Origin of the sequence: Reichenbachiella carrageenanivorans (genome assembly GCF_025639805.1) — a bacterium.
Lineage (GTDB): Bacteria > Bacteroidota > Bacteroidia > Cytophagales > Cyclobacteriaceae > Reichenbachiella > Reichenbachiella carrageenanivorans.
Map to the genome: position 1 here is coordinate 749,730 of NZ_CP106735.1, position 57,671 is coordinate 807,400.

Sequence of the window (57,671 nt, forward strand, 5' to 3'; positions counted from 1 at the left end):
TTTCTATGGAAATCTGCCACCAAAGAGCCAATGTATCTCGCACTATATTGTTGTTCTTTACAATATTCAATGTATGCTTTCACTTCTGGCTCAAAACTGTTGTAAGAACCTTCGTTGATAGAGTACATTTTTCCATCTTTTGGGCACTTCATATTTTGATGAGACAATAAAAACTCGCCCAAAGTGGGCTCGAAGGTAAAGCCATTTACACCATGACCAGTAGTATAAACCAGCATCGTGGAAGATCCATATAAGATATAGCCCGCTGCTACTTGCTTATCGCCTTTTTGCAAAACATCTTCCATCTGCACAGGCGTACCGATAGGGGTAACTCTCCTATAAATAGAAAATATGGTTCCGATAGATACATTCACATCGATATTGGATGAGCCATCCAGCGGATCCATTGCCACCACATATCTACTATTGGAGTTTAAACGAATCAAATCATCTTCCTCTTCGGAAATAATCGCACAGACTTCTCCGCCATTTTTAAGGGCGCGTGTAAATCTGATATCCGCAATTACATCTAATTTTTGCTGTTCTTCGCCCTGTACATTAGTGGCACCATAGGCGCCAGCGATATCCAGCAAGCCAGATTTATTGACTTCACGATTAATTATTTTTCCAGCAAGGGCTATATCTCTTAGTAATTGAGACAACTCACCAGTGGCGAAAGGAAATTCGCCTTGTTTGTCATTGATGAATCTATCTAAGGTAGTACCAATAGTAGATCCGAGTGTATGCTTGTCCATGAAAAGTGTTTTGGGTACTGCAAAAATAGAAATAATAGCTTAATGATGGGGCTCTCAAATTAGTTTCTCCCTTCAATTGTTGCTCATTTATTTTTTTATTCTATCACCCTAGGTAATTTTGCGACCCTAATTTTAAAAAAATGAAAGTATTCAAATTTGGTGGCGCATCGGTAAAAGATGCCCCTTCTGTAAAAAATGTAGCTGAAGTAATCAAGCAATTTTGCAACGAAGAACTCGTAGTCATTGTGTCTGCTATGGGTAAAACGACCAACGCACTGGAAGAATTAGTGCAATTGTTTTTTGACAAAGGAGACTGGCAGGGGCAGTTGCAAGTCATCAAAAATTTTCATTTCGACATTTCTAATGGTCTCTTCGAAAAAGACCATCAGGTATTCGAAAGACTAGAAACCATATTTGAAGGAATCGCCAAATATTTAAGTTTTGCAGAAAGCAAACCCTATATGGAAGTATATAGTGAGATGGTAAGTCAGGGCGAACTGCTCTCTACTCGCATCATCAGAAACTATCTAAACGAAAACATACACAAAACCATCTGGATAGATGCTCGCACCTATGTAAAGACCGACTACAACTACATAGACGCTCGTGTAGACTGGGACATGACCAAAAGAAATATTAGCGAAAAGATTCCAGCTTTTGCCAAAGATGCTATCGTCATCACGCAAGGATTTATCGGGTCTAATGGTGAAGGAAAAACAACCACACTAGGTCGTGAGGGATCTGATTTTAGTGCCGCTATTTTCGCTACAGGCCTTAGTGCTGAATCTGTCACGGTATGGAAAGACGTGCCAGGTGTCATGACTGCTGATCCTAGAAAAATGCCAGATGCAGTGATCATTCCTAAGCTAAGCTATACGGATGCCTCTGAAATGACTTATTACGGTGCGTCTATCATTCACCCACGCACCATCAAACCTTTGGCACAAAATGGCATTAAACTGTACGTTCGCCCTTTCAATGCACCAGAAGAATTGGGTACAGTGATTGGCGATGAGGGTACGGGTATGCATCCAGCTTCTTTCATCTTGAAAACCAAACAAGTATTTATCGACTTTAAAGTCACTGACTTTACGTTTATAGATGAGAAAAAATTAAGTATGATTTTCAATGCCTTGGATCAGCTCAATATCAAAATCAATTTGATGCAAAACTCAGCGGTGAGTTTCTCTATTTGTATTGACAAGAAATTTGACAAAGTCGAGCATTTGGTACAAAGGCTCAGTGACACTTTCAATATCGAAATGCGCGACAATCTAGAAATGCTGACAGTGAAAGGATATGACCAAGAAGCATTGGATAAAATCTACGATCGTAAGGAAATATTGCTAGAACAAAAATCGAAAGATGTGTATCACCTTCTATATGTGCCAGAAAAAAAGCACAAAGAATTAAGTGAATCGGCGTAAGGCAGAAACGATCCCACTGAGGTAAGCACTGCCAAACAAATTGACATGTACCAGGAGCGGGTATAAATTGAATATTGATTCTCGCTCTCGGTATCCCTCTTTCAAAGGGAATGCTTCGTGATAGCTTTCGTAAAACCGATTTTCAAAACCCCCAAACATCCGAGTAAAGGCCAGTTCTGCCTCACGATGACCATAATAAACTGCAGGATCGATCATAAAGGACAGGCTGCCCATGCACATCTGCCAAAAAATTGCCTGACCAGAGGTCTCCATGCAATAAAGCTGGCTCTTCCTCTGGTAATAATACTGATAGCACCCTCAAAAGCTGATCAAACCTGTTCGTCAGCTCTTTATCTATCAACCCACGATCTCTTGCCATTTTAATTTGTGGCATAAGCCTACAATGAATGAAAAATTCCGACCAATTACGATCCCTTATATTGGACTGCGGGAGGCTACCAATATAATTATCATGATCTAAACCAAAAGTTTCGGAAGTACACTGGTGAAGTGCTGCCAGAGACTGACCAAATACAGACCAAAAATTTTCTGTACTCCTCCCTGACTCAACAAAAGTCAAACAGAGAAAATCTGCTGTAGTTGTTTTTCCTATACCTTGCACCTTTGGCACACCGATCGTATCTGTGCTTCTGAGTAGCACCAGTCCCTGCGCTTCTGTTTCGAACATGTGTGAGGCCCCTTGACCCCACTTAAGAAAGTACGTTTTTCCATCAAACAAAAACTTACCAGCTTGATGGATACACCCTCCACCAATAGGTTTTATTTCGACTTCGGTCAGAGTGTCAAATAACTGACGCGCGACGGCTTCGCCTAATTTCATTTTTGAGTTTCGATATGCGCTATCAATTGATCTACTGAGCGAGAAACCATCTGGAAAACATTTTCGAAACCATCATAGCCACCGTAGTAAGGATCTGGCACATCCAAATCTCCATCAGCCTCTGGGTCAAAACCGCGCAACAAATAAAGATTTTTAGCACTCCCCGCAGCAAGCGCCTTCATGTCTCGAAAATTATTTCTATCCATAGCCAATATATAATCGAACCGATCAAAATCCTCTGCCACAAATTTTCTTGCCTTGTGGCTGATGGGTACTCCGTGTGCTCGTGCCACTTCTATACTTCTATGATCTGGATTTTCTCCCACATGATAAGCCGCAGTACCTGCTGAGTCTGCTTCCATACTTAAACCCTTCACCTTATGATTAAAGATCGCCTCGCCCAGAGGTGAGCGACAAATATTGCCTAGGCATACAAATAAGACTTTAGTCATAGCTACTCTTTTTTCTTGCCAAAATTTTTAATTATTATAAACTGCTACGCAAAATTAATTTAGTCTATTATTTCAATGAATTCATCGAAATAGAAATGACCCCACCTCATTATTATATAATTTTACCTTAGAGAAATCTAAACCAAAACATAACACAATAGCATGTCAACAAAAGTAAAATCAGAACTGTCCTTTATCTTCAAGCTTTCGCTCTTGTTCTTGATTTTATTCGCTAGCAAAGTGAATAGATCTTCTGATATTTTCGCTTCTACGAAAGAAGCCCTTATCCCTGCAGACAATATCTCTGTGATCACAACCTCAATTAGAGAGTAAAAGAGCTTTTTTCTATTTCAAGAAAAAATTTAAAAAAAAATCACAACAGGTGGTTACTTTGTATATGTATCTAGTATAAACAAGTACATAACACAAATTTTATTCATACACCTGTTTAACATTTTTATCAAAAATGAAAAGCCCCGAGATCACAATCGGGGCTTTTCGTTTTTATATTGTTTTGTATTTTATTACCTGATGCTAAGCCCTATACCTGCAGTAATGGTGTTATACTCTTGGAAAGTATAGTCTGCATGCAAAGTAATAATAGCAAATTTCAATCGTAGACCTGCCGTACCTCTAAAACCATTACTTACATAAGTTTCTGACACAGGATCTTCCAAAGGAATAGTAACAGTAGTACCATTATTATCCTCTCCCTCTATTAGGTACGTACCTTTGATATCTAGTGAAGACGAAGAATTGTTGTAACCGAATCCGCCGTACAAAGTCAAAATCGAAAGTTTCTTAGACACCAGTACTTGGTAAGTCCAAGAGTTGATTCCTATTTCTCCTACCTGATCTTCCCCATCTATCAATCCATTTTCTAAATCCAACGTGGTATTGATTCTATTGTAGCCCACCAAAATGGACATATCTATCGGAATGTGCTTAAGCCCTGGGATCCACTGCTTAAAATCATGCATCAAGCCCAACCCAAACATGCTCACCTTGTAACCATCTTCTTCGCTTTCCTGCGTTGGCATCCATCTCACTTTCAAATCCGTGTTTTTGATCAAGCCCAATCCAAGCTGAATCATTGGCATAGGTACGTAACCGTTTACGTCATCGCTCAAGTTTAGCCCTGGAGGCGCATAAAATTGAGCTGTAGCTGTTTCTGTTTGTCCCGACACACTTGGTGCGGTCAGGCTCGATTCTAACAGCACTTGTGAATCATCTCCAAAAACGGTTGGCAATGATTCCGTATTCTGAGAAGCGGTTCTAATTCCACCATTATTAGTATCTCCAGCACTTAGGAAATCGAAAAACAATTCGCTACTTGGCGCTTTAGCCAAGCTCACTGTAGCCGTAAGATCAAAACCTAATGGTTTGTGTGTTTTCGCAGTATTGTACCACCCATTGGCAGTACCATATCCGAAACCTACAAAAACAGGATTGAGGTAGTTGCCCATCAATTCGCTAGCAGCCTCTTCTCCACCATAAAGAAACAGACCAAGGTCTAGAGACTCAGGATCTGGAATGGCCTGATTCGTTTGCGCCAGTAGGTTAGAATTGGCCGAGCATACTATTCCAAGACAAATAGTAAGTATTGATTTAGTAAAGTTGAATCTCATAATTTTCAGTTTTTAATTCGAGGTTTAAAAATAAGTCTAATTCAAACAATTACACAAAGAAAGGCTTTTTCTTAGTTGAATGAGGGGTTTCTGTCTAGGAAAAAAACTATTCTATCGACCGATAAAGAAAATTGATTTAATACTTTCTTCTACCGTTTTTGAAACACTAATTTTGAAGTGTTAAAATAGTTAAATCATAAACATTCATACATAATTATGTCATTAGTAGGAAAAAAAGCACCCTTGTTTGAAGCCCCAGCGGTAATCAACGGCGAAGAAATAGTAGAATCATTTTCATTGGATCAATACTTAGGTAAAAAAGAAGTAATCTTCTTCTTCTACCCAAAGGATTTTACATTCGTATGCCCAACAGAAATCTTGGCTTTCCAAGAAAAATTGGCTGAATTCGAAAAAAGAGGCGTAGCAGTAGTAGGCGCATCTACGGATACTGAAGAAACGCACTTGGCTTGGTTGATGACAGACAAGAACAAAGGCGGTATCTCTGGTGTAACTTATCCATTGGTAGCTGATACTAGCAAGACAATTGCTCACAACTACGGTGTATTGGCTGGAGATTGGGATTACGACGAAGAAGGTCAGCTCGCATTCAAAGGATTGCCTATCGCTTTTAGAGGTACTTTCTTGATCGACAAAGAAGGTACAGTAAGACAAGAAACCATCAACGATCTTCCATTAGGTAGAAACATCGACGAAATGATCAGATTGGTAGATGCACTTCAGTACGTAGAGAAGCACGGCGAAGTATGCCCTGCCAACTGGGAAGAAGGCAAAGACGCTATGCAAGCCACTAGAGAAGGAGTAGCTGATTATTTGTCTAAGCACTAAAGAAACCGTATTATATACTTAAGAAAAGTCCTCCTTGATGGAGGACTTTTTTATTTTAGCCCCTCCAAAATAAACAAATGCAAGGAACGGTAACAAAATCGATGGGGTTGTGGTACTTGGTCGAGGGTGCAGACGGCGAAAGCTACAACTGTCGCCTCAAGGGCAAGTTTAAACTTGAAAACAAGAAAATATCCAATCCTGTGGCGGTTGGCGACAAAGTCACCTTACTAGAAGATGAAGGCAATGCCGAAGCTTGGATCATATCAGAAATTCTTCCTCGCGAAAACTATATTATCCGTACTTCTCCCAAGAAAAAGGGGCATGGGCACATCATTGCCAGCAATATAGACCTAGCCATCGTGATCGCTACAGTAGCCAATCCCAGAACCTCTTTAGGCTTTATTGACCGATTTCTGGTAACGGCCGAAGCCTTTAGGATTCCCGCTATGATTTTGTGCAACAAAATAGACCTCCTCTCTGCCGAAGAACTAGCAGGGCTGAAGGAAAAAATGAAGGAATATGAGGTGCTCGGATACCAAACGGGGTTTATATCAGCGCTCAATCCTAAAGATATCGCTGCTTTGAAAGAAATTTTGCACAACCAAACCACTTTGATTTCTGGTCATTCTGGAGTGGGCAAGTCCACAGTAGTAAATCAACTCATTCCCGAAGCCGAACAAAAGACTAGTGAAATTTCGGACTTTTCTGAAAAAGGCACTCACACCACTACCTTTGCCGAAAGGTTCAAAGTAGCCGAGAACTCCTACATCATAGATACGCCCGGCATCAAAGAACTAGGACTAGCAGAGATCGAAAAAGACGAACTCAGCCACTACTTTCCTGAGTTGAGACAGCTGCTGGGTCAGTGCAAATTCAACAACTGCACCCATACCCACGAGCCAGGCTGTGCAATAGCAGCTGCCTACGAGGCAGGCGAGATTTCGCAAAGCAGATACGACAGCTATCTAAGTATGCTAATGGGAGATGACAACAGGAGGTGAATCAATTCATCAATCTCTGAATGGGCTTTTTGAGCCAATTGAAATTCAGACCAAATACCCCGACTCTCTTCAAAATCATATAAGTCATCGGAATTTTTGCCAGCTCAGCCCAGAGCTGAAAAAAACCTTGTAGTTCTATATTTTTGCCAGCTAAAAAAGCATGTCTGATTTCGTATCTCAAGCGATTAATCAATGCGGCATTTTCAGATTCGCTTTGGTTGAGTCGCTGAGCTTTTTGACAGACGATAAGTGTAGAGCCTACTTTAGAATCACCCTTTTGATAAAACGAAGTCGATTGAGAGTAGCGCAGAAGCCGTACGTATGTAAGCATTTCTGCCTGATAAGCATAAAGCCAATTTCTAGAAGACCTCACCCAAAAATCAAAATCTTCATAAGCGAGATTTTCATCATACCCGCCCAATTCATCTAACACCCTTTTTCGTATCATCATGGTAGGTGTGGGCACAAAATACGTATCAATCAGTTTTTCATAAACATTCCCCTCGTAAGCTATCATACCAGTATTATAAAAATGGCGATACAGCTCCTTCCCAGACTCATCTATATATAAGGCATCGGAATAAATCACACCGACACGCTCCTCTTGCTGCTCAAAAAAAGCCACCTGCTTTTCAATCCTATCTAACGTCAGCACATCATCACCAGCCAAGTCTATCACATACTTTCCTTTGGCTAATGCCAACCCCTGATTGAACGCTTGTGTATTGCCCAAATTTTGACGTAAATCTATGAATACAATCTCCGGCCTATTGGTGAGCCATTCGGCGATCACCTCCCGACTATGATCTGTACTGGCATCATCTACCACGATCAATTGAACCTGAGCATAGGTCTGATTCGCTACAGCATCCAAAGCTTCTTTTACAAACCTTGCCTGATTATAGCACAGACAGATGACCGATACCAGTGGATTTTCCATAAGTTCAAAACTAAATATTTGTACGGTTCTTCCATCTAATTAATATTTATATACTTTTGTGGGCTTGATGAACATGATCACAAACATAGCGAAGTACAAAACGCTCATCCTAATCATAGGGATGATAGCTGGATTGGGTATAGTAGCCCAGCCCATACTAAAGGCCTATGTAGACTGTGAAGTTGTTTGCAAACTAGGTAAAGACACTGATCAGCAAAAGGATAGCCAAAAGGAGAATCCTAATGATGCGCAGATATCTACGCTAGAAGCCATCGCACCTACTGCTCAGATTCATTTCTCTCCTTTGGACTTTGTGCTAGAAGATCTGCCTACTGCAGAGACGCCAAAAGCCAATCAAAGAATACGGATGGCTGTGCAGCTACCCGAAAAGCTCCTTAAGGTGCTTTTCAATATTATTATTGCCCCAAACGCTCCCTAAGCGCCTCCTCTTGTCCGTTGGACAACTACTACTAGGCCACTCACAGCCTACACTCAATAAAAACCTTATTCAGTAATTACTTTTTTAAACATTTATACAAATGAAAAATAAAGGCGGAGTAGTACTACTCACGATTGTAGTCTCCATACTTTGTGTTTATTATCTGTCGTTCACTTTTGTGGCACAGCGAGTAAACCAACAAGCAATAGATGCAGCTACTGTGGACAATACCACAGACTACCAAAAGAAACAACAATACCTCGATTCTGTATGGAACGAGCCAGTATATAATCTTTTTGGTGTGGATTTCACCTATAAGGAAATTAAAGAAACAGAATTGAACCTTGGGCTTGACCTTCAGGGCGGCATGCATGTAACCTTAGAAGTCTCTCCAGTAGAGATCGTAAAAGGCATCAGCGGCAACAGCACCGATCCTAATTTCTTGAAAGCCTTGGATATGGCCAAAGAAAGAGTGAAAGGCACGCAGCTAGATTTTGTAAATGAATTTTACAATGCGTACAAAGAATTATCTCCAGACAAATCTCTAGCAAGTGTATTCGCTACAGCAGCCAATAGAGGAAGAATCAGCCTCAGCACTTCTGACGAAGAAGTCTTGGACTTGATCAACACGGAGGTAGATGGAGCGATCGAAAGATCATTCAATATCTTAAGAACTAGAATTGACAGATTCGGTACTTCACAACCTAACATTCAAAGATTGCAAGGTACTGGAAGGATCCAAATCGAACTCCCAGGTGTAGACAATCCAGAGCGAGTAAGAAGGCTCCTACAAGGAGTAGCTAAGCTTGAGTTTTGGGAAGTATACGATATGCAAGAAATTTTCCCAACACTTCAAGCAATGAACGATGTGATGGTGAAAGAAATGAAAGCCGAACTACCAGAAATTTCTGGAGAAGAAGCAGAAAGCACTGAATCAGAAGACTTGGGAGACCTATTGTCTGACGACAGCGAAGTGGATTCGTTGAATGCAGATGACCTAGAATCACAACTAGCCAGCGATAGCACAGCTGTAGACTCTACTTTCAACTCACAAGTATCACCATTGTTTAGCTTATTGAAAGCACAATATGGCTTGGTGTACGATTTGAAAGACACCGCACAAGTCAACAGAATGTTGAAAAACGCTAAAGTTCAGCAAGTAATCCCTGCGACTATCAAATTCATGTGGTTGGTAAAACCAATCAAGAGTCAGGACGAATTGAGCACAGACGAATTCTTAGAATTGTATGCAATCAAGTCTAGCCGTGGTGGCAAGGCGCCATTGAGCGGTGAGGTAATTGTAGATGCTCGTCAGGATCTAGATCAAAGAACACAACCAGCCATCAGCATGAACATGAATGCGACTGGTGCGAAAAAGTGGAAAAAATTGACGGGTGAAAACACGAACAGAAGAATAGCCATCGTACTAGACAACTACGTGTACTCTGCTCCAAATGTACAAGGAGAAATCCCTAACGGAAGCTCGCAAATCACCGGTAACTTCACCTTAGAAGAAGCCAAAGATTTGGCTAACATCCTGAAAGCAGGTAGCCTTCCTGCTCCCACTACTATTGTAGAAGATGTAGTGATCGGGCCTACCTTGGGTAAGGTTGCTCAAGATCAAGGGATGTTATCTATTTTCGCTGGTTTGGCGATTGTGATCCTCTTCATGATCGCTTATTATTCTGGCGGTGGTATGATTGCTAACCTCGCTTTGTTCTTCAATGTATTCTTCATCTTGGGTATTTTAGCTCAGTTGAGTGCAGCTTTGACACTGCCTGGTATCGCCGGTATCGTATTGACAATCGGTATGTCTATCGATGCGAACGTGCTAATTTTCGAAAGAATCAAAGAAGAATTGAAAAATGGAGCAGGCCTGAGACAAGCCATCTCTTCTGGATATGGCAAAGCTTACTCTTCTATTGTAGATGCTAACGTGACTACTTTCTTGGTAGGTATCATCCTTTATACTTTGGGGCAAGGCCCAGTAAAAGGATTTGCGATCACTTTAATGGTCGGTATAGCTTGTTCTTTCTTCTCTGCAGTATTTATCACAAGAGTGATCGTAGAGTGGATGAGCAAAAAAGGAGATAATAGTAAAATTTCGTTTACTACAGGTCTATCTAAAAATGCTCTTGCAGGAATGAACTTCGACTTCATTTCTAAAAGAAAATTTGCCTACCTATTCTCCTCTGCTTTTATCGCCATTGGACTTATTGCAATAATCGCAAAAGGGTTGACTTATGGAGTAGACTTTACAGGGGGTAGATCTTATGTAGTGGCTTTTGATCAGCCCGTAGAATCTTCTGCATTAAAAGTAGCTTTGGGTTCTTCGTTCGACAATCAGGGCGTGGAAGTAAAAACTTACGGCTCTAACAATGTATTGAAAGTAACGACCAGTTACATGATCAACGACGAGTCTGATCAAGCAGATGCTCAAGTAAAAGAAGCCTTGGTAAGTGGTGTATCTGAGTTTACGAGCTTATCATACGTGCAAGACGACACCAAAGCTGCTGAAGGCAATTTCACTATAGTGAGCTCTTCTAAAGTGGGCGCTACCATAGCTGACGACATCAAAAATGCCTCTACCGAATCAGTAGTATTCGCATTGATCGTGATCTTCTTGTACATCTTAGTAAGGTTTAGAAAATGGCAATTTGGACTGGGTGCGATCATCGCACTTTTCCACGATACTTTATTCGTATTGTCTGCCTTTGCTATTGCCAACTTGCTCGGATTCTCGTTCGAAGTAGATCAAGTATTCATCGCTGCAATGCTGACCATCATTGGTTACTCGATCAACGATACCGTAGTTGTATTTGATAGAATCAGAGAAAACCTCGCCATCAGAACCAACAGCGAAATGAAAGATGTATTCAACGAATCGCTCAACAGTACCATGAACAGAACGATGATTACTTCTCTCACTACTTTGATCGTAGTTGTGGTCTTGTTCATCTTTGGTGGGGCTGTGCTGAAAGGCTTCTCATTCGCGCTGATCGTAGGTATTTTGATCGGTACTTATTCTTCTTTGTTCATTGCTACTCCGATAGTAATTGACCTCAACAAGAAGAAGGAGCAATAAGAGAAAACCTCTCTTTAAAAAACTTCAAAAGCCTTGAAGGTCTCCATGATCTTCAAGGCTTTTTTTATTTCTACCAATCTAAATCCAGCACAACATTGATGTTGTGCTTTACTTTTTTAATTGATTCTGTCGCTATTTTTCCCTTTCGGGTAATGAGTCTCTTGTTGTCTACCGCTCGGAGCTGATCGATGATCACATCAGACGGCCTATCCAATCCTCCTTCTCCTATGGCCAATGCCACACGCAGTATTTTGAGATCGGCGTTCACGTTCGTAGTAATCGGGCATATCAGCGTAGATGGATGCCCTACGTCGCTCAAAAGGTTGGACTGTACGATGAGTACCGGGCGTACTTTCCCTATTTCGGCACTTCTTTGAGGGTTTAGATTAGCCAGCCAAACTTCAAATCTTTTCATGCTCAGTCTAAAAAGTCCAAGTCATCCTCCAAAGCCTCAAACTCGCTGAGCACCTCCATCGAGCCGCCATAAGCCGCCGCCGACTCCACCACTAAGCGACTACGCATAAGCTTGCGCTTGTAGAGCTTGTTGTAGAAGGCCACCGCTTCGTTGATGTATTTGTTCCTTTTTTTGTTAATTTCTGAAAGAATAAATTCTGTATCGTCGAAAATATCCTCTTCCAGTTTGAGTGATAGATTTTTCATCGGGATTCTTTGTTTATCAAACAAATATACTTAAAGTATATACTAATTCAAATCTCCATGGACTGAAAGCACCTCATCTACCCTACCAGCAAAAGGCTGGGTTTCAATTTTCCTATGCAAGAAATAAACATACTGCACTTATAAATTTAGAATCAAAGCGTAAGAGGCGTACAAAAAACTTGGGATATGATCCCAATCAAAAGAATGCGTCAATTTCTATAAATTCGCTTGACAAAGCCTTCTTCCCATATTAGCATGAACTCCATTTCAAATATCAAAGTTACTCTTATCGGTTCTGGCAAAGTCGCCACTAGCTTAGCCCATACCTTGGTATCGCATGGCGTCATCATCCAGGAGGTCTACAGTCGGCAGCTCTCGCATGCCAAAAAACTAGCTCAAGCAGTAGCCGCCAAGCAAGCCACACAGTCGTTGGATTTTACCAAAAGCAGCTCACAAGTATTCATCATTTCCGTAAAGGACGATGCCATCCAGCAAGTAGCAGAGGAAATAAAACTACCAGAAAAAGCCATCTTGTTGCACACCTCGGGTACTGTGAGCATCAATACCTTGGCAACTACTGCACGACCGCATGGCATACTCTATCCACTCATGACATTCGGAGCTGACCAACTGATAGATTTTGACCAGGTGCCCATACTTACCGAATCAAATAGTATAGAAGCGCAAGACATTCTTGATACATTGGCTAGATCAATCAGTACGCAAGTGCAAGCGGCCAGTGAATCCGAACGACAGCTCCTGCATGTGGCAGCCGTATTTGCGAGCAACTTCACCAATCGAATGATCGCCGCCTCAGAAGAAATATTAACAGGCACCCAACTGCCTACAAGCATGCTAAAGCCCCTACTGACTCAAACCATACAAAATGCATGGGATACTCACCCAGATGAAGCACTCACTGGGCCAGCCAAAAGAGGAGATGTAGAAACGATAAAGAAGCATCTGAATTTACTCAAAGAGAAGCCTAAGCTAGCCAAAATCTACGAAGTGATCACCGAATCGATTACCTCAAAATTCTGATCCCGAAGTTGAAAGCTTGCCCCGCGCCATCGCGCTTCGACCATAGAAAATTGGCGTAAGACAATTCCAACTCTAAATTATTTCGAATCAGGTATTTAGTACCGAAGCCAAGCTGCGTATACCAACGTGTACGACCAAATTCTATATTGTCGGTCAGTTTGCCATAGGCTGAAGCGTACTGAGCATTGGCATACAGCGTAAGTTTAGGAGTAGGAAAACAACTAACAATAGCACTCAGTGGCACTCTAAAGAAATTGTTTTGCTGCTCGTCTGCCTTGAACCTAAAAAGCAGATCTGCTTCCAAAAACAAGCTCCATTGTTCGTTGATTTTATGATCGTAGAAAAACTGCGTCCACCAAGTATAACGGTTGTGATTGATGAATACAGGTTTCTCTAGTTCATCCCCATTCAGTGGAATCAAAAAAGTACTCTGCACACTAAAGTTTCCGTGATTAGCAAGAGGGACAAACTTGACAGTAGGCCCGATAGAAGTAAAAAGCAAACCACTAGATTCTCCTCCATACCAAGCAGTAGTGAGATTCATTTCCATTCCCACATTAAACCTTGAAGCCTCCGACAAACCATAGAGATACCTAAATTGATTGTTGAGAAAAGACTGGCGCTGTCCCAGTTCCACCGCATTGCCAAACTCATCCCTTACCTGAGTTTGTGTATAAAAATTATTAAACAGCTTCAACTCCATTTGTCCCTTGCTCAGCAGGACAGACGGCGTGTATTGTTGTAGGCTATTTTGAGCCATGAGCTGCCCCAAAGCCAATAAGTTTAGGCAGAGTAAAAGTATTTTTTTCATGTAATGGCTTTTTATTCGTGGGCGAATTTGCCCATCACTTTCCAACTGTAGTAATGTGAGCTTACTACAATCTCTTTATCGGTCAGACTTTCTATAAAGAATTGGGATTCTCGATCTGTTCCTTCATCAAAGGTCAATGTTCTGGTACTGGTCTCTAGCAGCCAAGTGCCAGATTTAGTCTTTTGATCATCCTCTGCTCCACAGAGGGTATTGCCACCGTCGTAGGCATAAGTTTGATCATCTTTCAAAACAATCTGATCATCTAGCCGACATTTCTGCACACCATTTACTCCATCTATGGTAAAAGCCACCGTAATCCAAGTGCGACTGGCTCCACCAAGCAGATAGGTATAAGCATCGATAGCACTCGCTGGAAAGCTATCGTCGAAGGTAAATGCCTCGGTACCAATCTCTCCATCCTCGGTCACTACACTACACCCCCAAAAGACAAGTAGGCATATCCAAATATATTTTCGGTAGTTTTTCATAGTCTTGTTAGTTTGAGTCTTAAACACTGCCACAGTTAAAACCGCAACTGATGCCTAAACATAAATTTACAAAGAATTGTTCCAAAGTCACTTGATCCACTCACACATACCATAGTGCTGACTATCCATACCTAGTTTTTCATACACCTGAAGAGCATTCGTATTGGTTTTGTCCACGTATAGCCGTATACCCACATAGTTATCAGAGCTATTTACCAATGTCTGAATATGCTCATAGAGCGCACGATAAACGCCCCTTCCTCTAAATTCTTTTGCCACAAAAACCGACTGAATCCAGAGTATCATACCATTGCGCCAATCACTCCACTCAAAGGTGATAAGCAAACTACCCGCGATCTGCCCGTCTAGCTCTGCTACAAAATACCAGCCCTTCGACTCGTCGTCAAACACGGCCCTCACTCCAGGAGTTATGATGCTTCTATCCAAGGTCACGTCTTCAGTCTCCCGAGCCATGTCTATTTGAAAATCAATGATTTGTTGAGCCTCTTCTGCTCTTGCACGTCTTATATTCATCGTATTATTTTATTCAGCCATCGCCGATATCTTCTTATCCCAAGGTTTGATCACAATGGCCAATACAGCAAAAACCAACAAAAGATACAAATACCATACATGGCCAGCCAAGTCGAAAAAATTTAATCGCCCATCCGTAAATCGAAGTAAAATCAAAACCTGAGCACCATAAGGGAGCAAACCTTGCACAATACAAGAAAACGTATCGATCAGTGCGGCAGTTTTTCGTTTGTCTACACCATAGCTTTCGCTAATTTCTTTGGAAATATCTCCTGTGATGAGTAGTGTCACCGTATTGTTAGCTATAGCCAAATTGGTGATTCCTATCAGTGCCCCCAGTCCAAATTGAGCTGATTTTTTACCCTTAACCCATTCTTTCACTTTCCGCAAGGTATAATTGATACCGCCATCACGAGCCGTCATAGCTGCCAGCCCTCCACTGAATATGGCAAGAAGAAAGACTTCTGTCATACCTTCAAATCCTTTGTAAGTAGTCTTGGCAAATCCTAAGAGACTAAAACTATCGAAAGACATCCCCATCAGCCCGCTCACAATAATACCAATAATCAGAACATGAAAAACAGGTACACCCATCACCGCCAGCACGATCACCAAGAGGTAAGGGATAATCTTCACCAATTCATAATCGGCCGTTTCGGTCAATGTTTGTACTGCAGTAAGGTCTTTGGTCAATCCAAAAATCAGTAAAATTGAAACCGTGACAATAGCAGCTGGCAATGCGATATAAATATTGGCTCGAAATTTATCTTTCATTTTCACACCCAGCGACTGCGTAGCCGCGATGGTCGTATCAGAGATGATCGACAAGTTGTCACCAAACATGGCTCCTCCTAGCAAGGTAGCCGACATCAGCGCCAGAGAAGTGCCCGACCGATCAGCCAGTCCCACCACGATAGGACCAAGTGCCACGATAGACCCTACCGATGTACCAGTAGCTACTGACAAAAAACTAGCTACCAAAAACACGCCTACTGGTAAGTATTGTACAGAGATAAAGTCCAACCCAAAATTGACCACCGAGTCCACTGCACCCATTTGCTTCGACACCGTAGCAAATGCACCAGCTAGTAAATAGATGATGCCCATGGTCATCACCTTGGAATCTCCACAACCTTCTACCAGCTGCTTGGTTTTTTCCTCCAAGCTATCACTAAATAGAATAAACGCTACCATGATTCCTAAAATCACCGCGATAGGCGCGGGCAGTGCATAGAAGTCGTCCAATAAGATACCAATTCCTAGAAATGAAAATATAAATACCATCAGTGGTATCAGCGACTTAAAACTTCCTTGTTTATCCATGGGTTATTACTTTTTTGATAGGCTACATACAGCAGATCGCTAAGCTATTGAGAATAGTGAGAAAAATGAAATTAGAAGATTACACAATACTCCTCCATTTCTAGTAGCCAAAGGCTCAAAATAAAGACTGACTTTGTAAATTGCAGCCATGTTGGAACATGCGGATTTAGACTATTTGAACGGACTGAACCCTCCACAGCGAGAGGCAGTAGAAAATGTACAAGGCCCATCTATGATCATAGCTGGTGCTGGATCAGGCAAGACCCGGGTACTTACTTTCCGTATCGCTCACCTGCTCAAAAAACACAAGGTAGATCCGTTCAACATCCTGTCGCTGACCTTTACCAACAAGGCTGCAAAGGAAATGCGTGAACGAATCGAAGGAGTGGTGGGCAATGACGCACGAAACCTATGGATGGGTACTTTTCACTCCGTTTTTTCTAGAATATTGAGAGCCGAAGCTCATAAAATCGGCTACCCTAGCCACTTCACCATCTACGACGCAGACGATTCCAAATCACTCATCAAACAGATTGTAAAAGCCTTTGGTTTGGACGATAAAGTCTACAAACCCAATGTCGTATTCAGTAGAATCTCTAGCGCCAAAAACCGCTTGGTCTCTTGGCAAGAGTATAACAACAACCCCGTATATCTGGCCGACGACACTGAAAATGGGAAACCAGAAATGGGAAAAATCTATCGCGAGTATGCCCAGCGCTGCTTCAAGGCCGACGCCATGGATTTTGACGATTTACTCTTCAACACCAACGTGCTCTTTCGTGACCACATCGACGTGCTCAACAAATACCAGCAGCGTTTTCACTATGTGATGGTAGATGAGTTTCAGGATACCAACATCTCACAGTATGTAATCACCAAAAAACTGGCCGCCGTTCGGCGAAACATCTGTATCGTGGGCGACGATGCACAGAGTATCTATGCTTTTCGTGGAGCAGATATTCAAAACATCCTGAATTTTGAAAAGGACTATCCAGAGCTGAAAGTAATCAAGCTGGAGCAAAACTACCGATCCTCCAAAACGATCGTGAATGCAGCCAATTCGGTCATTACCAAAAACAAAAACCAGCTACGCAAAAGTGTCTGGACCGACAACACCGAAGGCGATCTGATCGAACTAATCAAAGCCACGACCGACAACGAGGAAGGCAAACTAGTAGCCTCTGCCATCTTTGAGTCTAAAGTGAATAACCAATATAAAAATTCAGATTTTGCCATTCTCTACCGTACCAATAGCCAATCTCGTGCGATGGAAGAAGCCCTACGAAGAAACAACATCAAATACCAAATCGTAGGTGGGCTATCCTTCTATCAAAGGAAAGAAATCAAAGACTTGCTTGGATACATCCGATATTCGGTCAATCAAAACGACGAGCAGGCACTTCGCCGCATCATCAATCTACCCAAGCGAGGCATAGGTGCAGGATCTGTGGAAAAACTATTCGTAGCAGCCGCCGAAACCAACACAGACCTCTGGACTACCCTTGAAAAGGCAAATACGTTTATTCCTGGCCGGACGGCAACTGCCATAGACGGATTCGTGACCACGATCAAAAGCTTCAAACTCGCCGTAGAAAAAAAAGACGCTTTTGAAGCAGCATCGCTCATTGCCAAAAACTCTGGTCTGATGAAAGAGCTCTACGATGACAAAACCATCGAAGGTCGCAACCGCTACGAAAACGTACAAGAGCTACTCAACGGTATCAAAGAGTTTGTAGAAAACCCAGAAAACGAAGATAAATCGATGGCTGCTTTCTTGCAAGAAGTAGCACTACTCACCGATGCGGACAATAAAGACAAAGAAGGCGACAAGGACTTTGTGACCATGATGACCATTCATATGGCCAAAGGATTGGAGTTTAAAAATGTATTTATCGTGGGCATGGAAGAGGACCTATTTCCCTCGCAAATGATGATCAGCTCTCGACAAGACCTAGAAGAAGAGCGCAGGTTATTCTATGTAGCGATCACCAGAGCAGAATCCAAACTGTATCTGAGCTATGCACTCACTCGCTATCGATTTGGGAGACTCAAAACTTGCGAACCCAGTCGATTTCTCGAAGAGATCGACAAGGATTTTCTGAAGTTCAACCAGAAGATGAGCAGTCCCTCTTCTTCGCCCTCAGCTACTTACTCATCTGGGGCTGGCGATCAGTATGCTAAAACCTTCATCAGCAACGTGCAGCGCAGTGCGCCTAAACCTCCTCCGAACCAACTACTACACAAGCCGTCGGCAGATTTTCGCCCGAGCGATACTTCCAAACTGGCTGTGGGCAACAAAGTCGAACACCCTAAATTTGGATTTGGGCAGGTGACCGAAATAGACATACAAGGCAGTAATAAAAAAGCTCAAATTTCTTTCGAAAAAGCAGGGGAAAAGACACTGCTACTGAGCTTTGCAAAGCTGCGAATTCTCGATTAGTTGAGCATACCGTTGTCCACGCCTGCAAAGAAATAAATCCACAATAAAAGCTGTGCGATCTGGAAGGCATTGTGGTATTTCTGATTCTGAATATTGAGTGAAATAAAAACCACATACCACGTAAAATACAACATGAGCGGAATTTGCTCTGTGAATGTATAGCCTGATATTGTGATGTTTTGCACAATGCTGATCAAAATAGTAGACGCAAAAATGGCATAGAGCCATCGCCAGTTTTCAGAGAAATAAGCATACATATCGGTCTCCTGACTCCTCGACCCTGTAGGAAACATGAATCTGGCTAGCATAAACAAGGCGATTGGAAAACTAACCAAAGCCAGTACAATAAACTGTGACCATTGCTCTATCTCACGCGAATACTGGAAGGTATACCACCAATCTTGAAAGAACACAAAAAACAATACCACCACAAAAATGCTATGTGCCACACTAAATTTGGTCTTCTTAAACTGTGCCAACATATCGGCAATTCCGTTGAGCAATTGGGCAATACCTAATCCTAGAATAATCGAAATCAAAACAATCACATATTCGAATGGCTCCATGGTACTTTTTTTTTGTCTAAAATAAACAATGTCTCCAACAGAGCGAGTGGGTATAAAGTTCCTAGTCCTTGTATCTCACTCCTCTGGCGCGCTTTTGTAAAGCATGACCAATCTAAGTGAGCATTTGTAATGCGATCAAACCCGACAACCCTGTATAATCTTTGGCGCTGCTATATATAATGCTCTGACTCATATACATACCCTTCTTCCACTGCGTTTTGATGTAGGTAACTCAGATCAGACGGACATGAACACAAGACAGAAGCTGCCTAAGCGTATTACAAATACTTGTGAAGATCAGCACGCTTTGCAAAAGCGCGCTAGTGGGAATTAGACTTTTCAATGAGGCGTCTGCTCATGGTATTTCAGCCCATAGCACACTGTCTCCCATGTCCTCAAAATTTTATGCTACTGCTATTTGTTTGCGCTAATACGATCTGGGTTTCTGCTCGTATGAAATATGTCCAATACCATAATAGCCTCTGATGTAACTTCATAAATGATCTTATAACTCCAGATTACTTTGAAGCGAAAGTTTCCAGGCTCCTCTTTCAGATATGGGTCTTCTACAAACTTCTCAGGAAAAACATTCAGACTCTTGGCCGATGCTGCTATTTCATTTCTGACTTTTTTCGCTCTTTCAATTGATTCTCTTTCCTTGATGTAGTGGTAGATGTTTTTGAGGGCATATTTGGCGTCATCATTCCAAACAACCTTAAACTTCTTTTTTACCATTGCTCCATTTCCCTTTCAAGGTCTTCTTGAGTCGTAAAATGACCAACTGCAATATTGGATTTAGCTTCCCTGATTCGCTCTTTGTATTCTTCTATACTCATCGGATCTCCTGGCGAAGTATAATCTTCTTCAAAATAAGCTTTTGCAATGGCTTGCATCATATGCAAAAGTCTTTTGTCGCCGCGGTCTACATATTGGTGTAATTCTTCCTTTAATTGTGCTGTTCCCATGATTAAAGCGTGTTTTTCCAAAGTTAACGATTTCATAGTAATTACTATTTTGTTTAATTGTCTGATTTATTGATATCAGCTCATCTGGCGCGCTTTTGCAAAGCGTGACTAATCTAAGTGAGCATTTGTAATGCGATCAAATCCGTTCAATTGCAATTGTACCTTTATGGCATTTAGAATGCCCATAAGCTATGGGTAAATCAACATTAAATAAGACACTACCCCAAATCATTTGCGACTTAGAAGGATCAAGCCCTTGGACTTCTTCAACGCAATACAATTGCTGCTTTGTGCCTTACTCATAAGGTTTGTAGAACGTATAGGGATAAATTCTGGTCTAACCAATCTCTCATTTGTAGAACATATGGCACAAGCTACAAGTGGACATGAACACAAGATAGAAGCTGCCTAAGCGTATTACAAATACTTGTGGAGATCAGCACGCTTTACAAAAGCGCGCCAGTGGGACGTATAGCACAAGCTACAAGCTTGCGCCAGCGGGGTATGCCAGCTAAACCAGAGAAAAAATCTCTTTTTTTAAATTCTCATCATTAGAATCATCATATAAATACAAATTGTCGATTACAGAGTCCTGAACAAAATCTTCAAACGTTTCAATACCACTAAATACACTTGGCACAAAGAAATTCGGAAAAGAAACTTTAGCGATCACATAAGGAAGGAAAATAATAAAAGCAAAAAAACCCAACTTCAAAATCGATGATATAGCAGCAAAAACTCCCATATTAAAAACTATATAAAGGATAACTGCTAACAAGGGGATGGCAAACAGTAGCAACATGATAATAAAATTCAACTTTGGTAACACCAACCCAGGCAACATCAAGTCCGTTTCCTTTTCCAAAATCTTAAGTCTTTCATTGGCACACTCATAAGGCAATAATTTCTCAATAGCTTCATTCTTGCCAATTGAATTTTTCTCTGGAAAAAAATTCATTAAAAAAGATCTTTCAAGCCTTTCATAATAAACATTGAATAAAAAAGATCGAAGCAATTCATTGTCCTTCTTCAAAAGAATTAATGCCTGACTTGCAATATCTTCTCTATTCTTCGCCTGTTTCAGACTAAACGCATCTGTTGTAACATTCAAGTACTTACTTAAAGTATTTACCCTGTCACGCAAAAAATTCCCATCCTTCATCTCCCGATTAATTATTAGTCAAAATTATCTATGACTTTATTCGTATCGCCATAACCTTCATAAATTTTCTGAGCTGTATTAAATAAATCAATATTTCCTGTTTTATTAAACTGCCTTAGATTGTGATACATTCTTTGAAAAAACTTTGGCGAATTTTGATTCATCAAAAGTGGCTTGCTAAACGCGGCCACAGAGCCAGCTGCCACCCTCAACCCTTGACTAGCTACTATATTCGAAAAATTATAGGCTGCTCCCGCCTTCCAATATGCAGAATTCACAGCCGATGCAGTCCTTAAATAAGCTATATTAACTGAGCTTGCACTTAAATTAGCATAATAAGGAAGTCCAGTTGCTAATTCTCCAGCACCTACAGCTAAAACTGGAGTTGTCATAGCCAATCCAGTTACTCCAAGCATTGCAGTTCTGGCTTGCATACCAAATGATTTAATTTCACCAGCAGCATTAAAAGACTCAGGTCTATCTAAAAGACCAGCCGAGTTCAATTCATCAAACCTAGCTAAATCTGCTCCACTAATAATGCTTTGAGCTTTGATTGCGTATGCATCATTCAAACCACCCCTGAAGGTTAAATTATTCCAAGTCCTCTGAAACCAATTTTTTGGATTGTCATACCTACCATCTGGATCAACTAACCTTATCCAATTGTTTCCCATACTCTTATAGGGGCTTGCATATTGACGAGCTGGATCAGTGACCATCCAACGATTGATACGACTATCGTATGCTCTGGCCTCGAAGTGATTAAAGCCCGTTTCTTGATCTTCTTCGGAGTATTCTCCTTGATAACCAAAACGATAGGGCTCTTTCTCCCAATGGCTCGCGACACTCCCGCCAGGATAGTAGTCGGTCATCTCTGAAATATCGAAGCCTAGTATGCTTACGGTGATATCGTCGAAGTTGACCTGTGCCTCCTGCGTCTCATTGGCCACATAGATGTAAATATAACCATCCTCGGGCATTTCTATCTCTTGCTGATCGTCTCTGCAGTGCTGGCGTGGCCTGCTGCTGCATCACTTACCATCGCATGGGCATCGGCTGGCGTGATGTCGTTGAAGTCCTTGTCGAAGACCAAACACTGGATGTAGGCCTTGGGTACGCCCGCAGGTGGTGCCGCCAAAAAGCCTGCAGCAGAGGCCACCGCGCTATTGAGCCCGTCGAAGACTTGCTGGCCTCCTCTGGCGCGCTTTTGCAAAGCGTGACCAATCTAAGTGAGCATTTGTAATGCGATCAAATCTGGCAACCCCACTAGTCCTATCGGACGCTAAGACCCAAATGAATAGAGCATCCGCTCGATCATAATCCAACTTACAACTGTCAATGTCAGACTATGAAATTGATAACTGGTCTCGTATAGCATATTTTCTAGCCATTGGTTCGATTAAGGTTATGGTTTTATGGCAGGGCTAATATAGTCGATCGGGCGGATGCCCTTTCGCAAAATAGGTCCTAAGATCGCTCCACTTAACCTACGATAAGAGGAAATTCATATATCAGAGACACTGATTTGCATAAACTTAAGGAAAAGGCTAGTTATCCCTAAACTTAATTGCCCAACCTTGGCTAAGATTCTCGGGAAATACTATTCCATCAGCGTCTCTGTATTGTTGTTTAGTCAACTTGATCATATTATCAAGGACTTTTCGAAAATCAGCATTTTGTGCGCCAGTTGAAATTACACCTTCTAAAAGATCTCCAAATTTCTTTTTGCCTTCAGTTGCTATATTTAATTGTTCTCCCAAGTTATTTTTAACGTTACCGAGATAGTCGAATTCCATTTTTGGAGTGGCATAGACATAAATGTATATGCCTTTAACTTGCATTACTTCAGCATCAGATTTTAATAATTGAGATTGCTCACAAGAAATTGTAATTATCACAATTGCCAGAAGATATAGTAATCTTTTCATGGCATTTTCTTTTCAGTTAGAGTTATAAATTAAGGTCCTTCTTTTTTTGAATAAAGCAAATTTTGATTATCTCCGCCAAAACGAGCTCGTACCCTAGCCATGCCATCAAATATGATTGGCTCCAAAAGCCTTTGCTCTTGAAATAGAGAATACTAGATTCGTCATAACACCGTAAGCGTAAAGCTAAAATGATTGACTAGTGCCTTCTTTGATTAAGTAAATGACTACTCTTCTATTACGCTCATATTGATATTCCGTACATGGTACACCATTGCCACAGTCATTAACCAACTTGGACTCGCCATGATTGACCAAAGTAATCCTGCGAATATCTATCCCTCTTTCTACTAAATAATCCCTAGCTGTAACAGATCTGTTTTCGGAAAGCACCTGATTATATTGATAACTATCCCTTGAATCTGTATGTGAGTGCAACTCTATACCTATCTCTACATGTTCAATCATAAAATTGACTACTCCTCCAAGTGTCTCCATAGCATCTGTTCTCAACTCATAACTATCTCTATCGAAATAAACACTGTCAGCTCTCAACGTATCGCCAATAGAAAATTCATCCACAAAAAAACTTGTTTCATCATATGACTTTATCCTATTGTCTTCTACAGGCACGGCCACTACGGGCACTGTACTATCATTACTCACGACTACAGTCTCTGTGCTTATTTCACGCAAGTATAGCCGCCGAATCTCTAAAGTGTCTTCATTAGTATTGTCTGCCAATTGTTCTGCCATCAAATTGTAATTGAATTTTCTGGCTGTAACTACCCAGTCTGTATGCCTAGGTGTCAAAATAGAAAAATGCCCATTTTTATCCGATCTGGTATATAAGTACTCTCCTGTTTTTCCTTTGACAAACACATCCGCTCCTTGAATGGGCATATTAGTACTCAAATGACATACTTCACCCATTATCAAACTGTGCTCAATACTAGGGGCTCTAAACTTATATATATTATCTACATGAGACTCTCCTCTGTTAGAAGAAAAGTAACCGTCAGATTCATTCACTATCAATCCAAAATCATCTCTTGAGCTATTAAAAGGTGCACCAAGATTACTAACCTGCTGGCCTATTGCCCCCGCATCAAAATCTATACGATAAATATCTAAACCACCCAATCCTTCTAAACCATCCGACGCAAAATATAGCTGATCTTGATAGATAAAAGGAAATCCATCCCTACCTTCAGAATTCACACTGGCTCCTAAGTTTTGAGGCTTGCTCCAACCCTGTGAGTCTCTATACGAAACATATAAATCCGACGCGCCAAACCCGCCAGGCATATCAGATGAAAATATCAATACCGAACCATCTTCGCTGATAGCTGGCGCACCTATAGAGTAGTTGTCATCGTTGTAGACAAAGGGTGTTTCGTTGACCCATTGCTGGAGGTTCGAATCCCAATTGGCAAAGAAAAGTTTGAGATTAGTAACGCCATTTTTGCCCTTCTTGAGCTTTTTTCTATCTAGGTTATTTCTCGTATATACTACTGATTGTTGATGATTGTAAAAAACCAATGGGCCTTCGTGAAATTTAGTATTCAACCCTCCCTCATAATAACCTATAGCTTCATCCGAATTACTAAAATAGTAGTAATCAAGGAAATTGGACTCGTCCCAGTTGAATTCATGCTTAACCCACATAGATCGTGGTCTTGACGATACAAACATAATTCCATCCTTAAAAAATGCAGGACTAAAATCCGATCCTTTAGAGTTTCCCACTATTGGTTCAATTATTACTTGATCTTTATTGATGAAAAACTGATCTATGTCTTCTAATGCAGCCAACTTCCTGCTGCTTCTAGAGTCAGATTTGGCCTCTACATGATACTGCCCATACCAATACTTGGCTTCTGTATATTTTTGATTACTCAAAAGTGCTTCTGCCAAATAAAAGTAGAAATCTGTATGAGTAGTGTCGCTTTCGATTGCTTTTTTAAACCAAACTTCTGCGCTATCTGGCTGGTTGAGGTTTCGATACGACAAGGCTACTTGACTGATAGCATACTTTTGACTTGCGTCCTTTTTTAACACGAGTTTATAATATGTTACTGCATTAGCGTAACTAAATTCGTTGAATTCTTTGTCTGCCTTGCGCAATACACTAGATGTGATTGTCTGACCACACAGTGGCAAACTGAATTGCACAACTAGTATCAGGGTATATATTTTTCTTTGCATGAAGTCATTTTATATATGCTAGCTGTTTTTTTCTTTGGCTCGTAGAGACTCTCTATTCCTCAGATACTTCGCCATTCTCAATTCTATGGGCAATAGGACCAAGGCCAACGCCAAATTAGCACATACCTGAAAAATGGGTGTCTCACCTACAATTGATTCTATATATGGCTCCAATTCGGTATGGATATATTCGAAAACAATAAATAGACTCACATATACCATTAGTCTAATAACAAACAAATTTTGCCCCTTGGCCGAAATCAAATAGGTGATAGAAAATAGGGCAACCATTATCGAAATCTGTAGCAGATAAAACCACCATTTTTTCCAATAAGGCGAATCTATAACGAAATCTATTTCTTCATAATTGTCGTTCCAAAACTGTGAATGATCTGACTCCCTGATCCTAAAGGTATATTTTCCAGGGTCAAGATTGGTGAAAGTGGCCATGTTGACAGACGTGATAGGCGACCACTGCTTGTCGTAACCTTCTAATTGATATTGATAGAATATGCCCTCCGGTTTTTTTAAATTAATCGATACAAAATCAAAAGTGAGGTGATTCTCTTTGTAGTTGAATCTCAAGTCATTTGGAAGCATATCGTCCAACTTTGCTTGCTTGCTATGGGCCAATAGATCGACACGCTCAAAAAAGACACGTATGTCTTGAATATGAGTTCGTCTTTTTTCAATACGATGCTGGATGTGAGGCAGAATCACTTTAGTAACACCATAAGGATTCCCAAACCAAATATTGCCTTTAGCGTCTTTGGTTACTGCATTAAGTATTGCCTCTGTCTCCCCTAGTTCGCTTGGGTGGTTAAACCTTCTGACTATACCATAAGAAGATTGAATCAGGCTTAGTCCTTTGCGATGTCCTACCCAGACCTGCCCTGCACTATCTACTTCTACTGCATTACAAAAATTGGAAAGCAATCCTGTTTCTTCATCGAATCGCTGAAAATTGTTGCCATTGAAACTGTACAGTCCTGATCCAGATGTCGCGATCCAGATCATACCTGTTTGATCTTGAGAAATACTATTTATATCTCTGGCGGGAAAAACATCATCTTTGGTCAGAAAAGCCATTTCTTTCCCTGGTTTGAGTAGTGCCAGTCCCACACTTTGAGCACCAAACCAAATATTGCCTGCTTGATCTGGAAGAATTGCGAATATTTCATTGTGGTAAAAACCCATCCGTGTATTGAAATGTTCTAAAAGCTCCCCTTGGTGATTTATATGATAAACTCCATTTCCAGCAATAGAAACCCACAAATTACCGTCATTAGCTCTAGCGATATACCTCACATGATGAGAAAGTCCTACATCTACAGGGCTCAGCTTTATATCTTTAAATTCCTTTTTTGCAATGTCGTATCTGATGAGGCCTCTGGTACGTGTGCCTAGCCATACTGTACCTTGCTCTTCGAAAATCCGAGTGATTTGAAATTTTTTAGTTTCTTCGATCATTTCGAAAATCAAACTGTCTTGCTCTGGTCGGTTAAATACTTTGACCAACCCCTTATCAGTACCTAAGTAGTACAAGTCTTCGTTCACATAATGAATATCATTTACACCCTCTATATCACTCGATTTTTTCAATTCATAATGATGGAAAAAAGCCCGGTTCAATTGTATCAATCCATGGCCAAAGGTCCCGACCCAGATCTCATTTTCACGATCTACGTATAGGCTGCTTATTTGATTTCCAGGAAACCCGTGTACTTTGTCAAAGTAGGTCAACCGATGTGCATGACTGTCTTTAAGTTCTATTTCTACAAGCCCAGATGCTGCGGTTCCTACCCATAGCGTCTGAAGATGGTCGCGCGTGATCGACGTAATTCTCTTTTGCTCTAGACCTTCCACTGGGTTAAAAATTCCTTTGGTAGACGCCCCATGTTCTACGTAAAACAAACCCTCGTCAGTACCTACCCACAAAATCTCATCATCGTGAGGATCTTCATACAATGCATTTACCGTCTTGCCAAAGGATCCTACAACAAATCCAATCGGCGAAATTTCATCGTCTTCATTCCATTTCAGCATCAACAAGCCCTCATTTGTACCAATATAAAATCTATCATGATGCCTAATCAGGTCATAAGAAATTAGCTGTGACAACAACTCTATTTCGATGTGTTTAGTCTCTCCATTTTCGATTTTAACTAACCCTGAATTCTGAGTGAGCCCCCACAACGCTTGATCGTCATCTTGGTAAAATCGGTTAAGTTTACTTGAACCTGAGGCAGCTTCGGCACCTATCAATTTTCTATACTTTCCATGCTCAACAATACTGACACCTCCATTATAATAACCCAAGTACAAATGTTCATCTGGACCAACCACGCAAGCCGTAACCAAATCTCCAACCATGCTATCCATTTGGCTATAGTGTAGCATTTTTTTTCCATCAAACCGATAAAGCCCATCATCCGAACCTACCCACAAAAAGCCATCAAGGTCTTGTACAATACTATAAATGAAAATACCTTCAAAGTCTTGGTCTAATCCGTATTGTTTCACTGTAAAATCTCGAACACTCGCATGTAGACTCATACCCACGATGCCTTGCAAAAACCCTATTAAGATCCACATTTTCATCTTACTCATCATTACTTGGCAGACTCCGTTTTGTACTTCACATTTACTTTGTACTTAAACTTAGGAGGGCCTCCTATAGGAGAAGAAAAAAAAGCAACTGCTTCAGCATACTGATTAGTCAGAAAACAAACCATATCATTTCGAGACGTTTTATTTTTCACGATTTGTAAATCCATAGAAGTATTTCGCTCCCCTTCTTCTATATAGTGCTTACTCGTTCCCCAAGTATTATTCCCCGAAACTTCTGCCTTATGGCGATTTTTTGTAACAGAGTACAGAAGAACAGTACCTTCCTTATCAAAATCAAAATTGTGTTGTGTGAGGCTAATCATATCTTTGTCTATAAAAGGATACAAGTGCGCCACAGAATGAATGGCCTCTGGTAGTCTAAATGAATATTCGTAAGTGAAAGCATTGGCTCCTTCTACTTCGCGATTTACATCGGGCTGAGTACTCAAAAAATACTTGTATAAATTCCCATCGTCTCCTAAAAGACCCTCGGCTATGATTTTGAATACATGCCCATTTACCTCTTCGGATTTCTCTCCTTCTTGAGGGTTGAATGGGCCAAATGAATACCACCTATTGTCATACTTGGGTTCATTAGAAAAAGTCTTTGAAGCCAGTAAATGTCCACTGCGATAATTTCCCACGGGATCCGTTTTTCTACTGTCTGGTTCGCTATGAGTACCAGCTCCACTGTAGACCGAAAAATTGGTTCTGGTATTCCATTCTCCATTTCGTTCATCGATATTACTACCCGTACTAGGATCAAATACTCTTATGTATATAGGCTTAGTAAATGACGAAGGGATGACGAAGAAAAACACCTGACTATTGTCGTCATCTCCCCAAGCGGTGTGGCTCTCTGTACCAAAAGTGACTAAGTAGTCTATTTGTTCGAAACTACTTGGCACCATTTGAGCACCTACTTGAACGGCACTCAACAACACAAATACTGAGCTCATCAAAATTCGGTTTTTAAATCTCATCATCTTGAATTGAAAGAGTTGTGGTTTGCACCAGATTTATGGTATCATTCTGATGTATCACTTGAGCTAAAAGTCTGACAGAATAGCTTCCTGCCCGAGGATATTTATGTATTACCTCTTTGCCTACATCGTATGTGCCATCACCATAATCCCAAAAAAAATCACTTTGACCTGAAGTACTTGGACAGGAAAGTATTGAGGAAGCCGTAATTGACTTGTCTACATCTTTGCTGATGTCAATCGAGAGATGATAATTCTCTGTCACCTCGACCTGACATGTCCATTCCTTTTGAAACAAAGCATTAATTTGGGGGTCTATAACAGATAGGACCACTTCGTAGGTACCCAGATAACTATAACAATGATTAACTTTCACACCATATTTGAGAATCCCTTCTCCAAATGTCCACTGATAAACAAGGTCTTTTCTGTCCTCCTGAACAGACCCTGTAGCATCGAGCTCCACACAATTGTTGATCAGGTAGACAGAGTCATAATCCGCTGTTTGAGCTACAGTATAACTCGATATCATAAAATGGAGAATGAATGCGATCAAATACTTCATGAGTGCTTCTTTTATTCACCCAAATGAAGCTAATCTTTTGATCCATATGAGTTTTACTCGATAGAATCAGAGAAAAACCCGTTCACTAGTCGTTTTTAAACTTCGAAAGAGGTCTTATGACTTTCGGAGCCAAATGGTTCAACTTTTTAGTTCGCTATTTTATATCCTTACATCCTTCTTTATTGATTACGTCTAATCAAAAAACCATCGGAGCCAGATAAGTAGCAAACAACCAAATCAGTACAATAGACACTAGGTTCATCCAAAAGCCTGTCTGCATCATTTGCTTGATCTTGATTTTTCCTGAACTAAAAACAACAGCATTAGGAGGAGTGGCCACTGGCAACATAAATGCACAAGAAGCAGCTAGTACAGCACCAGACATCAAAACTATAGGAGACACACCCAGCGAAATGCTCAATGTGATCAATAAAGGCAGCAACATACTCGCGGTTGCGGTATTGGAAGTCATCTCCGTGAGAAAATTAGTACTCGTAATCACAATCAAAACGATCATAATAAATGGCAGAAAATCCAATTGATCAAACCCTCCAGCCAGCCATTGGGTAAGGTCTGTCATAGAAAAGCCTTTGGCTATGGCCAATCCCCCTCCAAACATCAACAGCACTCCCCATGGCAAATGCTTCGCCGTGTTCCAATTCATCAGCTTGCCTTGTTTTTCTGAAGGAACGATAAACAGGACTATAGCGCCAAAAATGGCAATAAGCGTATCGTCTACTTGTGGTAAAAAAAGATTAATCAAAAACGATCTGGAAACCCACAGGAATGCGACCACCGAAAACACAACAGCCACCCTGACCTGATCTTTGGTCAAGGCTTTAGGTTTTTCTGGAATGACGAGGCTGGATATTTTCTCTCTAGACAAACCTTTAGTCAAATACCACCAACAAATTATTATCAATAACCAGGCACATGGAAAAGCAAACAACATCCAGCGTATAAATGGCACATCTATCCCAAGTGTATCTTTTAACACAGCTGCGAAAATAATATTGGGAGGAGTCCCGATCAGCGTAGCAAAACCACCAATAGAAGCTGAATAAGCCACACCTAATAACAACTTGGTACTGAAATCACCCCCACCTTTGCCAGTAGAAGAGAGGGATAATGCTATCGGCAGCATCATGATGGCAGTAGCTGTATTAGAGATCCACATAGAAAGAAAACCAGTAGCCACCATAAAACCTAAAATAACTTTGCGAGGGCTCGTGCCTATACTGTTGACTATAAAAAAGGCAATCACTCGATGTAATCCACATTTTTCTACCGCTAAACCAATAATGAAGCCCCCCATAAAAAGAAAAATATAGCTTTGCCCATAGGCCGCAGTTACTTCACCTATTTTCATGGCACCTCCAAGCGATAGGAGCAGAATGGGCAGCAGGGAGGTCACCTCCAGCTCTACTGCTTCTGTCATCCACCAAATACCCACCCATACTGTGGTCGCCAGCACGACCTGCCCCTGATAAGAAAGCCCGTGAAGGTCTAGCACCATCACAATCAGAAAGGCCAATGGCCCAGCTAAGAGTGGAAATATTTTTTTCAAACTCATGATATATCAAAAGTAAAATCAAAAAGTGACGTTACCATTTATGCTTTTGGCAGCTGCCGACCAAAGGTATTACTGCCTCTTTTCACTCAAAAATGCCTCTACAATTAATTTCGGTATCTCTCCATATTTGGTGTTCGAAGAGTTAGACAACATGACGATCACTAGCTGATCTTCAGGGTAGATTCTAAAAACGGTGATACCCCCGACAGACCCTCCTCCATGACCATACACTTGCTTGTCGCCATGGCGACCTATCTCCCAGCCTATGCCATAATGCGTTTTTTTGCCGTTTTTCAACATTTGAGGAGTGGTAATCTCTTCTAAAGTTGGTTCAGACAAAAAGCCTGGCTGCATCATGGCTTCGCCAAATTTGATCAAATCTGAAGTGGTAGACACAAAGCCCCCACCGGCCCATTTGTAGCTATTGTCTACATATGGTGCATTTTCTATTTGGAGTGAATCTGTCCTAGACAATCGATAAAATGAAGTTCTGTCCGAAATAATACTATCATTCTGGTCTTCGCAAGTCGATAACATGCCAAGTGGGCGGAATATAGTTTTGTGCATAAAGGGTAAAAATGCCTCACCACTAGCTCCTTCTATGACCGCACTGAGCAGGTTATACCCATGACTACTATATGTATAAGCCGTACCTGGTTCATAAACCAGCGAGTCATTCATAAACATACTCAACCCCTCTTTTACCGTCTGGTAATGCTTCTTGTTTAAAAATTCATTGTTCTGATAACTCCTGATTCCAGCGATATGACCGCTCAGCTGCCTAGTACTAAAAGTATATGCCTTCTCAGGAAAGTAGGGTACATAAACCTGCACTGGCAAATCAATATCAATTCGATCAGCCTCCATCAACTTGGCCAACGCCACCGCAGTCAACGGCTTTGCTACGCTGCCCACCCTGAATCTCGTTTGACCCGCTATAACTGGCGCATTCAACTCTACATCAGCCAACCCAAATGATTCAGACCACACGGTTTGACCAGCAATAGCAACTGCCACATCCATCCCTGGCACTTTGTATGTCCTTTGTATCGAATCCACCAGCATACGAGACAACTCAATGGCATCTTTATACTTATCTTCTTGCCTCGTTTCTATTGGCGTTTTGCAAGCTGCTGTTACCAAACAAAGGAATAACACGCTCAGCGTAATAGTTTTGATTTGATTCATTATTGTAATTAAGAAATATGATTATAAAATATGACTTCTCGTTTGACCCAGTATCATTTGGTAAAGGTGAAAAACGCAACTAATTATTAACCTAAGCAGCCGTATCAATTCTCTAAAAATACGTAACATTCGACTTAATTTTTTTGATGATCTGATCAACAAACATGAAATTGTTACTTGATTTAAGATTAGCCCAAAGCACTTAAGCATTCTATATTTAGTAAATTAATTGAATGAAATTTCGACCACATCTCCCATTTCATTTCACCTGTTTCTTTTATCTATTCTTTTCTATCCTCCTTTCTGCTAGTAGGCTAAATGCTCAAGAATATTTTTTCAAGACTCTGACTGTAAACAATGGGCTTTCACAAAACGATGTCAGTGCCATTTGTCAGGATAGCTTCGGATTTATATGGATAGGGACCTATGATGGACTCAATAAGTTTGACGGCTTCACGGTACAGTCCTATCACAAAATCACAACAGACGCAAACAGCCTTCCTGGAAACAGGATAACTGCACTACAAGAAGACCACAAAAAAAGGCTTTGGATTGGTACTGAAGGTGGCGGTCTTGCCTATTATTCACTCTTGAAAGAAAGGTTTTTTAGAGTGGCTCTACCCAAACCTTTGGTATCTATACACGAAATCCTCGTGACCACGGACGGATCTGTATTTGCAACCACTTCTAATGGTGTGCTCCGACTGGTAGACCTACCAAATCCCAGATTTGAATTCATTGCCGTAAGTAAGCAATTGCACTTCCGATCAGCCAAACAAGACTTAAAAGGAAACATTTATTTTGCCGGACGTGATGGCGTATTTATATATCGAAACGGGCTCATGAAAGAAATTTCTAATCCAAAAAATATCCCATTTACACGTCTAGGATTTGACAGCAACAATAATCTCCTAGCTGGTAGCTATAATGGTCTCTACCAGATCAAAGACGGATCTGAAATCATTAAAATCAACAACCCTGATCTCGCAAATGGCAAAAGCATCTATGGTATCACCACAGATAAAAACGGTAATACTTGGCTTGGCACTGACAACTATGGCTTGATCCAATTGGATGCTGAATACAAAACCATCTCACAGATAAAAGCTACTTCTCTCGAAGAAAGAGGCCTATTGAGCAATTCGGTACTCGAACTGTTCTGCGACAAAAACAACAACCTATGGGTAGGCAATCGGCTAGGGCTTTGTTTCGCCAGTCTTAACAACGTGGGTTTTGCCTCTTTAGACCTAACCCGGCTGACCAGACCCAATGTAAGAAGCGTCCTCCTCGACGATGAACACCTATTCCTTGGCATCAACAACCAAGGTCTGTTCAACTACAACCTCGAAACAGATACGTTCAAACAAATACTTCCTCAACAAATCAACTCTGTCAGTAGTATATCTAAAATTGACAAGAAGATTTATATCTGTACCAGTAATGGTATTTTCCAATCGGATTCGGAAGACTCTTTTGCTAAAATGGAAACTGTATGGCAAGACCACTCACCTGCCCCTACCAACTTCACGTGTATTGCCAAAGATGACTTTTCAAGGTTTTACCTCGGGACTCATGCTGGGCTAGTCGTGATGGAAGCAGGCAAAGCCGTTCGGATTTGGGACAAGGACGCTTCTATGAGTCTTTTCCAAAATATTAAAATTTTCAAATCCCTATACCTACCAAAAAAACGCCAGTTACTGATTGGCACCATTTCCAAAAGTTTGTTTTCCATTACCATGGATAAAAATGGAAACTGGGTCTCGGCCAAACAAATTCCATTAATGAACATCAACGCCGAACCTATTTTCAATACCTCTGTTTGGTCTATTCATCAGTCGGCAGATAGCACATTGTGGATAGGCACAGATGCTGGATTGTTTAAAAAAGAAAAAGAGGGACAGAAGTTTCAACAAGTGGACGTACGGGGCGTGATCGACAAAAAGATCATGTGCATCACCGAAGGCACAAATGATATCCTTTGGCTTTCTAATACTCAGGGGCTTATAAGTTTTAACCCCAAAACAGCCACGATCCGAAAGTACACTTACAATGATGGCTTACTCTCAAGCACACTTACAGAGGGAGCTGCTATAGACCGCAATGGCAGGTTATACTTTGGGACGGCAAGAGGTGTGAATTACATGGACCCAAACCATATTTTCACAAACCCACATCAGCCCCAAGTGCTAATTTCAAAATTTAGCGTACACAACCAGCCCGTAAGACCTGGAGAAGAGCTGCTAGGCTCAATTATATTAAATGAGAACATCAACACAACTCGCCAGATTAAATTGAACTACAGGCAAAACAACTTCACAGTAGAGTTTACAGGCACCAATTATACCGACATTCAGGAAGGCAATTTTAAGTACCGACTCAAAGGGTATGACAAAAGCTGGATTTACACTACCTCCGAGAATCGATTTATATCCTACTCGAACCTCAAACCTGGGAATTACGAACTGACATTAGACATCGCCAATAAAGACGGCCTATGGACAAAACAACCGCAAGTCATCAGTATGCAAATCTCCCCAGCTCCATGGAAAACTCCATTTGCCTATTTGATCTACATCCTTCTATCCTTGGCTATTATTGGTGCTTTTGTATTCTTCTGGTACAACAGGCAAAAGCTCAATCATCAAATTGAACTAGACAAAATCATCATCCGGCAAGATCAGGAGCTAAGAGAAGTCCAATTGCGTTTTTTCACCGATATCGCTCATGAATTTAAGACACCGCTCTCGCTCATCATCGCGCCACTAAATGATCTGATGAATAAAACGATGAGTCAGGAAATGCGCGAAACCTGTTTCCAGATAGTCTCTCGAAATATGAAGCGTTTGGAGTATCTGGTAAGTCAATTTTTGGATTTTGGGAAAATCTCTGAAGGAGGCAGCATCTTACAAGTATCTAAACATGATCTCAGGAAATTCTCCCAAGAAACTACACGAGCTTTTCAATGGCAAATTCAAAAAGAACAAATCGACTTTAGACTAGACCTAAAAGAATGTATAGGGTATGTTGATCACGATGTTCTAGAGAAAGCACTATACAACGTGCTCTCCAATGCATTTAAGTATACACCTAAAAATGGCACGATCGAACTCAAACTAGACGTGGATGGATCGGGCGACCAAAGGCTGGCAATCATCACCGTCAGTGACAGTGGCCCAGGTATCCCCGACGAACAAAAAAGCTTGGTTTTTGACCGTTTTTTTCATGACAAAGACCGAGCCTCCTCTGGGATAGGTCTCCACCTCACGTACAATCTCATACAAGCGCATAAAGGATCCATTTCGGTATCAGACAGCCCATTCCATGGGGCTCAATTTACCATAGTACTCCCCATAGACGAAGAGACCTACGCTGAAAAAGAACTATATAATGGAGACCTAACGGAAAGACCAGAAATAATAATCAACGATGCGATCTCTTCTTCAGAAATGAAAAAAGAAGGAGAAATCATCTTGATCGTAGAAGACGACCTCGATTTAAGAAACTACTTGATGCTGAGCCTTCAGTCTCATTACGTAGTGATAGAAGCTAATAACGGCAAAGAAGGCCTGAAAATGGCCCAAGAGGAACTACCAAACATTATCATCAGTGATGTCATGATGCCGATCATGGATGGAATCGAAATGTGTGAACACCTAAAAGCAGACAGTAGCACCTCTCATATTCCTATCCTATTGCTCACCGCCAAGACTGGGATTGAATATGAGAAAAAAGGACTTGACGCTGGCGCGTGGGACTATATCGCCAAGCCATTTGACTCTGAGGCTTTGCTCCAAAAGGTGGACAACATCATAGACACCAGAAACAAGTTTAAAGCCTACTTGTCTGACCAAAACATAAACATGGAGGTAAAAACCCACTACACTTCATACGACCAGAAGTTGATGGCCAACATCTCCAAAATCATTGAAGAAAACCTACAAGACCCAGCGTTCAATGTCAATCAGTTGGCCAACGAAATAGGCCTGAGCCGTATGCACCTGCACCGCAAACTCAAATCACTAGTAGGTGAAAGTGGAAAAAGTATCATTACCAGAGTAAAAGTAAAATATGCAGCCAGCATGTTCGATCAAGGATGTGATCGTGTGCAGGAGGCTATGGATGCCATCGGCATGACCAACTATGCCAATTTCAACAATAATTTTAAGCGGGTGATGAACATGACCGCAAGCGAATACATCGCCCAGCTACACCAAAAGCCCAATGCTTGATTAGTCCTTATTGATCAACCCAGAATTATTATCCAAAAACAATTTATCCAACTCTTCTCCACGGTAAGGGTCTGCATGGTTATGAATGTATCGATTGCCCTGAAGGAAAATATTTTCACTACACTCTATAGACATGGCCATTTTGTTATACATGAAAGTATTGTTCAGTATCCAAATATTATTAATCCCCTGCCAATCTGCCGTAGCCACACCGCACCACCTCGATTTAGACTCTGGATTCTTCAGTTTGTTCATCTTCATCCTAACAGCCGCACCATTATACTCTTTTAGGTAAGTGTCGTCATAGCCGCAATTTTTAAAAATATTATTTTGAATCAGGATATGATGTGCGGCTAGTCCTTCTCCCCAGTCTACGCCATTCCCAAAATTGATGGCACTTTGACTTAGGTTTTCAAAAATATTGTTTTCTATCACTCCATAGCCATTTTGGAGGTTGAGTCCGTAGCGCCGAGCATTTCGGAAAGTACTATTTCGGATCACAAAAGATTCGCAGGCTCGGGTATCTACATAGGCGCCATCGTTTCGTTTTCCCTCACCTACTCTATCCAATCCTTCGATGGGCTGACTCAGAGACACCTGATATTCATTCTGTCCCAAGTGTGATGCTTGCATGACCATGGCCTCTCCGATCAAAATGCCCTTTCTCGGATTAAAAAATCTAAGAATATCTCCCGTTTTCAAATCATACTTTACGACAATATCGGTAGGCGAAATCACCTTTAGGATGGTACGGTGCTGCGATTTCAAGTTGAAAGCATCATCGGTATAACCTTCGAAAAGCACATTTTCTACCCAAGGGCCTATATAGCTCCCACTCACATGAATACAATCTGCATTGGCACTGTGCTGACGCCCTTCTCTCATCAAGATCTTACACCCAATGACATTCCACTCCTTATGGTTGAACGCGGAATAACTTCCCGAAGGACTCGTATAGCTGGTGATGTTCAGATAGGTCACATTTTCTCCAGAATATGAGGTAAAAATCGTTCTCCCATTCCTTCTGGCAATTTGCACATATGGATCACCTATGTCCATATCGAGCGTATATCTTTTTGCTGGATGCTGTACTCGAAACACGCCAGGCGAAACCTCTTTCCATCCTCTATCAGGAAATAAACTAGGCACCCCATCTTTGAGCTTGCCAGGAGTATTTTTATCCAGCACCACTCCCCAGACCTCTGGCGAGATTTCAAACTGCTTGTCGCTCAGCAATGGAAAACCCTCATCTATTTTAAGGTCAAAGGTGTAATTAATCGTATCTAAGGCTACCACAATACCTTGTGTGAAAGGTAAGGGGTCATAGTCTACAACCATGTCTTTGAATATTATATTCTTGCAATTGAGCAGCTTGACAAAGCCACTCTGGGGATTATGAATAACCAATTCTGCTCCATTACCATTCACAACGACATACTTCATTTCTCTAATTTCAAAAGCATGCGAGACTTCGTCTCTGGCAAACAAATCATATATACCTTTTTCAAAAATCAATTCCACTGGTCGGTCTTCAGAAGCTTTGGCTATCGCCTTGGAAATGGCTCTATCAATAGCCCCTATATCATCTTTGCCATCGTCGGGAATGGCTCCGAAATCTGCCACAGAGATTTGGGTTTTGATGGGCAAATCAAGAAGAGGAGCTTGTCTTTTTGTTCTGAAAAAATCAGGTTGTACGAAATTTTGTTGTGCATAACCGAGCCCTCCCCAACCTATTAAAAAAACTACTATCCATCTTCTCATATTCATATTGCCTCTATTTTTTTGCTGAAATGTATCGCCCACATCCTTATTGCCCATTATTGAGAATAACAAATACCAAAAGGACATGGACGACATCTTTAAATTAGGTGATATTATTAGCGTTTTATCGCTCTAAAAGTCTTCTGAACAACTCCATCAGCGTCTATGATTTCTATCAAATACATACCAGAAGGAGCGCCACCGAAAGGTATCTTCGCTTCTTTCTGTCTGTCTACTTTGAGTGTAGTCCAGACTGTGCCCGCCAAATCACAAACCCGCAACTCACTTGCCGTTGTTCCCAGTCCCTTTAGATTTAAAAAGTCTCCTGAAAATGGATTTGGGTACAATACAGTCGATCCCATCTGATCATCAGACGACAAGGGCGCTGCTACGTTGACAGCAAAGCTAATTTTGGCTCTTGTGCCCCCTTCTTTTTCCGCCAAAAGTGTGAGTGTTTCCCGTCCTTCCTTCTGACCTGTAACAATTAGCATACTATTGTCCACCTTAGCCGAAATGATCTCAGAATTACCAAGGGTTAGTTCATAAACCACATCAGGTTCATTCAAATCCTCAAATACATCCAGAAGATCTAATTGAAAGGATTCATTGACCATAACTGTTTTATCTTCTACTATAATAGCCGTGACTATTTGCCCTATCCTACTGGCTGGCATAGTCAGATAACCATCCGAATCGATCGTAGGCGAGACCCCGCCTATGGTAATCTGACTCAGTTGGGTTGCCGTCAGTCCTCCTGCACTACTTCCAAACCTAATTACTCCATTTTGAAATCCGTTGATCTCCACAGCCCCTGTGCTCCAATTGGCAGCTGAGTTGTCTTCAAAATGAACCAACGACACTGCCGAATCTAGATTCAACACCAGTTTACCTGTAGAAGAAAAAAACAATCGATCCAAGTCACTTTGGTTTTCATTGATGGACAGATTGAATGTATGTGTACTGGCAATAGAAATATTTCCATCGAGACAATTGGCAGCATTTACAGTCATGTTGCTATTGTGTCCATTGATTTGGATTTTCTGATCTGTGTTCAAAAATGTTGCGTCATCTTGCATGTTTACAGTCACGTCTGCGTTGCCCCAGAAGACCAAATCGGCATTAAAACCTGAATTGTCTGATGTACTGCCAAACACCGATGTAGTAGAAGAACCAAAAGTCAGGTTTTTGACCCCGTTCAGCGTTCCGTTAAATTCAAAAACATGAGAAGATGTACTTCCATTTGTACTGAGCAAAGTGGTAGCATTCAAAGTGAGTGTCCCCTTTTCTCCAAATTCAATAATATTGTCGTTGCTTCCATTGTTGCTGATATACACGGCATTGTTGTCTATGCTATTACGAATGTCTACGGGCACATCCAGCTTGAACCGAGCCCCTGTACTGCTATTATTCAAAATACCAGGAATGGTATATCTGTCCTTATTGTCGATAGTCAACAACGACCCACCGTTTAGTATGGTGCTGCTACTGGAAGTAGCGTTGTAAAGCTGACTCAAACTGTAGGGCTGAGTAACCAACGAACTATCAGCATCTATTCGAGCACTTTCACCTATACTTGGTGTCATATCATCCTGCCAGTTTGCAGGTATATTCCAATACTTCCCTCCTGACCCTTGAAAAATACGTGTAGCACTGATCCCTCCACTCGCAGAAAGCCAGAAGCCACTAGTGGCTGTACCTCCATTGCCATCATCTGCCGTCACATTAATTTTGGTCAGGCCATCTCCAATACTCACGATCTGTACCGAATCCGAAACGATCGAAACAGTAGCTATCGAAGTCTCACTACTTGTAGCGCTATAGCTCAAAGTACCTTGTAGGATGTCTTTGAATACACTATCAAGCCCTACTTTGAACGTAGAGAATCCATCTACTAGATCTAGGTCTGGCAAATATTCACTTTTTAAATTATTGAAATTGATACTGCCTATGTTATAGTTAAATGTATTGCCAGCTATGCGAATGTTATGAAACCCATCCCAGTCTGACATGGCCGAACCACACCATGGGTCGCAAGCGCCGTCTCCCAACTTAGCAATCATGGTACTAATAGTGGCTGATATCCCATGCTCGTCTTCATTAAACTTGGCATCGAATCCACAGTTGGTAAACGTGTTGTTTTTGATTTCAATATCATGTGCCACAAACCCTTCTTTCCAGTCCACACCGTTTTCCATTCGTATCGCACAACCACTCAGGTTTTCGAAAAGACAATCCTCGATCACACCATAGCCATTTTGCAACAACATGCCATACCTTCTGCTGTTGCGAATGGTATCGTCTCTAAATACAAAGGACTCACATGCTTTGGTATCTAGATAAGCTCTATCTCCAGAATTGTCCGTATTGAAGTTGGACAAATAGACAGGGCTAGAAAGAAAAATCCGATAAGAATTGCTCCCCAAATTATGAACCGTATCAACCAAGCCTACTCGCTCGATCAAAGCACCGTCTCGGGGATTGAAAAATGATACGGTATCTCCCACAAACAACTTGCTACTAAATCCAACTTTCATTTGTGTTGGGCTTTCTACCTCTGTGATCGTAAGGCTAGCATATTTCATATTTACCGCATCATCGCTCTGCCCTTCGAACCGACAACCCTGCACCCATGGTCCAATAATCCCTCCACTGATATGAATACAATCAGCATTAGCACTATGTACACGACCCGGTTTGATCAAAATTTTACAATCAATCATACTCCACTCTTTATGGTGGAAAGTATTATAGCTACCCGCAGGACTGCTATAGCTTTTTGTATTCAGAAAGGTGACTTGCTCTCCTGAGTTTGACTGAAATATTGTTCGCCCATTGTGCCGAGCAATCTGCACATAGTAATCGTTTACCTCGACTTGGTCTATATGTACCTGTTGTTTAAAAACAATTTGAAAAGTATCTGCATTCAATTGATACGCAGTATCAATGTTGAGCAAATTCGAGGCGCCATCTTTAAGCATGCCATTGGCGGTTTTGAGCATACCCCATCTTTCTGGGGCTGATGTGATATGATCTTCATCAGGGTAGGGCACCCCTGCCGTCACCTTCATCACAAAACGCTTGTTGACTGGATCTACACTGAGCACCTTCCCCTCAGTATATGGCAAAGGATCATAATCTACCTCAAAGCCTTTTACTATCATATGCCGAGCATCATACATACTCAGAAAACCCACTTTAGGATTGTGCATCATGATCTTTGCTCCCGTACCGTCTAGCTCTATGTATCTCCCATAGTTTAGCTTCAATGCGTGGGTGGTAGCATCGGTCGGGCTAAAATCATACGTACCGGCCTCAAATACTATTCTTACAGGGTTTCCTGAATTAGCGATCAACTTGGCTGCTTGAAAGGCATTAGCGATGCCTAAAGAGTCGTCTAGTCCATCATTTGGGTGAGCCTCATGATCAGAAACAAGAATATCTACCTTCGTATCTAGGTCTACCAATGGCAGCGCTCGATCAACTCTAAACCATTCTGGAGTTTCGAAGCTATATTGGGCGTGTACCTGAAGCAAGCACGCCACACCCAACCCTACAGTAAAAAATAACTTTTTTACAGAAATCATTCTTTAATGAGTTTCGTTTGAAAACGATGACCAGAAACTTCATCTACCAATCGAAGGATATACATACCCGACGGGATATCCAGCTCCAATTGGATCGGTTCATTGCCTACGCGCTGCAATACCTTTTCGAATACGCTTTGCCCTTCGATATTATAAATTGCTACTTGACCAGACTTAAAGTTTCCACTTAGGTTTACAGTACCATTGGGCACAGGGTTAGGATAAAGTGTCAACGGCTGGGTCAATGATATGGCTGTCAACACTTTGTTGACAGATACTGTGATCGTATCTCTGGCTATACCACCTTTTCCATCTTCGGCCGTCACGACCACTTGGGTAGTACCTAGTCCTACTTCTCCTATGTCTAGGGAGTTGCCAGATACACTTGCCGTGACTACATCCATATCCAGACTCACCGCAGAAATAGTCAGTACATCGCCATCTGCATCGATAAAAGCAGTAGCCAAATCAATAGAACTGCTCCCGAAACCTTCGAAATAGCTCTGATCGAAAAGCGGAATACCTATCACAGGCTCCTGATTGACAGCCACTTCAAATTCAAACGTGGCAGAAACCACTCCACCAAAATCATCATCTGCTGAAACCGTAATGGTAGATGTGCCTTCACCTGCTTCTAATATAGTAAGTTCGTTTCCAGTAAGCTGTACAGTAGCCACTGCGGCTGTGCTACTTTCTGCACTTAGTACCAGGGCATCGCCATCTGCATCGCTAAAAGCTCCAGTAAGGTTTATTATATAACTTTCGAAACCTAGGTATACAGTCACATCATCAAATGTAGCATCCAATACCGGGTCATTGTTGGGTGCAATGCTCACGTCGAAAGAAGTAGTACCTAGCCCTCCCTTGTTGTCATTGGCTAGCAAAGTGATCATGGCCGTACCATTTCCTACTTCTGTTAGCGTTAGATTATCTCCTACCACTAGCGCCGTCACAGCGGACTCGTTGTCACTCATGACAGTTACACTAAAATTGTCTCCGTCTGGCTCTGTAAACACACCCGATATATCTATAACCTGACTACTAAAACCAGTCTTAAACACCTGATCATTGATGGTCTGAACGACCGTTGGGTCTAGATTGTCAGGATCGCTGATGGCTACCTGAAATGTGGTTGAAGTCATAGCCCCTTGTGTGTCTTCAGCTGTCACTGTAATGGTAGACACTCCTATTCCTACTTCTGTGATGGTAAGATCTGTACCAGCCACCTCTACCGTAGCTACTGCGGTAGTGCTACTAGAAGCACCAATCGTAAATGAATCATTGCCTGGATCGGAAAAAGTAGTAGACAGGTCAAGCACTTTCGTCGTAAAACCTTCATCAAGGTTTTCATTGCTAATCGCATTAGCTACTACGGGCGCAGCATTTATCACTGTTACATCAAAAGTGGCCTCGGTAAATGCTCCCCAATCATCTGTAGCTGTCACTGTGATGGTAGACGTCCCCTCTGCCACTTCACTAATGGTAATGATGCTCTTGACCACACCTACAGTAACTGCCCCTGTATTTCCACTTTCTACTTCAAAAGTCAGTGAATCGAACTCTGGGTCTGTAATATATGCTTTGAGATCAAAACTTGAGGTTTCGAATCCTTCATCCAAATCGATGTCTTCGATGGCAGTAGATTCTACTGGAGAAGTATTGGCATCGAGATCTACAAGATAACCTTGCGCATTCAATACAGGCGTACCTCCCCCTATGTCGATTCGTCCTAACTGAGCTACTGTCAAGCCGGTATCATCTGTACCGAAGCGTAACACTTTGCTGCGAAACCCAGATATGACCAGAGTACCCAAACTCCAGTCTATTACAGAGTTATCACCAAAAAACAGGGTATCCACCTCGGCACCTAAGGATAGATCCAAAGTGCTAGTACCCAAATATAAGCTAGTGATATTCGCTTGATCTGCATTGATCTCTAGGTCAAACCCATGCCCCGCTGACAATGCCAGATACCCATGATAAATATTAGCGCCATTCAAGATCAGTGTACCACCAGGATTATTGACCTGAACCTTGTGGCCTGCAGGAACAAAAACTCCATCATCCGCTGTATTAGCCGTAACGGTAGCATTGCTACCCCAATAGACCATATCTCCATCATAATTTGAATTGTCTGAGGTCTCACCGAAAAAAACATCTGCCGAACTTGTATACTGTATGCTACTGGCTCCTTGGATACTTCCGTTCAAATGAATGGTCTTGGTTCCCTCTCCTGAACCTGTAAATCTTGCAGAGGTATTCAATGTCAAATCAGAATTAGGGCCAAAAGTTAAAACCCCATTTGTACCATTGACTTGAATAGACTCTGCTGCATCTGCTGAGTTTAAAATAATAGGTGCATCCACCAAAAAACTGGTGCCCGACGACTGTAAAATAGCTACCGAATAACCTGCCCCAGTAACTGTCAGTGTACCGCCCGCAGGATTAAGTGCAATATTTGACGCTGATCGTAAATGAGGAATTGAAGTGTCAATATCAAGCTTGGCATTGTAGTTCAGCTGGGTAATACCACCTATCACTTCTGGCAGGCCTACCGTCCAGTTAGCTTCTGTAGACCAGTTGGAATCTCCAGTACCCGCATCATTGTCAAATACATTTTGTGCCTGAGAGGCCAAGCTCAGTAATAAACCGTTAAATAAGAGTAGTAGTGTTTTTTTCATAATTAATCCGTTTATGTTGCTTTTAATATCCTGGATTCTGCTCCAGATTAGCGTTTACATCGATTTGTTGTATCGGTATGGGAAACCAAACCTTCTCTGATTTCCAATTTTGTTTTAGGGTAGGTACGATGGTATTGTAATAGCCCGCATCTGCAGATAGCGATGCAATGGTTTCATCATATTTATTAAATCTGGCCAAGTCTATTCTTCGCCAATTTTCGAAACACAATTCGCGTGAACGCTCCTCTAAAAGCTCCTCTACAAAATCAGATTTGTAGTAGGCCAAATTGAGGTCGGCCACGGTAGCAGGTTCGATCACTGATCGTTGTCTTAAGGTCGTTAGTGCAGATCGAGCAGCAGCTTCGTTGCCCGTGAAGTAGAGCGCCTCTGCATGCAGCAATAGAACATCTGCATATCTCAACAGAGGAAGAGAAATAAATGATGACCAAGCAGGCCCCGCTTTCTGTGCAGGGTCAATCATCCGATACTTTCCTATGCTAAGAAATCCGTTGTTGGCATTCACTAATGTCCTTGGTACATAGTAGGTCACTCCTTCTATATCCTCTGTGGGTTGGCTAGAGACCAAGTTGCCTGTAATGTTATGGTTTCGTCTATAGTCCTCTGCAGTGTATTTACTCCAAAGTTCTCCTAGTGGCCTGTACCAGCCATACCCTCCTCCTGCCACTGGATTGTCGCCCTGCGGGATGAATGCACTTACGATCATATTGATCACATACAAGTTGGGATTGCTAGAGGCTTCGCCCGTCAGCAAGCACTCCTCGTATTGCTGAGATTTGGTAGTTTCTCTGAATAGATAATCATAGTTATCAATCAGCCTATACCCACTTTTACTTATCAGCTCTTGAGTATAGAAAAGTGCGCGTTGGTACTGGTAATTTTCATCTACCCAATCAAAACTATTTGGGGCATATCCAAAATCTGACAGGCCGAATTTCTTAGCACTGCCTAGGTAAGTATGTGCCTTGGCCAATAGTGCCGCTGCGGTCCACTTATTCACATGGCTGCTGACTGCGGCTCTGTCTGAAAGATGGTCAAAGGCAAAAGTGTAGTCTTCGATAACCCGCTGATAGACCTCTTCAATAGGCTTTCGTTCCATCGTTTCGTCTTGAATAGACGTATCGTAAACGGGCACGGCACCATGCATCATAGACAACATCATGTGATAAAATCCTCGAAGCAATTTTGCTTCTGCCTCTACCTCTACCTTCCTATTGCCGTTGAAGTCGTCGTCAGGGATTTCGGGCAGTTTATCTATCAAATAGTTGGCTCTATTGATACCCGCATAGAAGTAAAACCAGCTCTCATTTACAAAGATGCTCTGACTGGTGAACCCTGCATTTCCCCAAGGAGAATAATTAGCCTGATTTAACCCATCTCTCACGACAGCCTCATCGGTAGCGCCATTCAGCATAATCATAAGCTGTCTGGAGTAAGTAGAATTATTGCCTATGCCCTGAATAGCATTGCCCGTGAGAATAGAGTAGATACCAGTCAGAGCAATCTCTGCGTCTGTTGCGGACTGATAAAAATTTTCTGGAGAGGTGAAAGAATACGGCTCTGCGTCGAGATGATCCTCACACGAAGAAGCCAAAAAACCCATCCCCAAAATCCAGATACTTATGTATAGTGCTTTCATTTTCTTCATTTCTTAAAATTTTACATTCAAATTAAAAGTGACTGTTTTGGATCTGGGATAGGCTATTCTGTCGAAGCCAGAGATCAGCGGGTTGTAATAATTGATCTCTGGATCCATGCCAGAATAGTTGGTCCATGTCAGCAGGTTGGTTCCTACTACACTTATCTTTATCATAGAGATCCCTATTTTCGAATAAAGAGCCGAAGGCAATGTATAACCGAGAGAGACCGTCTTTAGTCTGAGATAAGAAGCATCTTCTACAAAATAAGATGATGGAGTAGAAACGTCTATTTGAGCGAGCCCAGGGCTATCGTTTCCTCCGTTTTCAGGAGTCCAATGATTGTCATAATACTCCTTCGAAATATTCATCCAAGGTAGTATCCCGTTTAGTCTCAACTTCCCGGCATTGAACACGTCGTTGCCATAATTCCACTGAAAGAAAATAGAGAGGTCGAAATTTTTGTAACTAAAGGTGTTATTGAAACCGCCAAAATGCACAGGGTTGCTTTGCCCAATGACCGTACGGTCATATTCATCGTCGACAACCCCGTCTGGCCTCCCATCTGGCCCGCTGATGTCTTTGTATTTCATGGTGCCAGGTGCTGGATTTCCACTCTGAAACTGAGTCACATCCTCTTTCAATTCATACACTCTATCCTCATGAGCTACATTCGGGTCACTGTTGTTTTGCCATGTAAAATCTTCTATTTGATAGATCCCATCGAACATATAGCCATACATGGTGCCGATAGGTTGACCAACGATAACACGCGCTGGGTTAGTGATCCACCCGCCAGGGGTATTCACTGTAATGAATTCCGAACCGCCAAGGTTTTTCACTTCATTTCGATTAAAGCTAATATTGAAATCGGTGCTCCAATCAAAATTTTTCGTATCAATATTGACCGTGGAGAGTTGTAATTCTACCCCGTAGTTATCAATTCTACCAATATTTAGCCACTGCTGGTTGTAGCCACTTTGAGCTGCAATTGGCGCATTCATCAAGAGGTCATTGGTAATCTTTTTGTAATAATCCGCCGTGACATTCACTCGATTGCCAAACAGCCCCAGGTCAATACCTGCATTATATTGATGGGTAACCTCCCATTTCAAATCTGGATTTTCCCTAGACGATGGGGACATTCCAAAATAGGTAAAATCATCACTGGCATAGTAGGACGTTTCCATTTGAGCCAGATAAGTATTGGCAGGAATGCGCTCGTTGCCTGTCGACCCATAGCTTACTCTAAGTTTTAGGTTGCTGATCGGGTCTATCGACTGCATAAAGGCTTCGTCTGAGACTCTCCATGCTAGAGCACCTGAAGAAAAATACCCCCATCGATTACCTGGGCCAAATTTGTCCGACCCGTCTGCTCGCATACTTACCGTAAAGAGGTATTTGTCAAACAAAGAATAGTTGATCCGTCCTAAATAAGATAACCTATTCGTTCTCCATCGGTTAGAGTTGTATCCGTTCGTTACTGCGCCTTTGCTAATGTCGTTTACACCCGTCGATTGATCTTCAAAACCGGCAATGTCATTACTAAATTTCTCCCAGTTGTAATGATTGATTTCAAATGCAGCCATGGCATTAATTTTATGCGCTTGGGAGATTTTTTTGTCGTAATGAAACTGAGAAGAGTGATTGTAAGAGTAACTGCTCACCTCTGAGATCAAAGCTCTTCCATCCCAGTAGTTGCCCCAGCTAGTTTCAGAGCTGAAAAACTCTTTCAATTTGGAATGAGAATACATTCCACCTATCAGGGCATTGTACTTTAGGTTTTTAGTAATGCTGTAGTTCAGATTAGCACTGGAATATATCCTGAACATGTCGGTAGTCTTGTCTGTTTTTTGGATCAAGTCTAGAGGTGCCGTAAAAGCACTACTATATGGATCCGCATCCTGATCTCTAATTTCCCAAGGGTTAGAAAGCACAACAAATTGCGTTACCCCATTATAATCATCAATGCCTCCATTGTTCGCAATTCCAGTAATGTTTGAGTATGAAGCATTGCTATTAAACCAGAGTTTCAGTTTCTCTGAATATTTGTTTTCAAGCCGTATTCTAAAATTATAACGTTTATAGTCGTTGTTGATAATGAGCCCTTCCTGAGAGAGGTAGCCCAGTCCCACTGAATAATTGGAATTATCGTTTCCTCCTCGAAGTGTTAACTGATGTTGTATGGTATATGCCTGTCTCAAAGCCTCATTTTGCCAATCGTGAGATGGAATAGAGTCGAAATTTCGACGGTCGTCATAGGCACCATCATTGTCCGCATCTGTCATTAGGAATGACGTATTGCCTCGTTCTTCTTGATAAGCTAAGTATTCATTCGCACTAGCCACATTCATGGTTTTGGTAGCTTCTGAGATACCAAAGTCGAAGGAGTATTCTAAAGTGGCTCTTCCTCCCCCACCAGATTTAGTAGTTACGATAACGACTCCATTGGCACCTCTAGAGCCAAATATGGCTGTGGCAGAAGCGTCTTTCAGGATTTCAATAGATTCTATGTCTGCAGGATTTAAAGAGGCCAGCGGATTCATTCTGGCCTGAGAAGAGCCCGACGTAGCGACCTCATCAAAATTGACATCGATCTGAACACCATCTATAACAAATAGTGGGGACGAAGTTCCATTGATGGAGGATTGTCCTCTCACTACAATATTCATCCCTCCACCTGGCTGTCCTGAGTCTGAGGAAATCTGAACCCCAGCCATACGACCTTGCATAGCTGTCATGACATCTGGAGATTGCGATTGCAATAATTCTTCAGACTTAATACCCGACATAGATCCTGTAAGGTCTCTTTTTTTCTGCACGCCATATCCTACAATCACGACTTCGTCGAGCTGCTCCATATCCAGCTTCAACAAAATCTCTAATTGACTGTTTCTCGGCTTGATCTCCTGAGTAATGTAGCCTGTGTAGGAAACCAATAAACTGAGCGTATCGCTAGATAGGTTCAAACTAAAACTCCCATCCACATTAGCGATCGTACCCGAGGAAGTGCCTTTCACCAAAACTGTAGCACCTATAAGTGGCTCCTTCGTTTCTTCATCCAGGACTACCCCTGAGACCTTTATCTGACCTAGTGCTTGAAAACACACTGCACCGATTAATCCTAAAATCAGTAAAATTTTATTCATAGTAGAATTGTTTTGTAATTAGCTGGTTGTCTTTTTTATTGGATGGCCGAATCTGTTTTTACAGACAGTTCTCCCTTATCCCCTGACAATAGGCGATAAGTGTTGCCATCTGTTTTGACATTTTTACAATTGATAATTTCCAGGTTGGGTTTGTTCGGAAATAAAGGCAGATAGGTGTCGGTCTGTATGATGTCGTTACCCTGAAAATAGAGACCATCTACAGACATAGCTTTCAGGATGGAAGCATCAAAAGTGCGAATTTCATTATTTCTGATGAAAATATTCCTACTGTAAGCTCCTTCAATGTACTTTTTCGATTCATATTGAGGATCAATCTGAAAAACTGACTGCGGGATGCCACTATATACACAATTTTCAATTTTATTGTTTTCTATGATCAGGCTATCACATGGGCCAGACTCATTCCACAATCCCAAATCGCCAGTGATACGAAAGGCAGCCATTTGAGAAGAAATGTAATTATTTCTGACCTCTACTTTTCTTGGTGTAGAAATCAAGAGACCTCTAGCTCTATTGTTTCTAATAATGTTGTTTTCTATTAGCGCAGCCGCGTGCCAGGTAATGTTCTCTATTCCATCATATACGCTTACACTGCCCTTGACAGATTCACTAAAGGTAAGAATCGATATCTTCTCATTTACACGCTTGATGTTTTTGATCACGAGAGGCTCTCTGGTAGGCAACAAGGTTTTCTGATCTATTACCTGAATGCTATCTCCTACTTCGCCAAATAGGTAATCATTCTGATGCGGGTGATACGTCTCTACGGCCACCTGATCATCTGCCAATATTTTGTTGACTCGTACATACGTACCATGAATATTGGTCGCATCGTCTAGCATATTTTCGAACGTACAGTTCTTGATCGTCACGAGTCCTTTGCAGTTGCAAAAATGAGTAGCGTCAGCAGTACTCGTTATATACCTTCCACTTCCTTCTTTCAGCATCACATTGAAACCGTCCAATGTGATGTTTTCAGAACGCTCTGCGATAAGCCCCATGCCTCCGGCATGATGAACGGTTACATTGTTGAGCAACAAATTCTTTGTTTTGAATACTCGGAATGCAGGATTCTGTCGGTTGAATAGATATTCTCCCTTCGATACAAATACAGAACCCACTGGCGGTGTTTCTTTATAGCTGGTTTCTAATCTTACTAGGTTCTCATTTATCTGCGATGCAGGAAAATGGTGAGTGTCAAAACTGCTGTATCGGTTGTGAGCATAAAGTGGTGCCTTCGTAGACGCATCCCATATAATGTTCTGCCCGACCATTTGATCGTATTTCTCTTGCTGGGTAAACTTGTATCCATACTTGCGCTCATATGGAGAATCTTCACGCTCCAGACTCATATATAGATGACCATTGTCTAGTTTATGTGGGGTCACCACATGGATATCAAAAGTTTTGTTTACGGGATCATTGTCTATCACTTCTCCTTGTAGAAAAAATGGCACCTCCCAGTCCAAACTAAAATTTGTTACTTTCAAATTGCTGCTCTCTTCTATAATGAAGGGTAGCATCTTGCCATGAAAAATGAATTCTGATCCTCCTCCGTCGATCTCTAGCCCATCAAAACCTATAAGCGGAAAAGCTGTTCTTTTCAGGCCGTTGTCATTGTTGGTAATAGCACAATAAAAATCTGGAGCGAATGTGGGATAAAAATGATAAGTCCCTTTGGGAAAAGTCAGTTTGCTTATCCCCTGTTCCTTGCATTGCTCAAGGGCTTTTATAACCAGTGGGGTAACATCCTTTGCTTCTAAAATACCCAAATCCTTCATATCCAGATTTCTGGGTATTGGCACATTCGCACATCTAAAAAGCGAAATTGTTACAAGGATGAGTAGAATACTGTTTTTCATATGATTGTGATTATATAGAACCACAAACCTATGATCTCAATTAAATTAAGCTTCATTCTGCTGTAACAGAAGCATGCAAATTTGTAACACGAAGAGAAAAACCGTCTTTTTTCAAGAAAAAAAGCCAATGACAGTCCATGAATTAGAGACTCCATGAGAGATAATAGAGCACTGCTTTGTTTAAAAATTTAAAAGTGAAAATAGAATCACACGCAAGGGATCAAACTTCCATCTACTTTTTTTACATCTATCCCCTTCTCCATTTTCTTTATTATATAGCTTTGATCTTTTCAAAAATCAGGATCATGCCACTCAGTACAAAAAACAAGAAATATATTTATTGGTTTGCCTCATTTACAGCCTTGTTCGTCATCCTACTTTCCGTTTTTTACAATTTGGGAGGATTCAAAGAAATCCGTACGGTGGCAGCCAAGAACATCTCCTACAGCATAGCTGGCAAGCAGGTACACGGCAAACTCACATCCAAAGAAGAGCATTTTTTGTTTGAAGAACTGAAGGGCTATCTCTCGGATGGCTCGCTCAAAGGCACCCTGTCTATCGTCAACTACAAAGACGATACGCTTGGTGAATACGAAAGCAGAAGATTTGTAGGCATACTGCTCACCGACGAAATGTCCATGATCCCTGCTGGACTCACCGTACTAGAACTAGAAGGGCAAACGACCTTTCAGGCGGCACTCACTATGCACCCTATCGTAATGCCCAATACAGAAAAAGTAGAGGCCAAGCTGCAATCGCTCGCCAAGGAAAAGGGCAAAACATTACGCCCATTTACCTTAGAAAAACTCTACCAAGACAATTCGGTCATAGTAGAGGTATTTGCTCAATAAATTAAAAAATTATTCTGTCGTGGCTGACAGTTCTTCTCCATGGATTTGCTTGTCATAGAGCGATTTGTATGTGCCATCTTTGCCAATAAGCTCTTTATGCGACCCCTGCTCCACAATCTGACCGCTATCCAGCACGATAATCTTATCGGCCAACTGCGCGGATGATACACGATGTGAGATAATCACGGTAGTTCGCCCCACCATAATCTTTTTCATGCTGTTAAGAATGCTGTTCTCCGTCTTGGTATCTACAGCCGACAGACAGTCATCCATAATCAAGATTTTGGGTTCTCTTGCAATCGCTCTCGCTATAGATACCCGTTGTTTTTGTCCACCAGACAGCGTAATTCCTCTTTCTCCCAACATCGTCTGAAACCCTTTCGGAAATCGGTCAATATTTTCGGTAAGATCCGCATGGTCTGCAGCAGTTCGGATTTGCGCCTCTGTTAGGGTTTGATTACCAAAAGCGATATTGTCTGCAATACTCTCCGAAAACAAAAATACGTCTTGCGGCACATAGCCGATATTGCCTCGCACAGACGACAATGCGTAGTCTTTGATAGAAATATCATCGATCTTAACAGCACCACCAGTAGCATCATACATACGACAAAGCAAATTGGCAATGGTGCTTTTCCCCGACCCTGTAGTCCCAATGATTGCAATCGATTCGCCTGCCTTCACATCAAAAGACACCTCCTTCAGTGCTTGAATACCAGAATCTGGATAAGTGAAAGTCACGTTTTCGAAAACCACATCTCCAGAAATATCTTTCTCTATATTTTTCTCTGAGATTATATCGTTTTCCGTATGCAAAAATTCATTGATACGCTTTTGAGAAGCAGCGGCGCGCTGGATAATACTGGTGATCCACCCCAGAGCCGTCACAGGCCAGGTCAGCATATTGACATAAATGATAAACTCCGCTATGTTACCCGTGCTCAGTTCGCCTTGCAAAATACCTATCGAACCTACATATACGGTCAGGATCACACTCATCCCAATCAAACTCATAATCAACGGAAAAAACAAAGCCTGCACAAAGGCCAATCGAAGTGACTTGTCTTTATAATCATCGCTCGCAGCAGAAAATTTCTGATTGTAATCCTCCTCTCGTACAAAAGCTTTGATCACCCGAATACCAGAAAACGCCTCTTGTACAAACGTAGATAGACCTGACAAACTCTCTTGGATCTCCTCCGAACGCTTGTTGATGATATTGTTGACATAATAAATACTAAATGACAGGAAGGGCAATGGCAACAAAGAGTACAACGTCAACTCTACATTGATCGACAACATGAAAGGGATCACAATCAAAAACATGGTGAACAAATTGATCCCATACATGATAGCAGGCCCCACATACATCCGAACACGACTTACATCTTCGGAGATTCTATTCATCAAATCTCCTGTATTGTTTTTACGATAAAAACTGAGAGAAAGCGTTTGATAGTGCTCGTATATTTCATTCTTGAGATCGTATTCTATAAGTCGAGACATCACAATGATCGTCTGACGCATAAAGAACATAAATATGCCCTTGAGCATCGCAGATACCAGTATGACCACCCCAAAAATCAAAATACTTGACGCAAAGAGGTCATACGTCTCTTTTTGTAAACCAAACCCCTCAAATCCATTGTATACCTGAAAGCTACCTTGTATCAAGTCGAACGAATGACGCACCACCACCGCAGGAATCACCCCAAACAAATTGGAAATGATGATAAAGACAGTACCGAAAATCAAATGATACTTATACTTAAGTAAATACTTATTCAGATGTGCGAGGTCTTTCATTCAGAATGGCCAGAAATGATGCTTTATAAATTGCAATAATACAAAGTTCAAACGGCAATATTTTTTGAAAGTTCGCATTATCTAACAATAAAAATAGGAGAGATCAGGGCATTTGAAAATTTAATTAATCAATAACTAATGTCATTTATCTGATTAAAAATATTCTACCTTTGCGCTTATTTTCAATACCCGACAACGTTAGCAATCATAAACCCAAAAATATGATAGAAGTGAACGAACCACTGAAAAGAGACGAAGTGTCATTGTTTTCAGGAATAGAAGAAATGAACCACGAGCAGGTAGTTTTTTGTCATGACAAAGCTACAGGACTAAAGGCCATCATAGCCATTCACAACACGGTGCTGGGGCCAGCCATGGGCGGCACCAGAATGTGGCATTATACTTCTGATCAAGAAGCCCTGACAGATGTCTTAAGATTGTCTAGAGGCATGACCTTGAAAAACGCAATCGCTGGTTTGAATATTGGGGGAGGTAAAGCCGTCTTGATCGGCGATGCTCGAAAGTTAAAAAACGAAGCCTTGATGAGACGCTTCGGTAAATTTGTAAACAGCCTTGGTGGTAAATACTGGACCGCCGAAGACGTAAACATGAGTACCAAAGACATGGAGTACGTACGCATGGAAACCCCATACGTGACTGGCTTACCCGATTTTATGGGCGGGTCTGGCGACCCTTCTCCTGTAACTGCCTATGGTGTATACATGGGAATGAAAGCAGCCGCTAAAAAAGCATACGGTTCGGAGAAACTCGAAGGCAAAAAAATATTGGTGCAAGGCACTGGCAATGTGGGCACCTATCTGATAGAAAATCTGATCAAAGAAAATGCTCAGGTGATGATCTCAGATATCTTTGAAGACAAAATTAAAAAAGTAACCGACCGCTTCCCTGTGGAAGTAGTAGCAGCAGATCAGGTCTTTGATTCGGCTTTCGATATCTACGCACCCTGCGCACTTGGCGGCACTTTGAATGACGAAAATATTACCAAGCTCAACTGCGACATTATAGCAGGTGGAGCTAATAACCAATTGCTCGATGAAAATATTCACGGCAAAGCCCTAGTAAATAAAGGCATATTGTACGCCCCAGACTTCCTAATCAATGGCGGTGGCATTACCAATGTGTACTACGAATACGAAGGCAATTACAATAGAGACAGAGTGATGAGCCAGACCGAGCGTATCTTCGACACTACCCTTGAGGTATTTGATAGATGCACACAGACAGGCGTAACACCGCAGGCAGCTGCTATCCAAATTGCTGAAAACAGAATCGCAGCGATTGGAAATAACAAATTGCCACTATAAATTACATGAGTGATCGCATGATCATTCACAAATTTGATTTAATGCTAAATAGACGTTCTTTACGTATTAAAGGTATGCAAGCGATCTTCGCTTATCATACCGCCCGAGAAGCCGAATTCAACATTTGCAAGCAATCGGCCCAAAATCAGTTTCTCCCTGACCTCAACTCCATGGAAGTTCAGGACAAAGAAGGGCTCGCCCAAGATCGGGAGCAAGCTGCGAAGGGCTTTCATGCTTTGATCCACCAAGGTGCTGATGCGCTACCAGAAGACATCAAGCCCGAAATTGTCAAAGTAATAAAAGCCGAGAGACAGAGTTATCTCAATCAAGTCACGGCCAACAAAGTACACTTCAAAAAGCGTATGCTAGAAGGTATTACTTCTATTTTCGATGATTACATCAAATTTTTATTTCTCATTGTAGAAATTCAAGAATTGATCGGTCATGAAAAACGCAAAAAGAATAACTCGCACGACAATTTTGCAAAAAACATAGTCATCAATGGCATCAAAAACGACGAGGCCTTAGAAGATGAGCGCATCAGGAAAAATGTAGCATGGGACACCGATCTCGTCAGAGCTTGGTATCGAGAATACATCAAACCACAAGAATTTTTTATTGAATATGACAATCTAGCCAAGGCCACCATCGAGGATGACCAAGAGCTCGTACAGACGATCTACAAAACGATCATATTCAAAAACGAAAACATCAACGACTATTTCGAAGCACTGGATCTAGGTTGGAGCGAAAACAAACCTATTCTCAAAAGCATGGTTTTGAAAACCATCAAATCCATAGAAAATGAAGAAAGTGAACCATTAATGATGGAACTTTCTAAAAACTGGGATGAGGATTTACTATTTTTGAAAGAGCTATACGATCTAGCCATAGACAAGGAAGAAGAATACGAAAACCTAATCGAAAATAAATCTAAAAACTGGGAAATAGATCGTGTAGCACTGACGGATAGGATCATTTTAGAAATGGCCATCGCAGAAATGATTCATTTCACATCCATTCCCGTCAAAGTGACCATCAATGAGTACATTGAATTATCGAAACTTTATAGTACGCCAAAGAGTAAACAGTTTGTAAATGGCCTCTTGGATGTACTTTCGGTAGAATTACAAAAAGATGGTCAAATCAAGAAAAGTGGACGTGGACTCCTAGACAATAAATAACATGAGTAAAAAATCAAATTCGTTTTTATCATTTTTGACTGGCGCAGCAGCTGGTGCCATCTTGGGTATATTATATGCACCTGACAAAGGTGAAAACACAAGAGACAAACTTTCTTATCAACTTGATAAGTACAGCAAAAAATTAGATGACTTGGTCAAAGAATTTGTGGAAGGCAAAGAACTGAGCGAAAATGAAGCTAAATCAGAAGGTGAAAAAATCGTAAGCGACGCAAAAGAAAAAGCAGAAAAATTGCTAGACGATGTGAACGGACTTATCACCAAAATCAAAAGCGAAGAAGTGTAAACAAGTGACTTCATCATTTGTTAAATAGTTGTTAAGGATAGATACTCTATCAATTGATTGAGCCTCCTTCATTAACTTTACTTCTACTTATTTTAGAAAAATTTCCAATAAAACTTACTAGTTATGAAAAGTATAAAATTAATTCCAGTATTCGTGGCAGTAGTAGCTATGATCGCTACAGGATGTAGCAGTGGAGACGTAGAAAGCAGAATAGCAAGACTTGAAGGCCGTGTAGCCGAGCTCGAAGGCTCTGGTACTGCTGCAGCGAGATCTACTTCTACCCAACCTGCCGCAACAGCAGAGCCTGAAGTAAAGCCAGAAGGACCACTTCCTGCATTTACATTCAACGAAGAATCTCATGATTTCGGAACGATCAATGAAGGAGACGAAGTAGAGCACATTTTCGCATTCACCAATACAGGCGATGCGCCATTGATTATCTCTAGTGCTACTGGATCATGTGGATGTACCGTGCCTGAATGGCCAAAAGAGCCAATCGGCATAGGCGAAAAGGGCGAGATCAAGGTGAAATTCAACAGTAGAAAGAAGCCTGGCATCCAAAACAAAACGGTTACGATCACGTCAAACACCTACCCAAAACAAACAAGAATCAAAATCAAGGCTAACGTGACACCAGCACCTAAGGATGCTAACTCACCGTCTTAAGTCTTACATTCATCTAATTTCAACAATTAACGAAGCATGTTAAACTTCATCATATTACAAGCGGCCGCAGGTGGCGCAGGGTATTCTAATTTCATCATGATTGGCGTCATGGTCGTGATATTCTATTTCTTCTTTAT

The 57,671-nt window shown here is 41.4% G+C and carries 47 protein-coding genes (2 of these 47 cut by a window edge); 15 read left to right on the forward strand and 32 right to left on the reverse strand.

What is annotated here, in order from left to right; genetic code table 11:
* Positions 1-755: the 5' portion of a class 1 fructose-bisphosphatase gene (fbp, locus tag N7E81_RS02810; RefSeq protein ID WP_263051765.1), read on the reverse strand. 259 nt of this gene lie to the left of the window's left edge; 755 of the gene's 1,014 nt are visible here — the first part of the coding sequence; its start codon is at positions 753-755; its stop codon lies beyond the left edge, outside the window.
* A 140-nt stretch (positions 756-895) separates the two neighbouring features.
* Between fbp and N7E81_RS02815 the strand changes: the two genes are divergently transcribed.
* A complete protein-coding gene (locus tag N7E81_RS02815; protein ID WP_263051766.1) occupies positions 896-2,182 on the forward strand; it encodes an aspartate kinase in 1,287 nt (428 codons plus the stop codon).
* Here the strand turns inward: N7E81_RS02815 and N7E81_RS19460 are convergent.
* Genes N7E81_RS19460 through N7E81_RS02825 form a run of 3 tightly spaced genes read right to left on the reverse strand, consistent with a single transcriptional unit; the run spans position 2,165 to position 3,475 of the window.
* Positions 2,165-2,455, reverse strand: a complete 291-nt coding sequence (locus N7E81_RS19460) for a fructosamine kinase family protein (RefSeq protein ID WP_407692705.1) — start codon at positions 2,453-2,455, stop codon at positions 2,165-2,167. The two genes, N7E81_RS02815 and N7E81_RS19460, sit on opposite strands and share 18 nt — an antisense overlap.
* Positions 2,364-3,023 (reverse strand): fructosamine kinase family protein, encoded by a 660-nt coding sequence (locus N7E81_RS02820; protein ID WP_263051767.1) that lies wholly within the window; start codon positions 3,021-3,023, stop codon positions 2,364-2,366. Before N7E81_RS02820 ends, N7E81_RS19460 begins: the two co-directional genes overlap by 92 nt.
* Complete coding sequence (locus N7E81_RS02825; protein ID WP_263051768.1) at positions 3,020-3,475, reverse strand: low molecular weight protein-tyrosine-phosphatase; 456 nt, start codon at positions 3,473-3,475, stop codon at positions 3,020-3,022. The genes N7E81_RS02820 and N7E81_RS02825 overlap by 4 nt, the downstream gene beginning before the upstream one ends.
* Positions 3,476-3,637: 162 nt before the next feature.
* Here N7E81_RS02825 and N7E81_RS02830 point away from each other — a divergent pair, with 162 nt between their 5' ends.
* Positions 3,638-3,808, forward strand: coding sequence for a hypothetical protein (locus tag N7E81_RS02830; protein WP_263051769.1), 171 nt, complete (start codon positions 3,638-3,640; stop codon positions 3,806-3,808).
* Between the two features lie 191 nt (positions 3,809-3,999).
* On the opposite strand, the gene N7E81_RS02835 is transcribed toward N7E81_RS02830, so the two are convergent.
* Positions 4,000-5,103: a DUF6588 family protein gene (locus N7E81_RS02835; protein ID WP_263051770.1), complete on the reverse strand. Its 1,104-nt coding sequence runs from the start codon at positions 5,101-5,103 to the stop codon at positions 4,000-4,002.
* A 216-nt stretch (positions 5,104-5,319) separates the two neighbouring features.
* On the opposite strand from N7E81_RS02835, the gene N7E81_RS02840 reads away from it, so the two are divergent.
* Positions 5,320-5,949: a peroxiredoxin gene (locus N7E81_RS02840; protein WP_263051771.1), complete on the forward strand. Its 630-nt coding sequence runs from the start codon at positions 5,320-5,322 to the stop codon at positions 5,947-5,949.
* A gap of 77 nt (positions 5,950-6,026) precedes the next feature.
* The gene (gene rsgA, locus N7E81_RS02845; RefSeq protein WP_263051772.1) at positions 6,027-6,950 is read left to right on the forward strand and encodes a ribosome small subunit-dependent GTPase A; all 924 of its coding nucleotides are present in this window, start codon (positions 6,027-6,029) and stop codon (positions 6,948-6,950) included.
* A 1-nt stretch (position 6,951) separates the two neighbouring features.
* On the opposite strand, the gene N7E81_RS02850 is transcribed toward rsgA, so the two are convergent.
* Positions 6,952-7,890, reverse strand: coding sequence for a glycosyltransferase family 2 protein (locus N7E81_RS02850; protein WP_263051773.1), 939 nt, complete (start codon positions 7,888-7,890; stop codon positions 6,952-6,954).
* Between the two features lie 67 nt (positions 7,891-7,957).
* Here N7E81_RS02850 and N7E81_RS02855 point away from each other — a divergent pair, with 67 nt between their 5' ends.
* Both N7E81_RS02855 and secDF read left to right on the forward strand, forming a co-directional pair.
* Positions 7,958-8,329, forward strand: coding sequence for a hypothetical protein (locus N7E81_RS02855; RefSeq protein WP_263051774.1), 372 nt, complete (start codon positions 7,958-7,960; stop codon positions 8,327-8,329).
* Between the two features lie 100 nt (positions 8,330-8,429).
* Positions 8,430-11,414: a protein translocase subunit SecDF gene (gene secDF, locus N7E81_RS02860; RefSeq protein WP_263051775.1), complete on the forward strand. Its 2,985-nt coding sequence runs from the start codon at positions 8,430-8,432 to the stop codon at positions 11,412-11,414.
* Positions 11,415-11,484: 70 nt separating this feature from the next.
* On the opposite strand, the gene N7E81_RS02865 is transcribed toward secDF, so the two are convergent.
* Both N7E81_RS02865 and N7E81_RS02870 read right to left on the reverse strand, forming a co-directional pair.
* The gene (locus tag N7E81_RS02865) at positions 11,485-11,829 is read right to left on the reverse strand and encodes a type II toxin-antitoxin system PemK/MazF family toxin (RefSeq protein WP_263051776.1); all 345 of its coding nucleotides are present in this window, start codon (positions 11,827-11,829) and stop codon (positions 11,485-11,487) included.
* A gap of 2 nt (positions 11,830-11,831) precedes the next feature.
* The gene (locus tag N7E81_RS02870) at positions 11,832-12,074 is read right to left on the reverse strand and encodes a hypothetical protein (RefSeq protein WP_263051777.1); all 243 of its coding nucleotides are present in this window, start codon (positions 12,072-12,074) and stop codon (positions 11,832-11,834) included.
* A gap of 255 nt (positions 12,075-12,329) precedes the next feature.
* Between N7E81_RS02870 and N7E81_RS02875 the strand changes: the two genes are divergently transcribed.
* Entirely contained in the window at positions 12,330-13,115 is a 786-nt protein-coding gene (locus N7E81_RS02875; protein WP_263051778.1) for a Rossmann-like and DUF2520 domain-containing protein, read from the forward strand.
* Here N7E81_RS02875 and N7E81_RS02880 read toward each other — a convergent pair.
* From N7E81_RS02880 to N7E81_RS02895, 4 genes are all read right to left on the reverse strand, one after another.
* On the reverse strand, positions 13,099-13,926 hold the full coding sequence (locus N7E81_RS02880; RefSeq protein WP_263051779.1) for a transporter: 828 nt from the start codon (positions 13,924-13,926) through the stop codon (positions 13,099-13,101). The two genes, N7E81_RS02875 and N7E81_RS02880, sit on opposite strands and share 17 nt — an antisense overlap.
* Before the next feature lie 11 nt (positions 13,927-13,937).
* Positions 13,938-14,414: a lipocalin-like domain-containing protein gene (locus N7E81_RS02885; protein ID WP_263051780.1), complete on the reverse strand. Its 477-nt coding sequence runs from the start codon at positions 14,412-14,414 to the stop codon at positions 13,938-13,940.
* A gap of 87 nt (positions 14,415-14,501) precedes the next feature.
* Positions 14,502-14,948, reverse strand: a complete 447-nt coding sequence (locus N7E81_RS02890; RefSeq protein WP_263051781.1) for a GNAT family N-acetyltransferase — start codon at positions 14,946-14,948, stop codon at positions 14,502-14,504.
* Between the two features lie 9 nt (positions 14,949-14,957).
* On the reverse strand, positions 14,958-16,271 hold the full coding sequence (locus N7E81_RS02895) for a Na+/H+ antiporter NhaC family protein (protein WP_263051782.1): 1,314 nt from the start codon (positions 16,269-16,271) through the stop codon (positions 14,958-14,960).
* 148 nt (positions 16,272-16,419) lie between these two features.
* On the opposite strand from N7E81_RS02895, the gene N7E81_RS02900 reads away from it, so the two are divergent.
* The gene (locus N7E81_RS02900; protein WP_263051783.1) at positions 16,420-18,711 is read left to right on the forward strand and encodes an ATP-dependent helicase; all 2,292 of its coding nucleotides are present in this window, start codon (positions 16,420-16,422) and stop codon (positions 18,709-18,711) included.
* Here N7E81_RS02900 and N7E81_RS02905 read toward each other — a convergent pair.
* The 13 genes from N7E81_RS02905 to N7E81_RS02965 all read right to left on the reverse strand — a co-directional run bounded on the left by N7E81_RS02905 (position 18,708) and on the right by N7E81_RS02965 (position 32,456).
* Positions 18,708-19,277, reverse strand: coding sequence for a hypothetical protein (locus N7E81_RS02905; protein WP_263051784.1), 570 nt, complete (start codon positions 19,275-19,277; stop codon positions 18,708-18,710). The genes N7E81_RS02900 and N7E81_RS02905 overlap by 4 nt on opposite strands.
* A gap of 414 nt (positions 19,278-19,691) precedes the next feature.
* Positions 19,692-20,012: a type II toxin-antitoxin system RelE/ParE family toxin gene (locus tag N7E81_RS02910; protein ID WP_263051785.1), complete on the reverse strand. Its 321-nt coding sequence runs from the start codon at positions 20,010-20,012 to the stop codon at positions 19,692-19,694.
* On the reverse strand, positions 20,006-20,278 hold the full coding sequence (locus N7E81_RS02915; protein WP_263051786.1) for a hypothetical protein: 273 nt from the start codon (positions 20,276-20,278) through the stop codon (positions 20,006-20,008). Before N7E81_RS02915 ends, N7E81_RS02910 begins: the two co-directional genes overlap by 7 nt.
* Before the next feature lie 475 nt (positions 20,279-20,753).
* Entirely contained in the window at positions 20,754-21,404 is a 651-nt protein-coding gene (locus tag N7E81_RS02920; RefSeq protein ID WP_263051787.1) for a hypothetical protein, read from the reverse strand.
* Positions 21,405-21,418: 14 nt separating this feature from the next.
* Positions 21,419-22,384 carry an RHS repeat-associated core domain-containing protein gene (locus N7E81_RS02925; protein WP_263051788.1) on the reverse strand — a complete coding sequence of 322 codons (966 nt, stop codon included), beginning with the start codon at positions 22,382-22,384 and terminating at the stop codon, positions 21,419-21,421.
* 2 nt (positions 22,385-22,386) lie between these two features.
* Positions 22,387-22,563: a hypothetical protein gene (locus N7E81_RS02930; protein ID WP_263051789.1), complete on the reverse strand. Its 177-nt coding sequence runs from the start codon at positions 22,561-22,563 to the stop codon at positions 22,387-22,389.
* A 388-nt stretch (positions 22,564-22,951) separates the two neighbouring features.
* A complete protein-coding gene (locus N7E81_RS02935) occupies positions 22,952-23,332 on the reverse strand; it encodes a hypothetical protein (protein ID WP_263051790.1) in 381 nt (126 codons plus the stop codon).
* Positions 23,333-23,515: 183 nt separating this feature from the next.
* Positions 23,516-25,537 (reverse strand): OmpA family protein, encoded by a 2,022-nt coding sequence (locus tag N7E81_RS02940; protein ID WP_263051791.1) that lies wholly within the window; start codon positions 25,535-25,537, stop codon positions 23,516-23,518.
* 18 nt (positions 25,538-25,555) lie between these two features.
* On the reverse strand, positions 25,556-28,132 hold the full coding sequence (locus N7E81_RS02945; RefSeq protein ID WP_263051792.1) for a ligand-binding sensor domain-containing protein: 2,577 nt from the start codon (positions 28,130-28,132) through the stop codon (positions 25,556-25,558).
* A 17-nt stretch (positions 28,133-28,149) separates the two neighbouring features.
* Positions 28,150-29,106 carry a hypothetical protein gene (locus N7E81_RS02950; RefSeq protein ID WP_263051793.1) on the reverse strand — a complete coding sequence of 319 codons (957 nt, stop codon included), beginning with the start codon at positions 29,104-29,106 and terminating at the stop codon, positions 28,150-28,152.
* Between the two features lie 13 nt (positions 29,107-29,119).
* Positions 29,120-29,695 carry a PKD domain-containing protein gene (locus N7E81_RS02955; protein ID WP_263051794.1) on the reverse strand — a complete coding sequence of 192 codons (576 nt, stop codon included), beginning with the start codon at positions 29,693-29,695 and terminating at the stop codon, positions 29,120-29,122.
* Positions 29,696-29,891: 196 nt separating this feature from the next.
* Complete coding sequence (locus N7E81_RS02960) at positions 29,892-31,268, reverse strand: SLC13 family permease (RefSeq protein ID WP_263051795.1); 1,377 nt, start codon at positions 31,266-31,268, stop codon at positions 29,892-29,894.
* 69 nt (positions 31,269-31,337) lie between these two features.
* Positions 31,338-32,456: a serine hydrolase domain-containing protein gene (locus N7E81_RS02965; protein ID WP_263051796.1), complete on the reverse strand. Its 1,119-nt coding sequence runs from the start codon at positions 32,454-32,456 to the stop codon at positions 31,338-31,340.
* Positions 32,457-32,689: 233 nt separating this feature from the next.
* Between N7E81_RS02965 and N7E81_RS02970 the strand changes: the two genes are divergently transcribed.
* Positions 32,690-36,685, forward strand: a complete 3,996-nt coding sequence (locus N7E81_RS02970) for a hybrid sensor histidine kinase/response regulator transcription factor (protein ID WP_263051797.1) — start codon at positions 32,690-32,692, stop codon at positions 36,683-36,685.
* On the opposite strand, the gene N7E81_RS02975 is transcribed toward N7E81_RS02970, so the two are convergent.
* The 6 genes from N7E81_RS02975 to N7E81_RS03000 form a co-directional block, all read right to left on the reverse strand.
* Complete coding sequence (locus tag N7E81_RS02975; RefSeq protein ID WP_263051798.1) at positions 36,686-38,452, reverse strand: right-handed parallel beta-helix repeat-containing protein; 1,767 nt, start codon at positions 38,450-38,452, stop codon at positions 36,686-36,688. It abuts the gene before it with no gap.
* 110 nt (positions 38,453-38,562) lie between these two features.
* Complete coding sequence (locus tag N7E81_RS02980) at positions 38,563-42,030, reverse strand: T9SS type A sorting domain-containing protein (RefSeq protein ID WP_263051799.1); 3,468 nt, start codon at positions 42,028-42,030, stop codon at positions 38,563-38,565.
* Positions 42,027-44,711, reverse strand: coding sequence for a T9SS type A sorting domain-containing protein (locus tag N7E81_RS02985; protein WP_263051800.1), 2,685 nt, complete (start codon positions 44,709-44,711; stop codon positions 42,027-42,029). Before N7E81_RS02985 ends, N7E81_RS02980 begins: the two co-directional genes overlap by 4 nt.
* Before the next feature lie 22 nt (positions 44,712-44,733).
* Positions 44,734-46,377: a RagB/SusD family nutrient uptake outer membrane protein gene (locus tag N7E81_RS02990; protein WP_263051801.1), complete on the reverse strand. Its 1,644-nt coding sequence runs from the start codon at positions 46,375-46,377 to the stop codon at positions 44,734-44,736.
* 3 nt (positions 46,378-46,380) lie between these two features.
* Positions 46,381-49,515 (reverse strand): SusC/RagA family TonB-linked outer membrane protein, encoded by a 3,135-nt coding sequence (locus N7E81_RS02995; RefSeq protein WP_263051802.1) that lies wholly within the window; start codon positions 49,513-49,515, stop codon positions 46,381-46,383.
* 35 nt (positions 49,516-49,550) lie between these two features.
* Positions 49,551-51,398 carry a right-handed parallel beta-helix repeat-containing protein gene (locus tag N7E81_RS03000; RefSeq protein WP_263051803.1) on the reverse strand — a complete coding sequence of 616 codons (1,848 nt, stop codon included), beginning with the start codon at positions 51,396-51,398 and terminating at the stop codon, positions 49,551-49,553.
* Between the two features lie 305 nt (positions 51,399-51,703).
* Between N7E81_RS03000 and N7E81_RS03005 the strand changes: the two genes are divergently transcribed.
* Positions 51,704-52,249, forward strand: a complete 546-nt coding sequence (locus N7E81_RS03005; RefSeq protein WP_263051804.1) for a hypothetical protein — start codon at positions 51,704-51,706, stop codon at positions 52,247-52,249.
* A 9-nt stretch (positions 52,250-52,258) separates the two neighbouring features.
* Here N7E81_RS03005 and N7E81_RS03010 read toward each other — a convergent pair whose 3' ends face one another.
* Positions 52,259-54,055, reverse strand: coding sequence for an ABC transporter ATP-binding protein (locus N7E81_RS03010; RefSeq protein WP_263051805.1), 1,797 nt, complete (start codon positions 54,053-54,055; stop codon positions 52,259-52,261).
* 221 nt (positions 54,056-54,276) lie between these two features.
* On the opposite strand from N7E81_RS03010, the gene N7E81_RS03015 reads away from it, so the two are divergent.
* The 5 genes from N7E81_RS03015 to yajC all read left to right on the forward strand — a co-directional run.
* Positions 54,277-55,380: a Glu/Leu/Phe/Val dehydrogenase dimerization domain-containing protein gene (locus N7E81_RS03015; RefSeq protein WP_263051806.1), complete on the forward strand. Its 1,104-nt coding sequence runs from the start codon at positions 54,277-54,279 to the stop codon at positions 55,378-55,380.
* Positions 55,381-55,454: 74 nt separating this feature from the next.
* A complete protein-coding gene (nusB, locus tag N7E81_RS03020; RefSeq protein ID WP_263051807.1) occupies positions 55,455-56,564 on the forward strand; it encodes a transcription antitermination factor NusB in 1,110 nt (369 codons plus the stop codon).
* Between the two features lies 1 nt (position 56,565).
* A complete protein-coding gene (locus tag N7E81_RS03025; RefSeq protein WP_263051808.1) occupies positions 56,566-56,868 on the forward strand; it encodes a YtxH domain-containing protein in 303 nt (100 codons plus the stop codon).
* A 123-nt stretch (positions 56,869-56,991) separates the two neighbouring features.
* Positions 56,992-57,534 carry a DUF1573 domain-containing protein gene (locus tag N7E81_RS03030; RefSeq protein WP_263051809.1) on the forward strand — a complete coding sequence of 181 codons (543 nt, stop codon included), beginning with the start codon at positions 56,992-56,994 and terminating at the stop codon, positions 57,532-57,534.
* A 36-nt stretch (positions 57,535-57,570) separates the two neighbouring features.
* On the forward strand, positions 57,571-57,671 hold the 5' end (the start) of the coding sequence (yajC, locus tag N7E81_RS03035) for a preprotein translocase subunit YajC (protein ID WP_263051810.1). It continues 208 nt past the right edge of the window; the window shows 101 of its 309 coding nt (coding positions 1-101); it begins with the start codon at positions 57,571-57,573; its stop codon lies beyond the right edge, outside the window.

Excerpts from the sequence above, each read along its gene's own strand:
- N7E81_RS02980 (WP_263051799.1), bottom strand. The coding sequence starts at position 42,030 with ATGATTTCTGTAAAAAAGTTATTTTTTACTGTAGGGTTGGGTGTGGCG.
- N7E81_RS02950 (WP_263051793.1), bottom strand. The coding sequence starts at position 29,106 with ATGAGCTCAGTATTTGTGTTGTTGAGTGCCGTTCAAGTAGGTGCTCAA.
- N7E81_RS19460 (WP_407692705.1), bottom strand. The coding sequence starts at position 2,455 with ATGGAGACCTCTGGTCAGGCAATTTTTTGGCAGATGTGCATGGGCAGC.
- N7E81_RS02895 (WP_263051782.1), bottom strand. The coding sequence starts at position 16,271 with ATGGATAAACAAGGAAGTTTTAAGTCGCTGATACCACTGATGGTATTT.
- N7E81_RS02945 (WP_263051792.1), bottom strand. The coding sequence starts at position 28,132 with ATGTGGATCTTAATAGGGTTTTTGCAAGGCATCGTGGGTATGAGTCTA.
- N7E81_RS02925 (WP_263051788.1), bottom strand. The coding sequence starts at position 22,384 with ATGCCCGAGGATGGTTATATTTACATCTATGTGGCCAATGAGACGCAG.
- N7E81_RS02960 (WP_263051795.1), bottom strand. The coding sequence starts at position 31,268 with ATGAGTTTGAAAAAAATATTTCCACTCTTAGCTGGGCCATTGGCCTTT.
- N7E81_RS03010 (WP_263051805.1), bottom strand. The coding sequence starts at position 54,055 with ATGAAAGACCTCGCACATCTGAATAAGTATTTACTTAAGTATAAGTAT.
- N7E81_RS02935 (WP_263051790.1), bottom strand. The coding sequence starts at position 23,332 with ATGAAAAGATTACTATATCTTCTGGCAATTGTGATAATTACAATTTCT.
- N7E81_RS02985 (WP_263051800.1), bottom strand. The coding sequence starts at position 44,711 with ATGAAAAAAACACTACTACTCTTATTTAACGGTTTATTACTGAGCTTG.
- N7E81_RS02825 (WP_263051768.1), bottom strand. The coding sequence starts at position 3,475 with ATGACTAAAGTCTTATTTGTATGCCTAGGCAATATTTGTCGCTCACCT.
- N7E81_RS02850 (WP_263051773.1), bottom strand. The coding sequence starts at position 7,890 with ATGGAAAATCCACTGGTATCGGTCATCTGTCTGTGCTATAATCAGGCA.
- N7E81_RS02840 (WP_263051771.1), top strand. The coding sequence starts at position 5,320 with ATGTCATTAGTAGGAAAAAAAGCACCCTTGTTTGAAGCCCCAGCGGTA.
- N7E81_RS02830 (WP_263051769.1), top strand. The coding sequence starts at position 3,638 with ATGTCAACAAAAGTAAAATCAGAACTGTCCTTTATCTTCAAGCTTTCG.
- N7E81_RS02915 (WP_263051786.1), bottom strand. The coding sequence starts at position 20,278 with ATGAAATCGTTAACTTTGGAAAAACACGCTTTAATCATGGGAACAGCA.
- N7E81_RS02910 (WP_263051785.1), bottom strand. The coding sequence starts at position 20,012 with ATGGTAAAAAAGAAGTTTAAGGTTGTTTGGAATGATGACGCCAAATAT.
- N7E81_RS02905 (WP_263051784.1), bottom strand. The coding sequence starts at position 19,277 with ATGGAGCCATTCGAATATGTGATTGTTTTGATTTCGATTATTCTAGGA.
- N7E81_RS02835 (WP_263051770.1), bottom strand. The coding sequence starts at position 5,103 with ATGAGATTCAACTTTACTAAATCAATACTTACTATTTGTCTTGGAATA.
- N7E81_RS02990 (WP_263051801.1), bottom strand. The coding sequence starts at position 46,377 with ATGAAGAAAATGAAAGCACTATACATAAGTATCTGGATTTTGGGGATG.
- N7E81_RS02900 (WP_263051783.1), top strand. The coding sequence starts at position 16,420 with ATGTTGGAACATGCGGATTTAGACTATTTGAACGGACTGAACCCTCCA.
- N7E81_RS03015 (WP_263051806.1), top strand. The coding sequence starts at position 54,277 with ATGATAGAAGTGAACGAACCACTGAAAAGAGACGAAGTGTCATTGTTT.
- rsgA (WP_263051772.1), top strand. The coding sequence starts at position 6,027 with ATGCAAGGAACGGTAACAAAATCGATGGGGTTGTGGTACTTGGTCGAG.
- N7E81_RS02815 (WP_263051766.1), top strand. The coding sequence starts at position 896 with ATGAAAGTATTCAAATTTGGTGGCGCATCGGTAAAAGATGCCCCTTCT.
- N7E81_RS02995 (WP_263051802.1), bottom strand. The coding sequence starts at position 49,515 with ATGAATAAAATTTTACTGATTTTAGGATTAATCGGTGCAGTGTGTTTT.
- N7E81_RS02920 (WP_263051787.1), bottom strand. The coding sequence starts at position 21,404 with ATGAAGGATGGGAATTTTTTGCGTGACAGGGTAAATACTTTAAGTAAG.
- N7E81_RS02885 (WP_263051780.1), bottom strand. The coding sequence starts at position 14,414 with ATGAAAAACTACCGAAAATATATTTGGATATGCCTACTTGTCTTTTGG.
- N7E81_RS03005 (WP_263051804.1), top strand. The coding sequence starts at position 51,704 with ATGCCACTCAGTACAAAAAACAAGAAATATATTTATTGGTTTGCCTCA.
- N7E81_RS02965 (WP_263051796.1), bottom strand. The coding sequence starts at position 32,456 with ATGAATCAAATCAAAACTATTACGCTGAGCGTGTTATTCCTTTGTTTG.
- N7E81_RS02820 (WP_263051767.1), bottom strand. The coding sequence starts at position 3,023 with ATGAAATTAGGCGAAGCCGTCGCGCGTCAGTTATTTGACACTCTGACC.
- N7E81_RS02870 (WP_263051777.1), bottom strand. The coding sequence starts at position 12,074 with ATGAAAAATCTATCACTCAAACTGGAAGAGGATATTTTCGACGATACA.
- N7E81_RS03030 (WP_263051809.1), top strand. The coding sequence starts at position 56,992 with ATGAAAAGTATAAAATTAATTCCAGTATTCGTGGCAGTAGTAGCTATG.
- N7E81_RS02880 (WP_263051779.1), bottom strand. The coding sequence starts at position 13,926 with ATGAAAAAAATACTTTTACTCTGCCTAAACTTATTGGCTTTGGGGCAG.
- N7E81_RS03000 (WP_263051803.1), bottom strand. The coding sequence starts at position 51,398 with ATGAAAAACAGTATTCTACTCATCCTTGTAACAATTTCGCTTTTTAGA.
- N7E81_RS02940 (WP_263051791.1), bottom strand. The coding sequence starts at position 25,537 with ATGCAAAGAAAAATATATACCCTGATACTAGTTGTGCAATTCAGTTTG.
- nusB (WP_263051807.1), top strand. The coding sequence starts at position 55,455 with ATGCAAGCGATCTTCGCTTATCATACCGCCCGAGAAGCCGAATTCAAC.
- N7E81_RS02865 (WP_263051776.1), bottom strand. The coding sequence starts at position 11,829 with ATGAAAAGATTTGAAGTTTGGCTGGCTAATCTAAACCCTCAAAGAAGT.
- N7E81_RS02975 (WP_263051798.1), bottom strand. The coding sequence starts at position 38,452 with ATGAATATGAGAAGATGGATAGTAGTTTTTTTAATAGGTTGGGGAGGG.
- N7E81_RS02875 (WP_263051778.1), top strand. The coding sequence starts at position 12,330 with ATGAACTCCATTTCAAATATCAAAGTTACTCTTATCGGTTCTGGCAAA.
- N7E81_RS02970 (WP_263051797.1), top strand. The coding sequence starts at position 32,690 with ATGAAATTTCGACCACATCTCCCATTTCATTTCACCTGTTTCTTTTAT.
- N7E81_RS02890 (WP_263051781.1), bottom strand. The coding sequence starts at position 14,948 with ATGAATATAAGACGTGCAAGAGCAGAAGAGGCTCAACAAATCATTGAT.
- N7E81_RS03025 (WP_263051808.1), top strand. The coding sequence starts at position 56,566 with ATGAGTAAAAAATCAAATTCGTTTTTATCATTTTTGACTGGCGCAGCA.
- N7E81_RS02955 (WP_263051794.1), bottom strand. The coding sequence starts at position 29,695 with ATGAAGTATTTGATCGCATTCATTCTCCATTTTATGATATCGAGTTAT.
- secDF (WP_263051775.1), top strand. The coding sequence starts at position 8,430 with ATGAAAAATAAAGGCGGAGTAGTACTACTCACGATTGTAGTCTCCATA.
- N7E81_RS02855 (WP_263051774.1), top strand. The coding sequence starts at position 7,958 with ATGAACATGATCACAAACATAGCGAAGTACAAAACGCTCATCCTAATC.